Below are 57,671 nucleotides of genomic sequence, written 5' to 3'. Positions count from 1 at the left end.
CGAGGAGAATGACGAGCATAAATGCGGTCTCGATTCGTCTGGCGGTCGCAAGCGAGATCCACTCATCGTGTCGATCGGCTGCCGCCGACTCGAAGTACAGTTCGCGGATTGACAGCGACAACAAAATCACAAAAAACAGCCCCACTGCCCCGGTGAGCGCTGCCCACAGCGTCGATCGTGGAGATAGCAACGACGCGATCGCCACGAACCCAAACACACCCCCGACACCGGTCGCGACGGCGAGATATCGCCACACCAGCCGATCGCTCTCGAAGCGTTCGGCGGTTGTCCAAGCGTAGTAGGAAGTCACAAAGCACGAAAGAGCCAGTAAGACCCATCCAATAAACCGGGCCAGTAACCCTGAGGCGGGTGCAACGGCACTCACAGGCCAACCTCCGAGCGAACAGCGGCGAGTTCCCGGCGAAACGCCTCGACAGTTTCGTACCGATCGAGCTTCGACGACGCCAAACAGGTCTGGAGAATCGGATCGAGTGCTTCTGGTACCGCATGATGAACCCCACTCGGTGGCGGTGGCTGGCGGCCAATCACCTCAGTCACGGCTGTCGGGCCCGTTGACTGATACGGGGCGCGTCCGGTGAATAGCCGGTAGGCGAGTGCACCTAACTGGTACACGTCGGTCAGTGCATCGACGCGACCGAACCGATCGGGGGCGATCTGCTCGGGAGCGGCGTACTTTACTGGATGTCCAATTGCCGTCGCGACATCCACATCGTACAGTCGCAGACAGCCCCAGTCCATCACAAACGGGTAATTCCAGGGGTCTCCGGTTTTGGACACACCGAAGCTTACGCCGAATCCTACCGAGGACGGGGACAAACAGCCGTGGACAAGGCCTTGGCCGTGGGCGTACCGGAGGGCATCGCTAACCCGCTCAACTATCCAGTAGGCTTCCCGTGGTGGAACGGGGCCGCGACGATCCGCAACGGTCCCGCCGTCGATGTACTGGTGGGCAATCCACCCACCGGGAGCGATCCCCCACCCAACAACAGAGACGGCTGCTGGGTGAGTGCCCACGCTGTCCCAGTCCGACAGTTCCTCGGCAATTCGGCGGGTATCAGTTGGCGACAGACGGTTTCTAAGACGTTTGAGCGTGACTGGATACTGACGTCCCTCTGCCTGATATTTGGCTTTCATCGCCTCAATCGGTCCCTGTGATAGCATCGGTCCCTCAACGACAAACTCGCTGTAGCGGAGCGATCGTGGCGGTGGTGGTTCCGGTGGCGATTTTGGTGGTTGATCGCCGGTGGCCGCCACCGATCGCGATCGATCTTTCGGGTCATCAGGGTCGTCTGGATCTACCTCGTCATCGGATTCGTTTGCGGTCTCCTCAGCGCGGTGTGACATGTGCTTGCGCCCAAGTTGCGATTGGTGGTCACCGACGACCGACGCTGGACCACGGTCGGTGTCGCGGTAGATCCGCACAATCTGGGGGGCAAGTTCGACAGCCTGCTCGCGATCGACGTTCGCGAGCGACAGCACTTTTTCCACCACGTCTGGCCGGTGTTCGGCTATATACGCGATCGTTCGGATTGCGTCGGTTTCTGCAATTTCAGACTCGACACTCCGCGCCAGCCGTCGAATATTTGAATCGACAAGGGCCGGATTATGCTCGACAGCCAGTCCGATTGCCCACGACGCGCTCAGACGAGCCTTTGGATCACGGCTTCGCAGTAGTCTAATCAGCCGACGAGTCTCGGGTTGGCCGTACGACTCTGGCCGATTGATCGCATCGGCCAAAAGTTCCTCGGCCGTCCGGGTGTCCGAACTCCGATCCATCGCTTGGGTACGCTTCAGGAGGCGTGCACAAATAGCGTACGGTTGAAAGAATCACAAATGATACTGTGTGCCCAGCGGTGTCATTAACACGCTCGATTGCGTACACACCCCATGAGCACGAGAGTCACGCTCGTCGATCGCGGCCGGGTCCGCGCCGACATGGGATACGTACTGAGCGGCTACACAATGGGCGGTGCAGCGGAGCCGAATCCCGACCACGAAATCGGCGACTTCGTCGTCTGGGCCGCCGTGATCGAAACTGACAGCCAGACCGTGCTCGTTGACACTGGCCCGCCATCGAACGCCGAATCGTACTGGCCCGATCCGTTATACGATGCCTTTGAGGCGTACGACGCGGCCGATCGATTCCTCCAGTCGGATCTGGACGCGGTCGGATATGCGATCGATGACATCGACGCTGTCGTGATGACGCATCTACATCTGGACCACGCCGGCGAGCTGTCGGTCTTCGAGGGAACTGACGTTCCGATCTACGTCCACGAGGACGAACTGCCGTTCGCATTCATGAGCGCACACACCAATGAGGGATCGATCGCCTACCTCGCCGCCGACTTCGATGGGGGATACAACTGGCAATTGGTCCACGGCGAGACCCACACGCTCGATCCGTCTGTACGACTGTTGCACCTCCCCGGCCACACGCCGGGGTTGATGGGGCTACAAGTATCTCTCCCTGACGAAGAAACGCTCCTTATCGCCGGCGACGAGGCGTACGTCGAGGCAAACTATACCGACGGCGTGCCGCTGGGACCAGGGCTGTTGTGGGATAGCTGCGCGTGGCGTACAAGTCGTGAGCGCCTCCGAGAGATCGATCGACAGACAGACGCGATGGTGTTGTACGGCCACGATCTGTCTGTGTTCCAATCGATCGACGCCGAGTTATCGTCCTAAGTCGGATTGACGCCGAATTGTCGTCTTAGGTCGGATCGACACAAAGTTGTCGTCGTAGAACTCTTCTACGGCAGTTCAGCGAAAACGCGGTGAACGCCGGAAAATCCGTTCGGCGGTGGTTTTAGGCCGTTCCACGGCGTATACGTTTATGTGAAAAAGAACGAACTGATGCACGTCCACGCGCTCTTGGTCCAGGTCGTCGAGGACCTCCTCGATCGCGGCGTGGTCGATCCCTCCCACTTCGACGCCTATCGCGAGCTTGAGGTGTCGCCGGTGGACTTCCGCGTCCGGCGCGATCGCCACGAGGAGGCGGTGTTACTTCTCGCATCGCTCGTCGTATCGGCGATCGATGAAGAGACGGACGAACGCGAGACAGTTAGCGCGCAGTAACAGAAGCAGCTCGAATCAGCGCTTTTCCGGACATAAAACGCTAAGCAGCTCCTCGATGACTACCCTGTATGCGACTGCAGGAGTTTTGGGGGGTTGGTCCGAAGACGGCCGAACAGCTCCGCGGCTCGATCGGTGAGGCCGAGGCAATAGCGGCGATCGAGGCCGGCTCCGTTCGGACGCTTACTGACGCGGGGATTCCGCGTGGCCGGGCAGTTCGGATTCTCCGGCGAGCAACCGGTGGCGAGGGGATGGCTGTGCTCGGCACTGCGGATACTCGACACGTATACGACGATCTGCTCACGCTTGCGAGCGAACACGCACTCACCGCGCATGCGGCAGATCGTATTCGCGTGCTGACGCCCCGATCGGAGCAAACCGCCCGCGAACAGCGGTTGGATCGTGTGCTCGCGGCGAAGACCGCATGGGCGGCGCTGTCCGCGAAGGATCGTGCGACGGTCATCGAGGCGTTCGACGCGTACGACGCAGCTGGGGGATCTGACCGTGCCGCCGTCGAGACCGCGATCGCGCTCGTGACTGTGGGATTATCCGGAGAGACGTTCGAGGTGCTCTCGTCGACCGACACTGAGACACTCGAGACGGCCGCGGCGGCGCTGGGCAAACTCAGAGAGACCGACGAGGGCGTCCGCGTCGAACCGGGGGCAGATGCCGAGCTCGATCGACTTCGCGAACAGTACGCCGCAGCCGAGTCGATTGAAAACGCGGCGTTCGACGTAATCGAGACGGTTCGATCTGAAGGTGCGCGAGACCTCGAATCGTTCAAAAATGGAGTCATTCGCCACGTCGCCGCCGAAACCGGGATTGACCGCGAACGAATCCGCAGCGCTGCCGCGGACGATCCCGCAGACGCTGCAGACTTTGTGAGTACCACACTTCGATCGCTAACAACTGAACTCGACGACGCTGTCGCCGATCGACGAGAGACAGTCGTCGGGGAGCTTCAGTCAACGATCGATGACGCCGCGGGCGACGTGGATGTCGTGATTGATGCGGTGTCAGACATCGCTTTTGAGCTTTCATTGGGCCGATTCGCCGTCGAATATGATCTCACACGGCCGACGTTCGTCGAGGACGGGCTCGCAGTGCGGCAGGCACGGAATCTGCTATTGGATGAGACGGTGCAGCCAGTGACGTATGGGGTCGGGACCCACTCGATCGACGACAATTCGTTGACACCGCCGTCCGGGGATCGGGTTGCGGTGTTGACTGGCGCGAACTCCGGGGGGAAGACGACGCTCTTAGAGACGCTGTGTCAGGTCGCGCTGCTCGCGTCGATGGGGCTTCCCGTCCCTGCAGCAGCCGCGGAGATCGGCCGCTTCGAGACGATCGTCTTTCACCGCAGACACGCCTCGTTCAACGCTGGCGTGCTCGAGTCGACCCTGAAGTCGATCGTGCCACCGCTGACGACTGACGGCAACACGCTCATGCTCGTCGACGAGTTCGAGGCGATCACCGAACCCGGCCGGGCCGCAGACCTGCTCAACGGCCTCGTCGAGCTCACTGTTGAAAAGGGCGCACTCGGCGTGTACGTCACGCATCTGGCCGAAGATCTCAGTCCGCTTCCGGACACCGCCAGAATCGACGGGATCTTCGCGGAAGGGCTCACCCAAGACCTTGAACTGCGGGTCGACTACCAGCCACGATTCGGGACCATTGGCAAATCGACGCCGGAGTTCATCGTCTCGCGGCTCGTCGCGAACGCGAGCGATCGGGCCGAACGCGCTGGCTTCGAGGCGTTTGCGGCCGCTGTCGGACAGGAGGCGGTCCAGCGAACGCTGTCTGACGTGCGCTGGAACGAGTGAGCTGTTGGATTCTTGAGTCCCAAGAACGCGCAGGGACGACTTATTACTCGGGCGACGCCAGCGACAAACTACAATTGGGTCTCTGTCAAATTTCTCAGAAGATCGGCGGAACCGCTTACTACATACAGAGGCTGTAGTCAGCACGGGAATCGAGTCATATTCGGAAATACACTATGTTTAATCAGCGAGAAATTCACGTCGTTTACGGCTGGCGAGGATGTTTCTCAACACGGTTACCAGTATTGAATAGCATAATTTCAAAATAGCAATCCATTATGTCGTCAGATTAGCATTGTTGATGGTCTTTGAATTAGACGTTCGAATACTGGACGAGTCTGTTCCCCGAACAAGATTGTTGGTAACAAGGCAGGGGCCATTCCCATCACGCTCATCAATGCCATACGTTGTATCCGACCGAGCGTGCAACTGATTGCCAGTGATAACGATATCACGCGCCCATGGGCCATCAGCAGTTGTCGCAATCTCAGCACTCGATTGTTTGTGTCGATTGTTTTCGTCAAATTGGTTGTTAGAAATAGTAATCGAATGACAGGCACGGAGGCTCACTCCGTACCCCCCGTTTGCACGGATAATATTGCTGTCGATAATGACGCATCTGCTGGTGTCGTCACCGTTTCCTACACGAATCCCATCTGCGTCATTTGCAACGAATAAATTCCCAGTAATCGCGACATTGTCTGCTTGGTTCTGAACGACGACACCAGCGGACCCGTTGCTTCGTGAAACATTGTTTGTCATAGTAATACTCACTCCTTCTTCATCGGTTGCGTTGAATCCGTGCCGATCGTTTCTTATTGATGTATTGTTCGAGAGAACTCCATCCTCAACAGCTGCAAAAGTAAATCCATCTAATCCATTATGCTCTGCGACACAATTCGTGATTGAGATTTGTTGAGACGGATCTTCTCCAGCTGCATGTGGATCAAACCCGTACCCAGGAAAATCATGAGCGTACACTCGCTCGACAGCCACCCGGCGGGCTCCCGATGTGTAGAACCCGTATTCCTGCCCTGTATTGTTGAGGTGCTTCCGATTTCCGTCGAGTTCGACGTCACTAATAACAACATTATTGTCCGCAACGCGGATCATTCCTGCAATGTCGAGATTTGCTTTCGAAGAAAATTTCAGGCTTGTACTGTACGCACCCTGCCCTCTGAGCCATGTATTGGCAGGGATCGCGATATTCCCATCAATATCATCTATTTGGCCTGGACCAATAATAACGGTACTAGGCGCATCGCCAACAGTCTCAAGCGCGTCGAGCAGACCTTGATACCCGTCAGCTGGATCAACATACTCGACACGGGTGTTTTTTTTCGTCTCTCCTTTTCCGTTTTGAGTCATGTAGTTGAGTTGGCCGGCACCACTAATAGCTACTATACCACTCATTAATCCTCGTCTACTTGTATTCGACACATTCTTTTTTTCAATAATACAGTTTATAAACTTTATTTCCAAAATACCATATATGATAATGTTCAGATGAGAAATTAACTGAAGTGAAACTCAATGACAGTCACTTAACCCATGACTTTCTCATAATGATGTTATTACTCTTCATAACGGTAGTTATTACAATACAAGTATAGCCCAACCTCCCTTTGTGAACTCCAGGAATCGAGATTGCCTGTTTGAGAAGGGGTCACCAATTAAAACACCGCGCGAAGGGAAGCCCAACATAGAATGCTACTCGGGCACGGTCGATCGTTATGAAAACCACAGTCAAGACAGCCAAGCGGTCGCTGTCGGGGTGTGCACAACATGACTCAAGACCAACTCACGATCGAAATAGTTGGTTCTGGAACAGTCGGAAGTGCCACTGGTCGTGCGCTCTCTGACTGGGGCCATGAGGTCATATTCAGCGACATTGACGAAACCGTTCTTGCAGACCTCTCTAAACAGGGTTACCGAACGGCAGACCCAAGCGAAGCTACTGATGCAGATCTCTCGATGGTCTCAGTCCCGACGCCCTACGATGAAAAGAAAGGCACCATGGTAACGCACATGGTAGAAAAAGCGGTTGAGACGCTGTCGGAGCAGGACCCCAACGTCGTGGCAATAAGAAGTACAGTCCCGCCGACCACGACAGAGCATCTCGCCGACAAATACGGGTTGGATCACTATGGGATGGTCCCGGAGTTCCTATTCGAAGACAGCGCTCGTCAAGACTTAGAGGAATTGGAAAAGATTGTAGTCGGGACAAACAGCACTAAAGCAAGAGAGACGATAAAGCAGGCCTTCTCACCGCAGGTGTCCACATTCATCGAGGTACAACCGACAGAGGCCGAGTTCATCAAATTTGGAAGCAATTTATTTGCCGCCACTAAAATCTCATTCTCCAACGAGATATGGCGACTCGCCTCACACACCAACAACACATCTGATACGGTGAATTTATATCCGGATGGCGTTCTTAAAGGAATCAGTCAAATTTCACCGTGGTTCGGTCCCGATATGGGAATGGAGGGCGGCTGGCCGTATGGCGGGCACTGTCTCCCGAAAGACACCAATGGGCTGCGCGCATGGGCCGAAAACGATCCTTCGGTGCCTGCTCCACAACTTTCGGGAACCATTGCTGAAAATGAGTTGATGACCCTGTAGGATCAGAATAACTTCGGGGATGTCCCCATATCGTTATCACTCGATGATTAATATACCCACGAATGCGGTGGCGTATATGCCGCTGGCGCTTATTGGCATCTGGCGCTGGGGAGTCTGGGTTTTGAAAGTCGCCCTGGCGCAGTTGTACGATCCGTATAACGGTATCGCGCCAGACCTGTCAGTCTCTATTGTCGTTCCCGTCTATCGTGCAGATCCAGACGATTTTATGGAGACTACCAAAACGTGGATTGCAAATGATCCCCATGAATTGATAGCAGTTATCGATCACGGGGACACGGAGATTATTGAGCGGTTCCAAGCACTCGCTGACAACCACAGTAATGTCTCCTGTATAGTTACGTCCACACCGGGGAAGCGGCCGGCACTTCGAGACGGAGTCCATGCCACTGAAGGAGAGATTATCGCTCTCGTTGATGACGACGTGAGATGGCGTGATGACACGCTTGAAGAATTTCTCAAACCGTTTTCTGACCCAAAAATCGGGGCTGTGAGCCCGAAGCAAGTCGTCCGAACCCAATCATCGCTTTCGCAAAAGCTGTATGAAGCACAGATGCGCCTCCAGTTTGCCATAGATTATCCTGCATTGTCAGCAGTTTCACAATCATCGTCTTGCGTCTCTGGACGGACCGCTGTCTACCGTCGGAATGCACTTCTTCCAGTGATTGATGATCTCACTGAAGAAACGTTCTTAGGCAAACAAGTGATTTCGGGTGATGACAAATTCCTCACTCGGGCAGTCCAAGCATCCGACTGGAATTGGGATGTCGTTTACCAATCAACCAGCGTTATCGACATCGGTGCTGAGCCATCTGCCAGTGAATTTCTCAGTCAAACAGTTCGGTGGACACGGAACACAATCAGATCAGATCTCAAAGCGATGTCCGAAGGATGGGTATTTAAAAGAAAGGCACTAGCGTACTACAACCTTGATCGATTCATTTCGATGTTTGCGATCTTGCTGGCACCGCTTTATTTTTCGCTTTCGCTCTCTCGTACCGCGTATACGATTGCTGCTGCGATCCTTATTTGGTGGGCCATCTCACGAAGTATCAAGATGTATCCGTATCTGCGGGAGCACAAAGGCGGATTTGTACTGGTGCCAATCTACACGCTGGGATCGTTCGTAATGTCTCCTGTATATTTGTACGCACTATTCAGTGCTAACACACAGGGTTGGCTCACGCGTGGTGACGACAGTCGCTTTGGATTCGATCAACTACGGCAACGGGTGGTGACTTCCGGCTCGATTCTGCTGGTGATCCTCACAATGACGATTTACATCGGCTTACTCCTCCGGTTCAGGTACTGATAACAAATACACATTAAACACATACAACACAACTATGATCAAAAACAAGCAGATACTGGTGACGGGCGGTGCGGGATTCATCGGTTCGAATCTCGCTAACCACATGACTGAGCACAATGACGTAATTGCACTCGACGACGGTTACTTGGGAACACCACAGAATCTTCAAGAGAGTGTCGAGTTTATTGAGGCAAGCGTCTTGGATGATGACTTGCCTACGGAGGTTGATATCGTGTTCCATTTAGCAGCGCTATCGTCGCTGAATATGCATGAGGAAGATCCTGCACTGGGTGCAAGAGTCAACGTTGAGGGATTCATTCGCGTCGTTGAGCAAGCGCTTGAGGACGGCTGTGATACAGTCGTGTACGCGTCAACCTCATCGATCTATGGAAGTCGTACTGAACCATCGCCTGAAGAGATGGATGTGACTGTCAATACTGGTTATGAGGCATCCAAGATGGCTCGGGAAATATATGCGGAATACTTCCAGAACTATTATGCTGACCTCTCTATGGCTGGAATGCGCTTTTTTTCGGTTTATCAGGGGTATAACGGTGCAGAAGAACACAAAGGAGAGTATGCTAACGTGATCGCCCAATTCGCTGATGATATGGCACATGGACAGCCACCGAAAGTGTATGGTGACGGCGAGCAAACCCGTGACTTTACCCATGTCAATGATATTGTGAGGGGGTTAGAACAAGCCGCTCGCCATAGGCTAAACGGGATCTATAATCTCGGCACTGGAAATGCCTACAGTTTCAACACCGTCGTTGATTTATTAAATCAAGAACTTGGAACCGACATCGAACCTAACTACGTAGAAAATCCCATATCCGACGATATCTATGTTCATGATACGTGTGCTGATGCCACGAAAATGAACGAGGCAACTGGGTGGGAACCACAGATCACTTTCGAGGAGGGTATCCGTCGGGTCTGTTCGAAGTATCATTCTGTTATACAGTAGAATCAACACTGATTGTACTGTTTGAGTAATAATGTCAGTTTATTACTACGGCAAGTGTGAAGACGAGTGCGAGATACGCGCATCGTATTCAATACAACAGATAGAAATTATCAAATATTCTCTATTTCAGCAGAACCAAATTAGATTATTCGCGTCGCCGATCGATCCCGATCGTCACCGAAATGCCTTCAACATCCCACGTCTCGACAGCATCTTCGGCCGCTTTGGGATCGTCGCCGAACGTCTCAGCGCGAACCTCCTCCGCGATCAGCTCTCGGTGTTCGTCAACGAGTCCAGCGATCCGGTCGTCGTCGATCGCGAGACCGACGTCGATTGACTCCTCAACGTCGAGATCGAGGTCTTTTCGCATCTGCTGGACCCGTCGGATCACGTCGCGTGCGTATCCCTCCGCTTCGAGTTCGTCAGTGAGGGTCGTGTCGACGTAGACGGTACCGCCTTCGAAGGCAGCGCCGGTGATTCCCGGTGGCGTCTCCGATCGGTACTCGACCATCTCGTCGGCGAGTTCGATCGTCTCACCGTCGATTTCGATCCCGGCATCGATCTCCCCGCGGGTTGTGCCCTCAACCGCTTGCATGACTTTCTGTGCGTCCGCGCCGAAGGCCGGGCCAACCGCACTCATCTGTGGTTCAGCGACTGCAACGAGTTCATCGAAGGTATCGACGATTTCGACCGATCGGCTGTTGACGCGATCGAGGAACAGTTCGCTGAGTCGATCGATCGACTCGCGGACCGCTTTGTCCTCGGAGGCGACGATCACCCGATCGACGGGCCAGCGGAGCTTTCGGCCGCCCTGCTGACGGGCGGTTGCCGCAGCCTCCTCGGCGGCCCGGAGCACAGCAATGTCGTCCTCCAGGTCTGGGTCGTGGAACTCCGAATCGACCTCGGGGTACGACAGCGCGTGGACCGTCGTCGCCTCGCCGTCGAAGCGCTGGTACATCCGCTCTGTGATGTATGGCGCAAACGGCGCAAGCAGCCGGATTACCTCATCGAGAACGACAGACAGCGTCGCGTACGCGCCGAGTTTCGATTCAGACTCGGATTCGTCCCACATCCGTTCGCGGATCGCCTTCACGTAGAACCGCGAGACGTCCTCGGTGACAAAGTCCAAGAGCGTGTTCAGCGCGTCGTGGACGGCGTAATCGTCCCATGCGTCGTCCATCTCGGCTTTGACGGTCTGCAGCCGCGAGAGGACCCATTCGTCGACGATCGACAGCTCGCCGTCGTTCATGTCCGCGTCGGCAGGATCGTAGCCATCGAGTTCCATGTACGGCAGCGGGAAGCGGAAAACGTTCCAGAGGATATTGAATCGTCCGACGGTGTCTCCGAGGCCGTCCCACTCGAAGGAGAGATCCACGCCCTGCTGGTCGTGGCTCAACAGGTACGTCCGCAACGGATCACGGCCGGCGCGATCGATCGCCTCCTCGGGCGTGACAATGTTGCCCAGCGACTTGGACATCTTTCGGCCGTTCTTGTCGTTTGCGAACCCGTGCATCAGAACCTCTTTGTACGGACTCTCGCCGAACGCTGCGGTGCCCATCCCGAGCTGTGACCAGAACCATCCGCGAGTCTGGTCGTGGGCTTCGATGATGAGATCCGCTGGCCACAGCTCCTCGAAGTCCTCGGTCTCGCCAGGGTAGCCGAGTGTCCCCCACGTCGCAACTGAGGAGTCGAGCCACACATCGAAGACATCTGGCACCCGGCGGTAGGTTGTGCCGTCACGAGTGATGGTGAGATCGTCAACAGTCGGGCGGTGCAGATCGATCGACTCTGGATCGACGTCCTGATCAACAGCCGCCGCGAGCGTTTCGCGGCTGTCGATGACGATCATGTCCTCGGTGAGGTCGCTTCGATCGGCGTCTTCGTCTCGTGGCGTTCCGCCGCTCGGCACCCAGATTGGGATCGGAATCCCCCAGTAGCGCTGTCTGGAGACGTTCCAGTCGGGGGCGTTCTCGATGAAGTCTCGGAAGCGGTTGTCACGAGCCCACTGCGGATGCCACTCGGCGTCCTCGATGTTCTCGAGCAGTTCGTCTTTGATGTCGGTGATCGAGATGAACCACTGATCGGTGACGAGCTGGATGACGCCGGTGTCACAGCGCCAACAGTGTCCGTAGGAGTGCTCGTAGGTTTCGTCGGCCAATAGCGCGCCGTTCGCCTCGAGATCTGCACGGATATCCTCGTTTGCTTCGCGGACGAACTGCCCGGCGTATTTGCCGGCAGCGTCGGTGTACGTCCCGTCGCTATCGACCGGACAGAAGATGTCCAAGCCGAGTTCGGTCCCGCGCTCAAAGTCCTCCTCACCGTGGCCCGGCGCGGAGTGGACGAGTCCGGTTCGATCGGCCTCGACGTACTCGGCCGTGTAGATCGTCCGCGCGCCCTCGAAACTCGGGTGATCGGGGACCTCCTCTGCCAGTGGGTGCTCGTACGTCCACCCGACCATCTCTTCACCCGAGAGCGTTTCCTCAATCGCATAGTCGTCGTAGCGACCTTTTTTCAGAACGCCCTCGACGCACTCCTCGGCGACGTAGATGAGCTCCTCATCGCCGTCTTTTTCCGCACGGACAGCGGCGTAGGTGAGTTCCTCAGAAACGGCGACAAACGTGTTTGCGGGGATCGTCCACGGGGTTGTCGTCCAGATGACGACGCTGCCTTCGCGATCGGCGAGCGGGAACTTCACGTAGATTGAGGGGTCGACGACCTCATCGTACTCGACCTCATTGTTCGCGAGTCCGGTCTCACAGCGCGGACACTGTGAGATCGATCGCTTGCCCTGCTCGACGAGGCCGTGATCGGCGACTTGGCTGAAGGCATACCACGCTGCTTCCATGTACTCCGGGGAGATCGTCTTGTACGGATCGTCCCAGTCGAACCACGCGCCGATTGACTTGAAGTCCTCGTCCATCGCCTCGCGGTTTTCCTCGGCGAACCGCATGCACTCCTCGATGAACGCCTCCATGCCGTACTCCTCGATGTCCTGTTTGGACTCAAAGCCGAGTTCCTCCTCGACCTTGACCTCGATCGGCAGCCCGTGCATGTCGTAGCCGGGGCGATCGGTCACATTGTGGCCGGTCATCCGCTTGTAGCGGATCACCGCGTCTTTCAGCGTCTTGTTCCAGGCGGTACCAAGGTGCATCTGCCCGGAGGTGTACGGTGGTCCGTCGACGAAGAAGAACGACGGATCGTCCGCGTGTGCCTCTTTTGTCGCCTCATAGGCGTCGTGTTCGTCCCAGTACGCCGTCACTGCCTCCTCAACGTCGGCAGGCGTGTACTGGTCTCCGATCTCATCCATATGAAGAGGCTATTCGCCCGTCTATATCAAAACCGTGATCTTGCCGTCGATAGCATTCGTTCGAGCCAAGCGACATCGCCTACGCGAGGTCACGTGTGGGTGTATTGCCGGAAGCCATGTGGAATTACGTGGTCGTGCCGATCGGCGAGTATGGATCGATCGGATCGCGCGATCGCCGGGTTCACCGGGCTTTCACACGGGACGTTCCACGGGTTTGAGCTGTCGATTCCGCTGTTTGTCCCGATCTGGATCGCCGAATTCGGCGTCTCTCCGACGGCGATCGGCATCGTCGTCGGCGCGGGCTACGCGATCATCGGATTAGGATCGCCAATTGCGGGCGTGCTCGCTGATCGATATGGATCGAAACGACTCGTACTCGCATCAATCGCTGGAATGGCGGTTTCGTTCGCGGCGGTGAGCCGTGCAGGATCAATCTATGCGATCGCGCTCGCGCTCATTGTCTGGGGGGCCGCCGGCAGTATCTATCATCCCGCAGGCCTATCGCTGATCAGCCGAAACGCCGATCGGCGGGGAACGGTACTGGCAGTCCACGGCGCGGGTGGAAACCTTGGGACGGTACTCGTCCCGCTGATTGCGATCGGGCTACTGACGACTGTCGAGTGGCGGCTCGCGATCGTCCTTCTCACCATTCCAGCCGTGATCGCATTCCTCATCGGTGCCGTCCTTCGGGTCACCGACGCCGGACGCGCGTCTGGGGATGGCTCTCGATCACTTGGGGCCGCGTTCGCGGCGGTTGTTCCAGACGCCCGGCAGCTCCTCGTCGGCGGATTCGCGATCGTGTTGGCGATCCAGATGGTGTACGGGATGTACTATCGTGGGATTTTCACGTTTCTCCCGGACGTGCTCGCAGATATTCCACTCTTTGAGCCGGTTTCGATCGGCGATCGAACCGTCGAGACGGGCCAACTGGCGTATTCGGGGCTGTTGCTCGTCGGCGTGTTCGGCCAGTACGCAGGCGGAGTCGCGAGCGATCGATTCGACCCTGAACGAATGCTTCTCACGACGGCGGTAGTGTTAGTCGGATCGACACTGTTGTTTGTCCCGGCATCGCAGTTTGGCATCTGGCCGCTGCTTGCGGTGTGTGCGCTGCTCGGATTTTTTATCTACGCGTTCGCTCCGATCGCACAGAGCCTCGTCGCAGAATACGCGCCTGATGTCGCTCATGGGCTTTCGTTCGGTCTCGTCTACTTCGGGACGTTCGGTGTTGGGGCGGTCGGTGCGGCGATCGCCGGTGCAGTGCTCCAAATAGGCGGGACGCCGGCGCTGTTCGCAACACTCGCTGGATTGGCAGTCGTCGTTTCGGCGATCGCAGGGGTACTGCTCCGCAGAACGACCGGATAACTACGGTTTGAGTATAGCGCTCGTCACCCACCAGAGATTTCATCGACCCTCATCTGTCAGGACTTCGTCGATCGTCATCTGTTGAGGACATCATCGATCGTCGCCATCTCCCCGTGGGCCCGACAGGCCGAACGATACGTCCCGATCGCGAGCGCCGCGCCAGTTCCCTCTCCGAGCCGCATCCCGTGGTCGAAGAGGGGTTCGAGCCCAAGCGAGGCGAGTTGCACGGTGTGACCGGGTTCTACGGAGGCGTGCGAAGCGAGCAGATATGATCGAATTCGATCGTCGATCGCGACTGCGAGCAGCGCGGCCGCGCCAGCGATAAATCCGTCAACCACGACTGGGACGCGGCGGGCGGCTGCCTCAATCGTGACACCGGCGAGGCCGGCGATCTCGAAGCCGCCAACACAGCGGAGCACATCGATCGGATCCGCAGGATCTGGGTTTCTCGCCTCGATTGCGTCGGCGATCAGGCTTCGTTTGTGCGCGTACGCGTCGTCATCGACGCCAGTCCCACGACCGGTGACCTCGGACACCGGTCTGTCGGTCATGACCGCGGTGATTGCCGCGGCGGCAGTGCTGTTGGCAATCCCCATCTCGCCGAGCCCCACGCACCGCACGTCTGGGAGGTATGTGCGGACGACCGATCGGCCCCGCTCGATCGCATCGATCGCCTCCTCTCGAGACATAGCCGGGCCCGCAGCCAGGTTATCCGTCCCGACACGTCCGTCTGGTCGGTCGCGAATCCGACAGTCGATGACCGCTTGATCGTAGCGCTCGGGTCCGACTGCGGCTGGCCCGTCGGTTACACCAAAATCGCAGACGATCGTTTCGACCCCGTTTGCCGCGGCGATCGCGTTCACCGCTGCGCCACCTTCGAGGAACGCCGTGAGCATACCTCCTGTGACCGCACTCGGGTATGCACTCACGCCCGCATCGGCAACACCGTGGTCGGCGACTGCGGTGACGATCGTCGCGGGATCGATCGACGGCTGCGAATCTGCCTGCATCCCAGCGATTTTGACTGCGAGTGCCTCCAGTCGGCCGAGGCTACCGGGTGGCTTTGCGAGCGACTCCTGGCGTTCGCTTGCGGCTTGGGCTGCATCCTCGTCGATCGCTGGGACGTCGATCGGGTTGAGCCTCTCCACGCCCGATCACTCGAAGTCCGGAAGATCGTCGGGTGCCTCGTAGCTGGCCTCCCAGTCGATGTACTCCGCTTTGAGGATGTCACAGACGATCTGGCCCAGTTCGGTCAGCCCGGCATTGATCGACGAAACGGTTTCCCAGCTGTTGAGTTCCGGGTGGAGGTCTCGTTCCTTCCAGTCTTCGGGGATCCCCGGCGCATGGTAGCCGACTCTGTCAGCGAAGTCATCCCAGAAAAAGTCGAACGCTTCGAGCATCGAGAGGTCTTCGACGATCGCCCAGTCTTCGGCGGTCACGTCTGTCGTTTCGGCCCATTCCTCGAACGCATCTGCCCACGCACCCTCCGCGAGAAGGTCGCGGATCTCGTCGCGATGGTAATCCGTGTCGCCGACGATCTCCGCGTCGTCGTACTCATTCGGGTCGATATCTGTCGGTTCGGGTGGATCGGGAAGTTCGACGTCCAGCGCCATACCACTCGATTTCACTTCGAGGAGTAAAGAGAACGCGGTCCGACAATTCCGCCAGCAAAAAACTGAGCGCTCGGTGCCCCGTTACTCGTTCGGGCTGTAGTTTGGTGCTTCGTCGGTAATCATCACGTCGTGTGGGTGCCCTTCGGTCTGCCCGGCCGACGAGACGCGGACGAACCGGGCGTGGGATTTGACTTCCGGAACCGTCGCTGCACCGACGTAGCCCATTCCGGATTTCATCCCGCCGACGAGCTGGTGTAGCTCAGAGGCGATTGTACCCTTGTACGGCGTTGCTGCCTCGACGCCCTCGGGGACGAAATCCTCCTCTTCGGCGTCCTCGGTGTCTTTGAGATACCGATCGCCGCCGCCGGATTTCATCGCGCCCACAGAGCCCATCCCGCGGTACTGTTTGTATCGCTTGCCGTTCATGGTGATGATGCGGCCGGGGGCTTCGTCGGTCCCGGCGAAGTACGAGCCAAGCATGACCGCGTCCGCTCCTGCGGCGATCGCCTTGATCGCATCGCCCGAGTAGCGAATCCCCCCATCGGCGATTACGGGCACGCCGTGCTTGCTGGCAACGTCCGCGACCTCCGCGACGGCAGTGATTTGGGGCATCCCTGCCCCGGAGACGACACGGGTCGTACAGATCGATCCGGGGCCGATCCCGACCTTGACCCCGTCGGCGAAGCCGACAACTTCCTCGGCGGCCTCACGGGTCCCGACGTTCCCGACGACCACGTCAGCCTCGACTTCGGCTTTGATGTCGCGCGCTGATTCGATGACGTTGAGATTGTGTGCGTGCGCACAGTCGATGAACAACACGTCCGCGCCGGCCTCGTCGGCAGCGGTCGCACGATCGGTCTCGAAGGGGCCGACTGCGACGCCGACTCGTAGTCGACCGCGTTCATCTCTTGCAGCGTGTTCGTGCTCGCGGCGCGCGAGGATTCCCTGCATCGTGACAAGGCCGACAAGCCGATCGTCCTCGTCGACGATCGGAACGCGCTCGATCTTGTAATCGTACATCAGTTCCAGGGCTTCGCGGGCGGTGATGTCCTTGGCGGCGGTGATAACCTCGTCCGTCATCGCCTCGCGGACGGCGTCTGACTCGCCGACTTCGAGGTACGGCCGGATGTCGGTTGCAGAGATGATGCCGAGGACAGTGTCGTCTTCGTCGACAACAGGCGCACCGGAGACGCCCTCACGGCTCATCATTTCGTCGACATCGCTGACGGTCTGTTCGGGGGCCGCCGTGACGACGTTCTCTCGTCGGATGACGAGTTCGTGGGCGCGTTTTACGCGTTGAACTTCCTCGGCGGTCTCTTCGACAGTCATATTTCGATGCAACACACCGAGGCCGCCCTCTCGGGCCATCGCAATCGCGAGATCACTCTCGGTGACGGTGTCCATTGCCGCCGAAAGGATCGGAATTTGGAGCCGTACGTTTTTTGAAACGTGAGTTGCAACGTCCGCTTCGTCCGGTTCGACGCGGCTCTCCATTGGCCGCAACAACACGTCGTCGAACGTCAGCGCCTCCGGTACTCGTAACTTTTCGGAAAACTCGGGAACGTCGTTCGCCATATAAATCGTCCTTTGGGAACGTCTAAAAACGTTCCGAGTTGGCATCTCTGTGCAGATGATCTGCACACGAATTCATGTATATGTGCATTATCTTGGATACATTCGCCGAGTGTAGGATACCTTCGCTGAATGTGGGTGTCAGTATTTGCCAAACGGCTGCCGCGAGACCAGATCTGATGTGTTCATGTACATGAATACTACCGAGAGCCCGGACTGTTCAACATGAATATCGGCTGATTGATTTTGTATTGATGAAAATGGACCGCAAATAATGGACACTACCGCAATTTGGAACAGAGAATATGATTAAAAATGAACGATCGACCCATCCTAACTGGTGTATCACCGGTGAGTCGCGGCATGAAGCTATGGATCATCGCCGTCATATATAAATAACGCAGTAATTCGTAATTGTATGTCCTGTCGTCTCACACAAGTTTTAATACCTCAGTCATGTAATCATCGGATATGAACTCCCAGCAGTTCGCTGCATCGTGCACCGTTGGTCACCAATCCTCGATTCTCGGGACCTGCGCTACAACGATGTGGACATTTATTTTCAATAAACTGGGAGGAAAACGGTTCGACGTGTTCCGATCCCACCGTCCACCTGCTGATGCGCTGGGTTCACATCGCCGTTTGGCCGATGGTGACGGCCATCGATAAGTAGGATGAGTGTCTCACGCCACCCAGTCGCGCTTCGGTTAGAGAACCGTGTTGGCGGCGCAACCAGACTGTTAGCGACCGTCATGGCGTTGCCGCTCATCGACGGCATTTTTGTTGCGCTCGTGCTCGCGGGCACGCTCGACACGATCTTCGGGATCGTCGAGACCGGCCTGCTGATTTTCGGCGGTTCGGCGACGCTCGCAGTCATCCTCGCGGAAATGGATGGCACCCGCAAAGAGCAGGTGACGTCTGTGCTGGTCATCGCAGCGCTCGTACTTCCACTCGCGGCCGTGGAAGCAGCGCTCGCGCCGATGATCGAGAGCGTGTTGAACATGGAGATTTTCACCCGCTTCGCTGGGTTGGTGATCCTCGCGATCGCCGCAAAGACCGCCAGCTCGAAGGTCGGTGAGTATCTCCCGAGTCCCGGTGTGATCATCGCACTCGGGCTGGTCGCAAGCGTCGAACCGAACGGCTTCACCGTTGGGTTCATTCTTGACCCATGGCTGATCGTCCGGGCTGTGTCGGCCGCGGGCGTCGGTGTGCTGTTCGCGCTGTCGATCGCGGCGTTCGCCCCGACGCTGCGGGGGAATGTCGACATCGATCGGTTCCGTTTTGGGAGTTCGGTCGCGCTGGGTGTACTCGCGCTACCGATCCTCGGGTTGTTGAACACCAACGCACCGATCGCGCTCGCGGTGCTTGTCGTCGCGGGACTGTTCGCGTACGATCCCGACGCAGACTTCGAGGGTGCTTCAACAGACGTGTCGGCAGCGACCGACGGCGGCGACGCCGCGGTAGCTGCTGACGCTGTTGACGCTGATGCGTCCGATGAGGCGAACGCCTCGATCGACGAACTCGGTGAGCAAAAAGACGACAGAGAGGAGTTCGAAGAGGCTGGGTACGGCTATCCCGGTGAGGATGAATCGAGAGCGCCGTGGCTGTGAGAACCGTCACTGAGTCAATACACTCACTGTACCTGGCGTGATACATCTCCTGTATCTGGTGTGATACCCATCCTGTACTTGGTGTGACACACCTCCGGTACCCGGCGTACCACTCCCCAGTACCATCGCAACCCATTACTTTGCGCCCGCGTATGCAATAATATGAGTAATCGCGTCGTTGAAGGACGAATGGTAACACCCGAGCGACTTGCCGAACTGATCGAGGGCGAACGCCCGATGGAGGCCACTGCGATCGAAGACGCCGATCGTGCGTGTCCCGACTGCGGCGGCAATGTCATCTCTGTGGGGTACATGCCGAGCGTAACCGCGTTCGTTACGGGCTACAAGTGTCAAGACTGTGCGTGGAGCAATCGCGACGCGCAGTGACCGTTGGACAGTAGTCCATTTGTTCTGTGGCCCGGAGGGCGATCACGATCGAAACCCATTTAGTACCGATCGCGTTATGAAGAGATAGCGGGGACGTGGCCAAGCCAGGCATGGCGACTGACTCCAGAGGCCACGCGCCCGGGACGACACTCCAGACTGATATACCGAGCGGTCGACTGATCATCGATCGCGTTGACGACCCTCTGGAGTTCCGAGGCGCATACCGGAGATATCAGTCGATCGGGGGTTCAAATCCCTCCGTCCCCATTACTTCTACCGCGAGCGACTGCGAGCGGTTGCGTATTAGTCGACTGAGAGATTGAACCAAATAGCGGTTTGAGCAACCGTGGTTCACAATCCCTCCGTCGGCATGTCAATTCCGTCAAATCGTAATATTACTGTATAACTGCAGCTGTCGATCTGTATTTTGATAAAGCATGCTCACTTCTGGTCGAACCAGTAGATTAGCGATCCGATCGCCGTAGACGCACACGTTTTTGTCCCGTGGCCGTAGATACCGGCGTGTAGCTTCGCATGCGCGTGATCCAAACGTTGGTGCCGACCGGCAAACACGATGTGGTCGTCAATACCCTGACCACCGAGTCGATCGACTTCGCGATGACCGAAGAGACATCCGATTCGGCCTACAGCGACGTCGTCTACATTCCAGTCGACGGGGACGAGGTCGAACGAATTGTCGAGCTGCTCAGGGACGTTGGCATCGAGCGCGACGGCTATATGGTCGTGAGCGAGGCGGAAACGATCGTCTCCGATCGCTTTGAAGCCCAGTCGGAGGCGACCGGAGAACCGAATGGCGAGCGAATCTCCCGAGACGAACTTCGCACGAAAGCGCGAAATCTCTCGCGGAGCACGCCCAACTACGTCGCCTTGACGGTGATCAGCGCGGTCGTGGCCGCCGCAGGGCTGTTACAAAACAGCGCGTCGGTCGTCGTCGGATCGATGGTGATCGCCCCGCTTATCGGCCCTGCAATGGCCTCCTGCGTCGGGACGGTGATCAACGACGACGATCTGTTCTGGGAGGGGATCCGATCGCAGGCAGTCGGGCTCGCGGTCGCGCTGGTCAGTGCCACCCTGTTTGCATTCGCGTATCGGTATTTTCTCGCCCCAGAACTCGAGTTGCTGTTGATCCAGCAGGTAGCCGAACGCGCCCATCCAGGGCTGTTGGCGCTGGCGATCGCGATCGGCGCGGGGACTGCGGGTGCGCTGTCTCTCACCTCCGGCGCTGATGAGGCACTCGTCGGCGTGATGATCGCGGTCGCGTTGATGCCGCCGACCGCGTCAGTCGGGCTCGGGATCGCCTACGCCGAACCTGCGTTGGCGTTCGGCGCGGGAGTGTTGGTGCTCGTGAATCTCCTGTCGATCAACGCGGCGGGAATCGCGACGATCTGGATCAAACGATACCGTCCGAGCCACTGGTACGACGTGCGGCGGGCCCGCCGCGTAACTCTCGAACGGCTCGTGACGTTCGGGCTTGCAATCTTGCTTTTGACCTCATTTCTCGCTGTGAGTTCGATCGACGCGCGCGAGAACGCCGCGTTCGAATCGACCATGCAAGAGACGATCGATCGCGAGACAGAAGGAGACATCATTGCTGTCGACTACACCTATCGCGCCGATCTCGTCTCCCAGACTCCGACGGGGGTGACGATCCACGTCAGAACCGACCGCAGACCCGACGAGTTAGCGGAGTCAATCGCGACTGCCGTCGAAGCCGACACCGGTCGGTCGATCGAGGTGACTGTGGTCACGGCGGACGCCGCAACCCGATCCAGCGACAATTAATCGGCGATTCTGTCCACAGATTGGGATTCGGTTATCAAAAGCGGGTCAATCTATCGCCGAAACAGCCGATGAACAACGCCACGATCCTGTTTTCGTTCAGCAATAATGACCGAGCAGTCTGCCTCTTCGACGATGTCGAACACCAGCGATCGCCTGACGAGCCGCGACAACAGCCCTCGTTCTGTCGCTCCAATAAGAAGTGTCGTGTGATCGGCGGTCGCTGCCGCGATCGCTGCTTCGACGTCCCCGCGCGTGTCGACGAGCGGGGTCGCTCCTTCGAGGTCATGGGTATTGATCCAGTCTGCGAGAAACCGCTCACCGCCGGGTCGTTGGCTCTCGCCATCAACGACGTGCAGGAGGGTAAGTGCACTGTCGATCGTCTCTCCGAGATCGGCGGCGATCGCCGCACACATTGCAGAGTTTTCGTCATCGCTCGTCGGGACAACGATCCGTTCGGGATCGAACCGATCCCCGCGTAACACGAGAATGTCACACGGGAGATCGTGGGCGAGTTCATCGAGAATCCCATCTGGACGTGTGCTTTGTTGGATCCACGATGATTGTCCCCACCCCGAGACCAACAGGTCAACGTCCAGGATAGATGCGGCGTCGAACACCTCCTCGACCGTTCGGTGAGAGTAGATGAGATGGGTTTCAACTGGGACATCGTAGTTATTTGCGTCGGCTTCTGCGGCTTCGAGCAGAGATTCAGACTGATCGTCGAAGCGATCGAGCTGTTCGGGGCCGCGATCGAGCGGCACCTGATCTGGGACCTGTACCACGTGAACGGCGTGGACCATTCCATCGTTCGCGGCAGCGACATTGCACGCAAGTGCCATGAGATCGCCCTCGGTACGAGGGTTCGACAACGAGACCATCACACTGTAGGCCGCTCTTTCTGGTCTGGCCCGCTCGGCGGCGGCGACCGCGGAATCCGGCATCGTAGACGATCGCCGGAGGATGTGCCGACTCAGTGCACCCTCCTCGTTGGTTCGGTCCTTGCCGTACTCCAGGTACCACACGACCGAAGCGACGATCATCGCTCCTGTTGCGAGCAGAACCGGTGCGGGCATTACTGCCAGGAGCGCGAGCGATCCGACCACGCCTGCGACCGGAGACAGCGGATACAGCGGCACAGTGAACGAGGGGGCATACGAATCGTCAGTTCGCCTGAGCACGACGAGTCCGACGTTCAACAACCCGTAGACGACGAGGTGGTACGCACTGGCGGTGAGCGCGAGCAACACGATGTCGTCGAAGAGAATGAGGCCAACGATGAGTACGCCAGTTACTTGCAGCGATCGATACGGCGTCCCGAAGCGTGGATGCAGTTTTGTGAGCCATGACCCAACCAGTCGTTGGCGACCCATCGCGAACGTGATCCGCGAGGCAGAAAGTACCGAAAAGTTCGCGCTCGAGGCCGTCGCCAAAAGCCCTGCAATGGCCATGAGAGCGACACCGGTCGCCCCAAACGCGAGGTCAGCGATCGCTAGTACCGCAGGAGTTTCACCGGAAAGCGCCGAAAAGTCGAGCACGGAGACCGCGATCGCTGTGAGAAGGACATATAGTACAGCGACAACGACAACGCTTCCGAGGACGGCGATCGGGATCGATCGCTCTGGAGTCTGCAGCTCTTCGCCCATCGTCGCGATCTTGCCGTAGCCAAGGTAGGAGACGTATACGAGTGCAGTGGCCGATAGCAGTGAGGACGGCCTTATCGACGTTTCGGCGACGAGCGCGGCGGGCCGTATTGCGGTGAGCCCGTCGAGAATAAATATGATGAGGATGCCGACGATCGTCGCGACGATCGCGGTCTGTGCCCACCCAATTCCCCGCCGGCCGAGATAGTTTAGTCCAACGAAGGCACTCCCAGCGAGGACCGCCCCGAGCTGCGTGCCAGAAAGCGTGACTACGCCGAGCTCAAGCGGTGGAAGGGAAAGAAACACGCCGAGATAGCGGCCGAATCCGAGCGTATAAAATGCGGAGGCGATCGCGAGACCAACCCAGTCACCAATCCCCGAAATCGATCCGAAAAGCGGCCCGAGCGCCCGGTTCGTCCAGTGGTAGCTACCACCGGCGGTCGGCATCGCCGTCCCGAGTTCGCTTACCGTAAGCGCGTTACAAAATGCGATGACGCCCGCCAGGAGGAACGCAAGCGGAACGAGTGATCCGATCTGTCCGCCGACAATCGCGGGCAGTACAAAGATGCCCGCACCAAGCATCGTCCCAATCCCGATGGTCGCCGCTGCACGCGTCCTGAGATCAGCCGCGAGTTCGTTTCGTGTCATGGCCTATGGACGAGGCCGATCGTCGGCAATCGACTCCGCTTGACTCGCCGTTTCACACGAACCCTAATCTGTATTGGGATTTGCGAAAAGCAGTCCCCGTTGACTGTGGTCAGATTTTGTTTTCGGCGTCCTCGGCGAGCTCTTTCATCCGCTTGCCCACGCGGCCTGCACTGGAGAATTCGTCTTCACTCATCGCAGTTGCCAATGCATTACCAAGAACAAACACCGCGTGTTTGTGCTCACTTTTCGACTTGTGGACGTGTGAAGGGTCGACTGTCAACTGCTCGTAGGGTTCAAACAGCGCAGAATCGACGTCTTCGCGGGCCCGGAAGTACTCCATAATTTTCACCATCTGCTCGTGGAGTTCGAGCAGTTCGTCTTTGTGCATGTCCCCGCATACGACAGGTGGCGTGTTAAGCGTTATTGGGACTTCGTATCACGCGAATAGCACGTTCTGCGTGTTGCATCGAACGATCGGTACACTCGCTGCGATCAAAAGACGTATTCGTCCTCGTGGCCCATCATGCCGTCGTCTTCGAACTCCGGTGCTTCGTCGTCAAGCGGACCGCTCGTTTTGTACGCTTTCAGTCCGGTCGACAGCAGGTCTTCGATCGCGTCTTCTCTGTTGAGAAATTCGCCTTGTTCGACGAGTTGGGTCACTTGCATTTCGAGGTGCTCAGGGATGTTGATCTCGACTTGTGGCATCTGATCATTCGGGGCTTAACGGGTGGTTGATTTAAAACTACCGGCGTGAAAAAAACACATTCACAGACCCAAAACGGTACGCCTACACGTCCCGACCTCCATATAAACAGTATGAAGGATCTCACCGACCTGTACCGTGGGTATGGGGATGATCGGCTGCCGCCAGGACAGCGCGAAACCGATCGGTTTCCAGTGCTCTCGAAAAGCGGCACGCCGTCATGGACGCCCGAAGAGTGGACGTTCGAGGTGTGGGGCGCTGTTTCAGACCCGCTTGCGTATACCTATGAGGAGTTCCGCGACCTCCCTGCAGAGACACACCTGCAGGATTTCCACTGTGTCACAGGGTGGAGCAAGTTCGACTGTCAGTTCACCGGGGTTCCGTTCGCAGAGATCGTCGATCGCGCGGGCGTCCGCGAGGAGGCCGAACACGTCATGTTCCACTCGCTGGACGGCTACACGACAGACCTCTCGCTGTCGGAGTGTCTCGAAGATGGCGTCCTGTTCGCCTACGACTACGACGGCGAAGCCCTCCCGGGCGATCACGGCGGACCGCTCCGCGTCGTTACGCCCCAAAAGTACGCGTACAAGGGAGCCAAGTGGGTTACTGGTGTCGAGTTCTTGACTGAACCCGAACGCGGCTACTGGGAACTTCGGGGATATTCGGATTCAGCGAACCCATGGGCTGAAGAGCGCTACAGCTAGGACGCCGGCTTGGTCGCCGAATTCGGCTGTAATGTGGTTTCTGTCTCAGTCACCAATCGAATGATAGTCACGCTAAAGAGTACGGCGGCGCTACCTACAGAGGTATGAGTTCTCCCCGGAGCACGGACCGATCGGCACTCGTGAGCCGCGCGGCGCCGATCGACGCCCCGGACCTCCGGGCCGTGCTCCAGAGTGTGTCTGAACCGCGGCTTGTTTGGAGTGCGCCAACCGAATCGACCGTCGTCGGCTGGGGAGCTGCCGCAACACTCACCGCCGACGGGCCCGATCGGTTTACGGCGATCCGCGAGGCCGCTGAGACGCTGTTTTCATCAGGAAATGTCCACGCTGGAACCGAGGCCGCACGGCCGCGACTCTTCGGTGGATTCTCGTTTCACGACGGGGCCGCATCTACGGAATCGAGTCCGCACGCAGCCGTCGATGAGCAACCCTGGAGTGCATTTCCCGACGCACGCTTTGTGTTTCCCAGAAAGCAGGTCACCTACACCGACACGGGCGCGTGGCTCACTATCAACGCAGTAGGTCCTGACGTTTCTCCAGACGCGGTTGAGACACTGCTCGACACAGAGCGCGATCGACTGTCTGCGCTTCCGTCAACGCTCGGATACGACCCCCGGCCGGGAATTCTCGAAACCCATCGGACGACGACACGCGAGGCGTGGCGGAAGAGTGTCATCGAGGCGACCGATCGAATTGCAAGCGGTGAGCTCCGAAAAGTCGTGCTCGCGCAGGCGCTGGCGGCTACACTAACGCGTACGCCATCGATCGGAGACACCCTCTCGCGGCTCGCCGAATCCTACCCCTCCTGTTATCGATTCCTTGTCGAACCCGACACGCCCGAACGGGTGAGTTTCTTCGGAGCGACCCCAGAACGGCTTGTTTCAGTCCACGGACGCACAGTACGGACCGCAGCGCTCGCGGGAACCACAGGGCGCGGAGAAACCCCAGCAGAGGACGAGTGGTTGGCCGACGAGCTGATGAGTGATCCGAAGAACGTCCACGAACACGAACTCGTCGCCGAGACGATCCGCGAACAGCTCGAGCCATTCGCCGCGTCGGTGTCGGTTGGTGATCGTGCCGTCAAGCGGCTCGCAACCGTTCAACACCTTCACACGCCGATCACAGCGGAGTTGGCTGGCGACGAGCACGTACTCTCGTTGGTTGAGGCCTTGCATCCGACCCCCGCAGTCGGTGGCCTCCCTCCCGAGGTCGCACTCAAGACGATCCGTCGGACCGAGCCGTTCGATCGCGGTTGGTATGCCGCGCCTGTCGGGTGGATCGACGCTGCGGGCAACGGCACGTTCGCGGTCGCGCTCCGATCGGCTGTCGTCGCAAACCGGACAGCCACGCTCTTCGCCGGCGTCGGAATCGTCGAAGACAGCGATCCCGACGAGGAGTGGGATGAAGTCGAACTAAAGTACCGTCCGATCCTCGACGAGCTTGAGGCCGACGAGTAGGCGATCGAGCCCAGCGGTGTGGTGTGTTTCTCACAGATCAGTTTCATCGGTATATTGTATCCGTAGTGTCTAGGGAGGGTATGACCGCACCAAACCGGAACACGCTGTGGGCGCGGGCGATCGCCGACGAGCTCGTTCGCTCGGGTGTCTCCGCTGTCTGCGTGTCGCCGGGCAGTCGATCGACACCGCTGACGGTCGCGTGTGCCGCCCACGGGGACCTCCACGTCTTTTCTGCACTCGATGAGCGATCGGCGGCGTACTTCGCGCTCGGGCGGGCGCGCCGCACCGGCGACGTCACACCGCTAATTTGTACGTCCGGGACCGCGGCGGCAAACTACCACCCAGCGGTGGTAGAGGCGTCCAACGGGCGAGTTCCAATGGTGCTTTTAACCGCCGATCGCCCGCCAGCGCTTCGCGATTCAGGGGCGAACCAGACCGTCGATCAAGAGAAGCTCTACGGAGACGCCGTTCGGTGGTACAAAGACCTCCCTGAGCCTGAGTCGACCGATCGGAAGCTGCGATCGCTTCGGACAGACATCGCCCGTGGGCTCGCCGCGGCAACCGGGACGCCGTCAGGGCCAGTCCATCTGAACGTCCCCTTTCGCAAACCACTCGAACCGACTCCCGTACCCGGAGACGTCCCAGACGACCTCTCGGCAGTTGCAGTCGACGGCAGGGGAGACGACGAGACGCCCTACGTCCGAACGACGACAGGCTCAGTGCGGCTGGGCGATCGCGACCTCCAGCGGTTCGCGGAGATACTTGCGGTCGATCGCGGCCTGCTCGTTGCCGGCCCTGCCGATCCGCCAGGGTTCGACACGGAAGCTATCGTCGCGCTCTCGCACGCGACCGGCTTCCCGATTCTCGCGGACCCGCTGTCGGGACTTCGCTTCGGCGGACATACCCGCGTCGCGCCGGTGATCGGCGGCTACGACGCGTACCTCAACACCGATGCCGTTGTGGAGTGGCCGGATCCGGAGGTTGTCGTCAGGGTCGGCGCGTCGCCAACCTCGAAACCCCTCCGGAAGTATCTCGCCGGAGTCGATGCGCGTCAGCTAGTTGTCGACGCGACTAGCGAGTGGCGAGAGGCGGAGTTCACAGCCACCGATCTCGTCGTTGCCGATCCCTCCTCGTTCTGTGGAGACCTTTCGCGGCTCGTGCGTCACGGCGGATCGAGCGAGTGGCGATCGCGTTGGGCGGACGCTGACAAGGCACACTGGGCGGCGATCGCAGATGCGAATCCGGATACGACGTACGAGGGGGCCGTCCTCTCGACAGTCGTCGAGGAGTCACCTGATCCGGCGACGATCGTCGTCTCGAACAGCATGCCCGTCCGGGATCTCGATCGATTCGGCGAGCCGACGACGACGTCGATCACGGCGCTTGGCAACCGTGGGGCGTCGGGGATCGACGGAATTGTCTCGACCGCGCTGGGAGCGGCCAGCGCGACCACCGATCGGCTCACGCTCGTAATTGGCGATCTCGCGTACTATCACGACATGAATGGCTTGCTCGCCCTGCAGCGCTGTGCGGTGGACGCGACGATCGTGCTCATCAACAACGACGGCGGCGGAATCTTCCATATGTTGCCGATCGAGGCGTTCGACCCGCCGTTTACCGCCCAGTTCAAGACGCCGCACGGACTCGATTTCGAGCCGTCTACTGAGCTCTACGGCTGCTCATTTGAGCGGGTCGAGTCGATCGAGGCGTTTGCGAACGCCTACCGCGAGTCAGTTCGAACTGAAGGCTCTGACCTGATTGAGGTCCAGACTGACGCCGAGGCAAGCCACCGAGTACGTGAGCAGCTACAGGCGGCGACGATCGACGCCGTGTCGTCGCTGTGAGCGCTTTTGGGCCTCGTGGGTCGAAGAGAACGGAAGGTACTTACGATCGTTCGATCGTACGTGTAGGTGCGCGTGGGTAGCCAAGCCAGGAAACGGCGCAGCGCTTAGGACGCTGTCTCGTAGGAGTCCGCCGGTTCAAATCCGGTCCCACGCATTCCGTCTCGAACGCCAGTGAGAGACGTGTATGCGTGACGGGCGGATTTGAAGCAGAGAGCGAACGAAGTGAGCGATCGGGGTTCAAATCCGGTCCCACGCATGAACAAAAGGTGAGCACGTCGGATTGTTTGATTATCAAGCGACACTTGCCGCGTTGTCCCCACGCATGAACAAAAGGTGAGCACGTCGTCGTCCAGTTCACATCCGGTCCCACACAGGGATGTACGGGGCAGTGCCCCCGCAGTGAAGGGCCGCCTCTTGGAAGATCGATCGTAGGATTATACCAGCTGGTACTCCGTGCAGGCTGGATAGCACTCGGAGTTCGTCGAGTTGTTCCATCGAACCAACCGATCGACAGTCGGTTCTTCCGGTAGCTGCCCCCCAATTAGTACCTACTGGAGGCGATGGAGAGATTCTCAAGGTGATCGACTGAGGATGCTTCAGCAGTCGAGACACGATATTTGTAACCGACACACTGATTTAGTTGTGTCCCCTCAAATACGACATAATGATGCTCCCAACTCACGCTCTCGGAGGAATGACGCTCGCGTTGTCAGTAACCTTCGTTGCGCCGGAGTTCACTGGCATTGCCCTCATTGCAGGGTTTCTGGGCGGAGTTCTCCCGGACTTAGACATGTATAGCGGGCACCGAAAGTCGCTTCACTATCCCGTATACTACTCCGTTCTCGTACTCCCGGCACTAGTAATTGCAGGTCTCTCCCCGTCGATGACGAGTATTTTTATCGCGTTTCTCCTCATCGGGGCCGCCGTCCACAGCGTTGCTGATATCCTCGGCGGTGGACTGGAGCTCCGTCCATGGGAAGCGACTTCCAGCCGTGCCGTGTACGACCACTACCGAAACCGGTGGATTGCACCTCGGCACTGGATTCGTTACGATGGATCACCCGATGATCTCCTCCTCTCGATCGCACTCGCTGTCCCGCTACTGCTAACACTCAATGGGCTACTGCATCAGATCGTAATCGTGACCTTGGCCGTAGCGTTTGTGTACACAGCACTTCGGCGTGTCTTGCCAACACTCGCCGCAGCAATCGTCAACGATGTGCTCACACCTCGTCTCCCCGATCACCTACTGACGTATGTGCCCGCTCGATACCGCGAAACGAGCCCCAGATAACATAGTGGTCGTATTTCAACCGGCTTCGCATACTGTCGTGGGCACGTGACCCATATGCTCTCGATCGGAGCACAAATACGCAACCACCAAAGGATTTTGACGACTCCGAGTTAACCGCAAGTTCGAAGAGCTGATGACTACTGACACAGCACTTGCTGTTTTCTTGCTGCAGAGTGCCATTTTCGGGCTGTTTATTATTGCCGTTCGACGCCGGAACATTGCCGCAGCGGTTAACACAGCCGGAGCGTTTGTTCTGGCACTGCTGCCAGTTATCATCCCGATCGTCCTCCCGGTAACGCTCACGCAAAGTGTTATATTTGGTCCAGTGTTCCCCTTATGGCTTGCAGCCGCTGGATTCCTTCACTCGCTTGGGATGCTTGGGCTATACGAATCCATATGGTGGTGGGATCACCTCACTCACACCCTTTCGGCTGCACTCGTCGCAGCACTGCTCTATGCTGGTTTTATTGTCACTCTCCCGGACATTGCGGGGGTCGGTGGCTCATCTGGGATCATCGTGACCGCAACTGTCGTATGCACTTTTGCAGTCGGTGTCTTCTGGGAGCTTATTGAGCTGATTGCACGCGAGGTCAGCGAGCGGTTTGACATCGAGCCGGTGCTGGTCCATTACGGCTGGCGTGACACGATCCTTGATCTCGTTTTCGATGTCGTGGGAGCACTCATCGTAATCGGTGCTGACCTGCGTATATTCGTCCCGCTCATGGAACAGTTCCCAGACGTGACTGCAGACGTGTTGGTTGGAAGTGCCTGGATAGTCCTTGGTGGCTCTGTCTTGCTGGCTCTACTGGTTGGACTCGGAAGTTCGATGAGATCCTAATCAGTTAAAGAAGATCAACTCCCCAGTCGAACTCGTAGCCAAGGTGCCTATTTGGGTATCCGTCACGTACCGTGCCCTATGGAGCACGTCGAATACGTATACACCACCGGAATGACAGAGTCCGATATCGATGAAACCCTCAGAGCAGGCGAACACGGTGTCCTCGGATTGGCAGCGAATAACGAGGCGTACGCGATTCCATTGAGCTATCACTACGATGGTGACCGGTTTCTCCTTCGAGTAAGCGAACACGACGACGATACTGAGAAGGGCAAATTCCTCAAGACGACCGAGACTGCCACGTTCGTGTGCTACGAGGCATCAACGAAGGAGTCGTGGAGTATCCACGTTCGCGGACCGATCCAGAGGTGGGAAGGCGATGTGGACGAGACGACACTCAACGAGTGGTTTCAGCCGTTTCGGCTGTTCGACGAAGCAGTCGAAAACATCGAGTTCTCCCTGTATGAGTTGGTGATGGAGACTGTTATCGGTCGAGAAACAGTCGAGTAGGTCGCGCCCCAGAGGTCGATAACAACGCGTTGCTATTCTCAGCCACTAAACCCAAAAGATCCAATCCAGAGACGTAGTATCAGTCGATGCCATTGGATTAGATGGGCAGCAGACCGATCGATCGAGTATCGAAGGGATGATCGGTAGACGATCTCAGCTCGATCAAGCGGGAAGCCATCCACGGCGAGCGAGTGCCAACACGACGGCCGGCATGAAAACGAACGCCGTCAGCAGCGACATCCCCATAGCGAGAGCAACGGCGATCCCAAAGTTCGACAACACCGGGAATGCGGAGATAGACAGGACACCGAACCCGAGCATCGTCGTGGCACCGGAGCCCAACACCGGACGCGACTTCCGCACGATTGCGGTGCGGATCGCGGCCTCTACAGGTTTGCCGTTATCGACCTCCTCTCGGAACCGCTCGTAAACGTGGATACCGTAGGTCACACCGACACCGAGGACGATCGCCGCGGTGGTGACTGTGAGCGGATTCCACGGCACGCCGAGCAGGTACATTCCGCCAGCAGTCAGCGCGAATGCGCTCCCAGCGACGGTCCCGACAAGCACCACCGACTCGCGTGGTGACCGAAGCACGAGGCCGAGGAAGAGGGCACCAAGACCGAAGCTCACGAGCGTTGTGCGGGTCAGTCCTGAGGTGACGTTCTCGATCACGTTGCGGTTGATCACCATTTGGCCGGTGACCCGCGACTCGTACCCGGCGGGTAGCTCATCGGCGGCGGTGTCGTCAATGTAGTCAATCACCTCGCGTTCGGTCTGTCCTTCGATGTCCTCGACGAACACCTGGATGACAAGCCGATCGGGGTGATCCTCAGGAGTCAACCCGAGTTGCGGCGGGCGGTCCACGCGCGTGCGAAGCTCCAGCTGCTCGCGGAACGGTTCACCCTCTTCGGTGATTTGATCGCTTGACGGACCGGCGGCCGGCGGGCTCGACTCGCCGACTTCCATTGCCCGTGGCGTACTCATTACTGTCTCGATTTGATCGTGCTCCTCAAGCGTATGTTGGAACCCCTGCACGTCGGTGAACGTCTCATGCGTGTACGCGTCATCGGTTTCAACGATGACATACACCACATTAGGCGTCGGCACTGTCGCTTCGAGCTCTCGGATGTCCTGGCGCTCTTCGATGTCGGGCCAGTAGTCTAGCATGTCAGTTCGCGTGTCGACCGCTGGGTACGCTGACGCGCCACCGATGATGAGCCCAGACGCCAACAGCACGACAAGTGCGGTTCGAACGGAGAGAAGCCCTGCCATGCGGTCAAAGCCGCGCTCTAGCGCACCGTCAGACGCCGAATCGACACTGGTGTCACTGGTGTCTCGGGTGTCGATGCTGGTGTCACCGTCCGGCCTTGGCGATCCACCGTCCGCCCGAGCGCCAAAGTGACCTCGGTCGTCGCTCGAGGCGATCGGCTCTGGATCACCCTCGTCGAAGGTGACGAGCAGTGCAATAAGCAGGGTGAGCGATAGTATCATTGCGACGCCCACGCTGAAGGCCGTCGTCACGCCGAACTGTCGAACAGGTGGGACTTCGGCAGCGAGCAGCGAGCCGAGTCCGACCACAGTCGTCCCAAATGCTAAGAGTAAAGCGTGACCAGTTGTCCTCGCAGCGGTTTCAGCCGCGGCGACTGGTAACTGCCCGGCCTCGCGCTCTTCGACATATCGCGTCTGAACCTGCAGCCCGTAGTCGATGCCAAGACCCAGCGCGACCGGCATCACGCCCAGCATGATCGCGTTGAACTGGAAGCCAACGTACCCCATCATCCCGAGCATTGCGACGAGCGCCACGAGCGTCGTCGCGAGGGGTAACGCGACGCGGCGAGTGCGTCGGAGCCGACCGTGCATCAACACGGTAACCAGTGCGACGATAACGAATAGCGCAAGCGCGAACAGCTGGATCATCTCGGGCAATAACAGCCCAAAGGCCGCCTCTTCAAACACTGGCGAACCGGTAACTGTGACCTCGGTGCCCTCGGGCAAATCAGACGCCGCAGTCACCTCGCGGACCTGCTCTTCGACGATCTCGTCCTCGCTCGGGGGAAGGAATCCGAAGGCATCGCCCTCGCGATCGTCAGGAATTTCGACGTCGCCGTACTGGATGATGATGACGCCGGTGTCGGCGCTGTCAAACATCTCTTCGCCGTTCTCGACGGCGACAGGGTATGATTCCGATTCGAGTTCGGCCTGAACGCGCTGATACTCCGCGTGGTCTTGCATGTCGGGGTAAAGGTTAGCGATCACGGCCATGTTCGAACGGTGGTCGCCGAAGGTATGCTCAAGGGAGTGGAGCACCCCGTCTTTCGTGTCAGGGATCTCGCCGCCCCCCGGCCCCGCTTTGACTGGATGTGCGGGACTTGTCACAAGCGCTGCGGAGTCGATCTCATCGTAATACGACTGATAGAGCGATGAGAACGCACGCATCGTTTCAGGATCCTGTAGGTCGGTATCCTCGTCGGTTTCGACAACCACAAAGATCACGTTCCCTTTATTGAAGTCTGACTGAATCTCGTTCCAGTCATGCATTGTCTCAGAGTCGTCCTCGAGATACAACTCCATCCCAAGACTCATCTGTACGCCGGCAGCGCCGACAACCGACACGCCGATCAGGAGGAACACGGCGGCGAACACTGCCTTCCGATTCGTCGCTGCTTTGCGTCCGATACGACTGAGTACCTGTTTTGATTTCCACTCGTCAGTCATCGTTTGTCGCGCCGTCACGTGAATAAACTGTGACAACGCGTCCGATGAATTGTATCGGCTGTGTATACTTATAAGTTTGCACAATACACACAATATAATTGATCCGAATTATATATCGCTACACTCAGCCCACGATAAACGTTTATACAAGTACTCATATCGGATTATCTGCGTCAATAGATCCTTGTTTTTGATTGTATTCAAGTAAGCAAATATTTTAGCGTGGTTTGATAATGTGCTTTTTGTACAATACAATTTCTTTTACTGGCCGGCAAAAATACGCAGCGGCACTAGTGAAGTCCATAGAAAGTGACACATTTTTGTAGTCGTGCTGAACAGCGGAGTTGCAGCCAGCACATGTTGCTCGATTTCAGCTATTTGCTGGTGAATAGCCCAATAAATAGAGTTGGGTCTGACCTTTTGTTCGTCTAACGGGATGTGGTGGGCAGCGACCTACCCCCTGTGGAAATTAGTCTTCCAGTCCGAAATCTGCGAGTGAGTGTGTGTGGTGCCAGACGGCCACTACCTCATCAATATCGAAAGTGAGTACGCCATCAGTCAAGTCGATTGTTATGACACCGTCCTCTATGTTTGTATCATGGAGGTGCATCTCCAGTGGTTCGTCAAATTCTGAGACGGCGAGCATCAGTTCTCCCTTCGCTTCGAGCTCCGATTGAAGCTCCGCTGTTTCAACTACCATTGCATTAGCAGATACATGTTGTAGTAATGTAAACATATATTTTATTTCCCAAAAATTTATTTTCATCATAAGGCTTTTATCTGGCAAATATCCCCCGGTTGTAGCTAGCAGTATTCGGTATACGGATCGAATCAGACAACTTCTGGTTTTAAGTGAGCGACGTACTGAATGTGCGCTCTGTTTACAACACGCCCGTTGGGGCCTCTCAGATCCTGCGGATTTCAATGCGGCCTAAGCAGCGCAATCGCACACCTCTGATCAATCCACACAGCCCACCGCTCTGGGTGTGCCGATCGGCCTCACTTCCACGGATTCTGCACAAGGTCTGCCTGTATCACCGCACCCACCTCAATCCGGCAGTCCGATCGCGGCTCAGCCACACAGAGCAGGACGTACCCGTCAAGGCTGTGTTGGGGTTTCAATCCCCGTGGCCGTTTGACGTGAACGAGATCACCCTCTAGCAGGCGGGCCGTGCAAGTGGCACAGGCACCGTATAGACAGCCGTATGGGACGCCGAGACCAGCACGTTCGATCGCTTCAATAACCGTCTCATCCTCCCGGACGTCGACCGTGGCCGATCGGCCGTCGCGCCACTCTAGCGTGACTGCGTGGGGCATCGTCGGCTACTGCCAGACGTCGCTGGTACAGTCGCCGCCGGGCCAGCGAATCTCGTGGGCGCGGGCCGGGCCGCCGGGGGCGTCTCCGAAGTCGACGACGAACTCCTTGTCGAGTTCCATCCGGCCCTCTTCAGGGTACACATCTGCTTTCATCATCAGCGAGCCCTGTTCACCAATTTCGGGGTAGAACTGGTTGTCCCATGATGAAAAAAGCGAGGTGGTCCAGTAGAGCCGTCGGCCGTCTCGAGAGAGCTGGAGCATCTGCGGCGCGCCCCGGACGTCGTGGCCGTCGACAGACTGGCGATCGGCGAAGTTGCCGCCGACCCAGCACTGATCGACAAACCGCGGATTCCCCGTATCGCTGATGTCGTACATCCGCACGTCGCCGTGGAGCCAGTTCGAAAAGAACATGTACTGGTCGTCGAGCGAAAGAAGGATGTCTGTCACCAGTCCCGGCACGGGCATATCCCAGTCGGGATGTTCGCGATCCTCAACGTCTATCACCGTCTCCCACTCCCAGTGTCCGTCATCGCTTTCCCAAAATCGGATGATGTTCGAAGAGAGCGCAGCACCGACGTAACCTTCAGTCTCTTCTGGATTGTGGGGCATCCGGATCTCCAGTGGGATGAGTCCCTCATCACCGAAGGTCAGGGTCTGTTGGTGTTCTTTTGTCTCCCAATCCCAAACGTGGATGCTATTGCCGTACTTGCCGGCTTCAACGTCGTCTAGGTCGAAGCCCGGGTAGTAGGTTTCCGGCGCTGCCCACTCCGTCGACAACATTACGCCGTGGCGGGGCTGATACCAGTAGTCGTAGTTCATCTCCATGTCGCCGCGATCGACCTCCCAGTGGCCATCGATGGAGAAGTCGTCCTGGTTGAGCTGGAGGAAGCCACCGGGGAGTTCGCCGTCGGCGTTGCCAAGCATACTGATGACGATCTTTCCTTCGGGAACGCAGTGGACCGTGTGCGGCGCTGAGAGATTGTGTTCGAACACCGTCTCTGGTTCGATTACTTTCTCGATTGTTGGACTTCTCGGATCGGATGCGTCGATGATGTGGATGCGCGAGGAGCGCTGTCCGGGGACGATCAGGTGGTCTCGGACGAGGCCTTCAGCGTGGCAAGACGACGAACAGGTATTCCAGCCGAAGTGGTGGAGTTCGTCGCCCTTGTTCGGCATCTCGATCGTGTCGATCAGTTCGCTGTACGTCGCTGAATCTGGATCCACGTCGACGACGCCGATGAAGTCCGGTCCATCGACATCCATCCCGACCCGGGGGCCCATGACAAAGGCAGTCTTCTCGCGTTCGGACTCGGTACGCATTGCTGCTGGCGTCGGATATCCGGGGCCCTCCACTTCATGATGTTCGTGGATGTGTGCGTCAGTCGACTGATTGGGTTCGTCAGTACTCATGGTAGATATGCACACAGCCGTATTATTAATAATTAATCAGTAAGATTTCGTGTATTACTCCTGTCCTGATGGAAATCTGTCGTCGCGTTTGGTCGTCTGTTCGCCTTGCTGTTCAGGAACTGCCGACGCAAACGCTCTCGAACCGAATTAGATGGCTGTTCTAACGCGTTAGAACCGCGACGATATCTGCAAGTACCGCACCGCTTCGGGAGAGACGAAAAATAAAGTAGACCGATTTATACTACCAACGTATGATGGATGTATCTGACGGGAGCGGTCCGCCTCATTTGTCGTTGTCTCGCCGGCTTTCTCCAGAAAATGTAACTATGGATTTGACTGCATGTGGTCTCCTCGTTGACCGGGCCGAGGAACTCACACAGCGCTACGCCGAACATGGCAACTGGAATGATGTCAAAGACGTGTGGTTCGACGAGCGGCTAGCGAATCGAAGTACGCGGGGGAGTTCTCAGAAGATCTATCGAATACTGACTTCACGGTTCAAAAACGCGCCTCCTGCGCTCCCGAATCCGAGCGCATTGCCAGCGATTTTCGACAGATGCGCCACATCACAAGACAAAGCACAGATTCTCTATTTGTACCTCGTGGCAGACGATTTGTTGGTTCAGTATGTCGTCTCCGAATACGTCGATCGGCTTCAGAATGCTGTGGCCGAGCCGCTCGAGTTTTCGAACAACACACTCAATCAAATCCTTTCTCAGCTTGAATACGTCGACCGCACCAGATTCGACTACGCAGCTTCGACCACAGAACGGTGGTGTGCAGGCTTTCGATCCGTGATGCGCGAAATCGGAGCGCTTGGGGGGCACCAGTCAACGCTGGGCAAACAGCCGTCGATAGGTGATACACCCCTGCTCGTGTCCATGGACTATTCATTCGGCGTCGATGACGAGGAGTGGATCGCTGCACCGCGTGGACTCCTGTATCTCTTTCAATCTGAGAGTCGCTGGAAGGAGCTTTTCGACCGCGCCGCCAGCACCGACGCGTGGGAATATCTCGAACTTCATGGAGCGCTCACCCTCCGGCCCACAGACAGTCCCTACTCGTGGGTCCAAGACGGAGGTGCTGTCTGATGGTGAATACGGGGTGGTTTGCGGATCTGCCAAATGACTTTGAGGAGTCTGTCCGTATTGATCGAGACGAACGAGACCACCGCGAGCGAGCGATTCGATCGTACCATGTGACGGCTGACTCACAGCGGTTTATCGAAGACTTTGTCGATCGGATGCTCGGCCAGGCAGACGATATGCGGTCCGGTTCGAATTACTGGCTCTACGGCTACTACGGAAGCGGGAAGAGCCACCTGTTGACGGTTCTTGACGGGCTGTTGGACACTGATTGGCTCGATGGACGACGTGATTCGGTCTGGGCTGCTCTCGTTGGGGATGTGACCGACGAGAAAGGAGCCCAGCTCCGGAGCCACTGGCGAGAGATTCACGACGAGTATTACGTGATCCCGATATCGATTAATTTGTTGAAGTACCAGGGACAAAAACAGCGGAGCTTCAGTGAAATTGTGCTCAGGCACGCACACCAAGCTCCCGACCTCACTGGTGTCAACGATGCCATCTCGACGGGCTTGTCATCACAGCTTGATGTTGCATACTTCGAACACTGGCTCCGCATGACTGAGGCATGGCCAGAACGCCAAGCCCGGGCTACGGCCATCATGGAAGAGACGACGGCCGCATTCAGTGCGTCCGATCGCGAGACCGATACTCTCTGGAAAGACATCCAGCAGTACGGTGCGTTAGCCGATGTCGTTCTCCCGCGGCTCTTCGAGGAGGTCAACGGAACGCGGGACGGGTATACCGACCTACAGCCGTCGGACATCGATCCCGAAGAAGTGGTCGGTCGGCTCGAAGCACTCCGATCCGAACGAGCCGACGAGCTAAAAAAACCCGTGAAGCTCGTGTTACTGTTGGACGAAGTGAGTCTCTTCATTGGAACCGACTTCGAGCGATTGACCGAACTCCAAACACTGGCTGAAAACGTCGACGACATCGGGGGCGGCGACATCCAGCTCGTTGCGACTGCTCAGGCGAAAATCGAAGACGTGCAACCGAAGTTTGCCGCACACGGTGCGGACTTCAGCATTGTCAAAGATCGCTTCCCGCACCGATACCAACTTCCCAGCAAACACGTCGGAGATATCGCAAAGCGGCGTCTGTTCGAGAAGTCTGCTGCTGGGCAAACGGCCGTACAGACGGTACTCGAACAGGCATCAGTGAAACCCACGGAGTCGCTCGTGTACAACGAGATCAAACAGAACACGAAACCGCCGCTCAATGGGATCGACGACGAGTTGCTCGTCGAGTTCTATCCGTTCTTACCGTATCACGCGCCGCTGTTTCTCGAAATCTTGTTCAATCTCCGCCAGGAGGCGAGCGACCCCGCGAAGTCGATCTTTTCGGGTACTGCGCGTGCGATCCTTGCGCTCATGCACAATCTCTTGCAGTCGTGGATCGAAACCGACGAAGCAGACCACCTCATTTCACTCGTTGACTTCTATGAGCAAATCGAGCCGGAACTCCGCGAAATACTCACGCAGGATATGCGTGTGATTGAGGGCACCGATCGGGAGTTCGATGGTACCGAGTCCACAGATCGAGACGATGATCTTGAAGACCTTGATGTGGGCCGTGGAATCGCTGATGAGGTCAGAGATGGTGAACTGGAACCGTTCGATCTCAAAGTCGCAAAGGCGATCGTACTGTTGCAGCACGTTCACGACATCGTTCCACTCAACGAGGGCAACATCGCAGTCTCAGTGATGTCGGATCTCAATGGGGAATCTTGGATCAGCACACAAAATCAAGTCGAAGCATCCCTCAACAGGCTCCAGAAGTTCATCCGACCGAACGAAGACGAGAGCGGGGCACGATACCGATTTGCTACCCTGGAGGAACGGCTCATCTACGACGAGGCAGAAGAAAACGAGCGGAACCCTGACTGGGACGCCGTCATGCGTTCGTTAGACGAGCACCTCTGGAGTCGTCTCATACGAGATCTCTCGCTACCGGAGTCAGTTCCATACGGTGACTCTGGCGAGGAGTACCCCATCACGTACAGATTCAGACTTGACGGCACCGAGTTCGAAACGACTCTCGACGCCGAAGGCGGGCTTGAGGTCTGCATCGAGATTCAGGGCGTTCGGCCGGACGTGACCGCAGCTACGGGAGAGACAGAGACGCTTTACTGGTCAATCGATACCGCCGGGCTGGATGACCTTCGCAACCACCTCGTTCGATGGTGGGCACTCCGTGATGCGGTTTCGACACACACGACGCCCCCAGCAGTCGATCGAGACCTCTCTCACCGAGCTGACACTGTCCGGAGTAAGCTCGTGAGTGCAATGGGGAGCGGTTCGTACACGGTGAAGGACCGAACGAATATCGGGGGCCTGTCCAACGCAGTCCAGACTGCGATCGACGTCGGCTATCCTGACGACTTTCACCCGATGATGCTGCAGGTGACCGCTGATCGTCTACAGGAGTTGGCAGAACTTTCTGCGGATGCTCCACTGCCAGCGTGGGCGCATACGATTCAGGTGCCATCGTCAGATCCTGCTGCCAATCAAGGCAAGAAAACGATCCAAAGTAACGTGATGGCGCTGACGGGTAGACAACTGAACGGCCGTGATACTGGTCTTACACTGAATACTGTCCTCGACGGGATCGTCTCGAAGAAACCGTTCTACGACGAGACGCGTCCTGCGCTTTGTGCAATCATCTGGGGGTTTTGTCGAGCGGGTCGGTTAGTCCCCGTCGACGAGGACGGCAACACGCTCGAAAACGAGACCGTTCTCGATCAGAATCGGCTGTCGACGACCAGACTGAAGCTGCTCCCGCGGCAGCCAATCGGCAAACTCCTCGAGAAAGGCGGGTTCAAAGAAACCACAGAAACGGTTGCAGACGGCCTTATCAACCTCCAAGAAGCGAACCAGAACGTACGATCGTCGATTACCGGATTGCGAGAGGATGTCCAGTTGGTCGCCAATACGGACATCCATTCAGCTGCTGTCTCGGGACTTCTCGACGCATTTATTGACGCGCTGGCAGAGCGTGCAGCGGCAACTACCGATCGGTTGGCAGTCGTTCGATCGCAGGGAGACGGGCTCGGAGATGCAATCGAGCAAACGAACGACACACGGGAGTGGTTCGACGAGGTGAAAGACGTCTGGTCCCGGCGGCTTGCGTCGCTGTATCGATTCGATGCGCAGCTCACCGCCGGTGCTACTCAATTCGAGTGGATAGACCGAGACGTTCGATCGGCTATCGACACACAGCGTGAGGCTCTCGAGTCCTTTGCAGGGGACTGGTGGACGACGGATGGCTGGAACGCGCTCGCGAGTGAAACGATAACGGGACTCGACGAGGCTATGCAGGCGGGCTGGGATGGGTATGCTGCCAAGCGAGGCATTTCCGATCTTGTCGGCCGGACTAGCGCCCACTCCTGGATCGTTCCCGCGACGGAACTGCCCGCAGGCGTGCAGATCGCGTTCGAGCGAGCCTACATCACCCCATTGCGGGAACTCCAGTTGTGGTACGAGACGATCGACGAAGCGATCGCGTCGCTCTCGTCGGGCGACGAGGATTCTCTCCTGTCGGCCACTGACGACTTTGCGGATGTGGGTCCACTTGCTGGGAAAATCGATGGCGACGTGACAGCGTTGGCCAATAGACTCGACCGGCTCTCTGAGATCGTTGGCGATCGAACGCCCGCGGACGTGGACCAAATCGGTGTGCTTCCTGGCGACCGACAAACAGTGGATACGCGGCTCGAACGACTCGTCGAGGAGTGTGAGCTGGATATCGAACCGACGGATTCGGGGGTGATCGTTCGATGACTGGTTCGCCTTATCGGCGTTTCAAAGAGAAGCTCTGTACGTTCGCGCAGGGGCAGGCAGGAATCCGAAATCCGTTCGTCATCGTCGCTGTCGATCCTGCTGTCGAGCATCGAAGTGCTGAGCGGCTCTACGCCTGGGCGAGGGGAGCCGATGAACTACCAGTGATCGACGACGGCATTTCTGTCCAACCGATCTGGCTCGACGAACTGCTCCCACAGACCACGGTGTACAACCTATGTGTGGCGCTCGGTGGCGAGACGAGCCCGACCCGTATCGAGGGCACGATGCAAGACCGTCTCGCCGAAGAGCTCGTCGAGGCGATGGTCACCACCGAGATCGCTGCTGCCAATCTGGAGCGACAGAGCCACGTCGTACTCCTGCTCAACCTCGGCAGCCTCTATCCGTTCACGCGTGCGTCTGAGCTCTTGGACGAACTCGATCGCCGAAACGTCAGGTCGACGATCGGGATTCCGTTCCCAGGCGACGTCGTCGGCGGAAAGCTGAGTTTCTTCGGCGGGGACTCGCGGCACTACTACCCAGCGCATCAGATTGACGGCAAGATTCGAGAGGTGCACCTCCAACAATGAGTATCAAAGAACTATTCCGCAGCAATCCAACCCGCCAGCTCGAAGAGGTCCAGAAGGTCAACGCCCGCGAACGAGCTGCGCGTGACGTGGCTGAGTTCTACGAAACAGCAAGCGCCAAGCGTGTCCTCACCGAACTTGGGGCAGTCATTCAGACACATCCCGGGGAGGCAGCTCGGTTCCTCTACTTGCACGCGACGTTCGGCTCAGGGAAGACACACCTGCTGAAGTTGATCGGGCTCGTTACTGACAATACTGCGTCCGCCCACCTGGGTGAGCAGCTAGCGGCGCAATGGCCTGGCTTTGACAACCTGGCGCAGTCGATCGACGGCTCACATGTCGATCGGCTCAAGCCCGTGTTCTTGAATCTCCTCGATCGAGACGCCTCGAAAGAGCCGCCACTCCCATTTCTCATCTTCGAGGCAATTGGCCGCGAACTCGGCTATCCGACCGACCCCAACTGGCTGCTCGAGTGGGCGTGGACCGTGGAGATGGAGTACGATGGGGTGTGGAACGCACTCACCTCGGGCGAGCGCGGCGAAGCGTTCGCTGCCCGTATCGATGAGCGTGCATCCCTGCGAAAGTGGCTCTACGAGACGCTGCCGTCGATGACAGAGGCGTCGGGGACAGATCTCGACAGTCGTGCGGGCGTGAAAGCGTCTATCGAACGGGCTGAAGCGGCGGTCGACCCTGGATCGTTCGATCCGGCTGAGTTGGTCACCCGAGTCGAGGAGGTGACCGCCGCACTGAACGAAGATGGGCCGCGCACAGAACTGCTGCTTGGGCTAGACGAGGTCGCGCTGTTCGTCGGCGACAGCCGGCACCGCTATCGCGAGTTCGAGGAGACGATGGAGGCGCTGCAGTACGGCCCGAACCCGGTTGTCGTGACCACTGGACAATACTCACTCCCACTGACGAGAGCGAGCCTCATCGGCGAGCCACCCGAAGACCACTGGACCCATCAGCAAGTGCCGCTCGAAGGAGCTGATACCGAGATCATCGTCCGAAAGCGGTGGCTGCAAAAAGACGGCACGGGGAGCGATCGCGTCGAGTCTCTCCTTTCGATGATGCCTGACCTCTCATTGGTGACGTCCGCGCCGATCGGGAGTTCGGATCCTGATCCGATCGAATCCTATCCGTTCCGCGAATATGACCTGACGCTCTTACGGACGGTGATGCAGGAATTGATCACGCAGGGACGGGCCACAGACCAAGAGTATATCCAGGGGCGGGCACTGTTGGTACTGGTTCGATCGCTTTTCACCAAATTCGGCTGGGCTACTGCGGAGGAGGGCGATCTCGTTACCTGGGACGAACTATTCGATCTCTTGGTCGAGGAGACGACGTACGTCCCGCTTTGGGTCCAGGAGATGCTCGAGAACACGTTGATCCCGACGTTCGACGGGAACGAGAACGCGTGGGAGGTGCGCGTCTCGAAGGCGCTGTACCTGCTTAATCAGGCCCCTGCGGTCCCGGCGACGCCAGCGAACCTGGGTCGATTGCTGCTCGACAGCGTCGAGGGCTCTTTAGCCGATACCATTGCAGAGACGGAAGCTGCACTGCACACGCTCGTCGACAAACGGAAGGTGCTCACGGAGACCAACACTACGGGCGACGAGGTGTACACGCTGGTCTCCGAAGAGCAAGAGAGTATCTTGAGTCGTGCCCAAACGAAGGCGGAGCAGATTTCGCCGCACCAGCTTTCTGCCTGGCTCGAGACGCGCCTTCGCGAGAACGATAGCTTCTTCCGAAGCGACGGCACGCTCCACGAGGCAGATATCGGCGACGAGCGGCTCGTCCCGCTGCGATACGAGTACTCCACACTCGAGCCGGTTGCCAGAGCACCGACGACAGCGTACGATTCGATTCGGGTTCGCGTGCTCGCAGACGACCCCGACACGATCGCGGAGCAGGTCGAGACCTGGCAGGACGTGAACGGCGGTCGAGACGGCGGAGAGCACATCCTCATTTCGATTGCCGTGCCAGAGCTCACGCTCGATAGGATCCGAAGCGTCATCGGGATGGGTCAGGTCCTCGAGGAAGAAACAGAGAGTCACAAGGAGCTCGAACGCGAGCACCGAACGAATAAACGCCGTCTGGAGTCGTCGGTACGCGATCTGCTCGAAAATGCGTCGGTATACACAGTTGACGGGTACGAGGGCGAACGGCCGAACGTGCTTGACGATGTCATCGAAAGCCACGTCCAGACAGTCTTCGGCTCGACGCGGCGGATTCTCTCGCGTCCGCTCGTCGAAGTCGACGACGCGAAGGCGATGGCGACGTTCTTCCGCGGAAGCGGTACATGGCCGCTCTCAGACGGTGACGCCGTGATGCTGGGTGTGGATACGGGGACCGCCGAGATCGAATCGACGGGCTGGTGTCGTGAGTTTATCGACGAGTACGAATCCAAGACGGCCGTCGACGTCGAGGCGTTGCTTCAGCAGACGCGGACTGCGAACGGTAACTACCGTGGCACCCCACAGGAGTCGATCGCGGCGTTGCTCATCACGCTCGCTGCGTCGAACGAGACAGTCGCACTCAAACAGGACACGGACTACGTCACCGACCCTGCGGCGATCGGTCGGCAGGTGCGGACGAAAGGCGGGCTCACCTCGCTTCAGGTCCGATTCGGCGTCGACACAGTCAACCCGAAAGATATTCAGCGTGTAGTTTCGACGATTCTCGGCCACGATCCCGACGGGAGCGATCCCGACGTGTGGGTGGCCGAAGTTGAGTCGTGGGTTGCGGACAACAGCGTGCTTGTGAAGCGGACGTTCAAAGGCGTCTCTCGGGAGTTCGGTGTCTCTCTGGATCGACTCGAGGCCGTGTTGTCACCTGCATACCACGGCGGCGAGATCGCCACGTCGGAGTTAGTCGCCGACGGTGTCTACTCGGAGGCAGAAACGTTCGCAGACGCTCGCGAACTCTTCGCTGCGGGCGACGGGGAGAAACCGCTCTGGGAGCAGTTCACCGAGACGCTCGAACTGCTTGAGGCGTGGTATCCCGGGGCCACAATCACTGGTCGGATGCAGTCCACCGCCGAGAGCGGGTCCGTTCCGACGAAGTCGACGGTTACCTCGCGCCTTGTGGATGCGAGAGGCCACCGAGTTGCGGAACTCTCCGCGCAGTACCGTCGCGTGAGTGGTGAAACCACGGACGCGACAGCTCCCGACGAGATTTGTCACGCGTTGAGCGAGTGGCTTCGGGAGCACGAGTCAGCGGTGAAGGCGCTTCTTGCGGACGCCACAGCAACGTTCGACGGCGTCTCGCTCGGTGCGCTCGCGTCGATCTTTGATGCGGCCTGGGCGGGCGATCGGATCACAGAGGGGGCGTTGGTTGACTCGTCGATACGCCAGCAGGCCGAGGCGTACGAGCGGGTTCGCGCGCTTCTCGACGGCGATTTGAGTCTGTGGTCGGCGTTGGAGTCCGCGCACGCGGAGCTTGAGGCGAATCATCCGGACTCGCCGACGACCGAGTCAGTCACAACGGTGCTGTCTGTGTCGCGGCCGCCGTCGATCGATCGGGTTCGACAGCTCATCGAGGAAGCAAACGACCCCAAGCAACCGGACGCTGACGATGACGCGTGGGCAGCGCTGCAGCGCGTTGCCGAGGAACTGCGGCAGGAGCTTCCGAATGCGGCTGTTACTGACGATGTGACGGGGTTAGTTGACGCCGACGACCGACCCACCGACGAACGAGCGACGGAGCTACTCGACGAGGCTGAAGAACTGTTGGCTCGAATCCGAGAGGTCAGAGAGGCACTGAACGACGTTGATGAGGGGGGTATCGTGCTGATTGAGGGTCGGAAGCGCGAATGAAGTGTACCCCGTGATTTATACCAACAGTGGCACGTATATCCTGATATGAGTGCAAAGGGCCAACTTCGGCGATTCGAAAACAAGGCGCAGCTCCTGCGTCATATTGCCGAGGAGACCGGGACAGACATCGATACGCTTTGCGACGAGTACGAAGCCCAGGTCGAATAGAGTCCTTTGCAGTTTCTGACGCGTGAGTGACGACACCGATCTTGATATCTCGTTTACTATCGATTCAGATTCTATCTCGTTGAGTCCCATCGGCCGATATCTGGTTCTCGATATTAGGGGCCCTGTGGTCGATGTTGGAGATGCTTCTTACCGCGTCGTACCAGTTGGAGAAGAGGACGAACAATCGGAAGACGTCCGGGAACTGGGCGTCGATGACATACGGGCAGCACTCGAAGAATTATCTAACAACGATGCCTTCCAGTCGATTGTAGACAACTGTCCAACAAATACGCCACTCGTCTACGACGATATTGATTACTTGACACGCCATCTTCCAACAAAGGCCTTACAGAAGTGTCAAGAGTTGAGTGAGAGTACGCCCTTTGACAAAGAGTTACTCCTTCAAGTAGCCTACGTCGAACGGCAACATTCCTTGGTGGGGCACTCAGACAACGTTCTGGAATATTACCTTGAACAGCGTGACGAGATTGCGAGCGCCCTCCAGGGCAGCGATGACATCGGTGGTGAAATTGAACGAGCGTTCTTTTCGTATTTGCTTCTGGCATCTGCGCTCATCGAGGAATTAACCACCGAAACCGTTCTCAACGAGTTGTTCCGTGAGGAAACTCGGTTCCACAGTATCGCAGAGTATGTTCGAAGCATGGGCCACGCGAAACGGTTGGAGACGCTCTCCGAGATTCAGATGTTGACTGGTGGTGACTATGGCGACCTCAAAGACGTCAAAGACCGTCGGAACAACCTCGTTCACGACGCGCAGAAACGAGCAGGCCTCGACGGACTTGAGTCACGCCGCGACGTCGCACAGGTTCTTGAGAAGACTGACCGATGTGCGTCGGTGCTGCTTACACTTTCTGGGAAGCACATTGAGCCGATAATCGCAAAAAGAGGATGCAGCGCGTACCTCAATCACGCTCAAGGGGAAGCAATCGCCGACACCATTGAAACGTGGAAGCACGAGAACGGAGAGCGTCTATCGACACTTCGAGACTGTGAAAGAGCAACGCTCGAAGCGATTCGATGAGATAGCCAAGACAGTACCTCGAAGACATATTGCCTCACGGATGGTTTCGATTTCGAGGGATTCGACGACGAAGACCTGTACGCGACATTAAATGAGTTTGTGGGTGATGCTGCTGATGCACTTCTCGACCGCGTCGATGCAGATGCGAACGAGAGCAACCTCGACAGATTCGATTTCGCGCTACTGGTGTTACTCTCCGCTGGCCACAGCTACCAAGAGATCGCTCGTTGGCTGCAGACCGACCCGAAGTACGTCCAGCGGAAAGAGAACGTCATCGCGTGGCGGGCCTCGAAGTTCGAAAAAGAACTCGTCGACGAAATTCCCCGTCCTGATGCGCCTGTGTGGCCGATAATCGGCGACTCAGATGCCGAGGAGTAGGCACGTCAGCAGTAGTAGTGCAGGCTACCTCTACGACAGGAACTCCCCCGGCCTTCGGCAACATTAAAGACACTCCTGTCAGTCGGTGTTAGCATACTGGATTACATTCTATGGAAGGCGATCGACTTTCTCAACGGAAGGCGCAATTGGACAAGGCTGAACGCGAACATCTCGAGGACGTCGTCACCGAAATGCGCGATCGCGTCGAGGATAACGTCCGATTCCAGCTCACACAGCAGGGTCTCGACACCAAGCCTGCTGACACGGACGCGCTCGAGGAGGGCACGTCGTCGCTCGTCGAGGCGATCGACCTCGAGGGGGTCGACGGCCACGCGTGGGAGGAGGCGTTCGAAAAGTACGTCACGGGTGTTGGGTACACGATCGTCAACCGGCTCGCCGCACTGCGCTGTATGGAGGTCCGGAACTTCATCGACGAAGAGGTCACCGTTTTCAAAGACAACGGGTTGACGCCGGCCGCAGAAACGCTCGTCTACGATGCGTTCCTGTTGGAGGACGAGGCGATCCTCCAAGCGTACCAAAACGCGTGTGAAGGGTTGGCCGAGGAAATCGAGATCCTGTTCGATCCCGAGTCGGCGTACAGTCTGGTCGATCCTGACGACGATACGTTTGAAGAACTCTGTGGGATGCTCGACGAGATTCCTGATGAAGTCTGGCGGGCGGACGACGTGCTCGGGTGGATATACGAGTACTACAACCGCCCGATCGTTGAGGCGCTCGACGCGAAGAACACGCTCGAACCGGACGACGTCGGCCCAGCGAACCAGTTTTACACACCCCACTGGGTCGTCCGGATGCTTGCCGACAACAGCCTCGGAAAGCTCTATCTCGAAGCGACCGATCAAGCGGACGCAGTCCCGGACCCGGAAGCCCTCTCCCCAGTGGAGCGAAAAGAGCGCTTGGTCACGCCGGCGGACGCGCCCAGCGTTCCGGAGCTCTGTACGTACCTCATTCCTGACGAGGAGCACGGCGATGCCCCGGAGTTCGATCACCCGCGAGAATTGCGTGTCATCGATCCGGCGTGTGGCAGTGGGCACTTTTTGCTGTACGCCTTCGACATTCTGGAGCGCATTTGGTGGGCGGAGACCGATCTCGATCGTGCCGAGATCCCGGCGAAGGTGCTGGAGCACAATCTCTACGGGATCGATATCGATCTGCGATCGTGCCAGCTTTCGGCGTTTAATCTGTATTTGAAGGCTCGAACGCGGGCTGAGGAGGAAGCGGGTGAGTTCGAGATGCCCAACGTTGGTATCGTCTGTGCTGATGCCCGCGTCGCCGAAGTCGACGAAGCAGCCGACGTGCTGGACGAGATCACTGGCGAAGGGAGCGATCTGCGGGAGGCACTGAAAGAGGTTATCGAGACGTTCCAGCACACAGAGGCGCTCGGGAGCTTGCTGGACGTGAGCGGGACTCTGGAGGAGTCGTTCGACTCAAGTAAGACGCAAGCCGAACTCAGTGATTATAATGTGGCTGCACATCAGTCGCTCAATTCGTTTCTGAAGGCGCTCCGCCGAGCCGTCGAGGACCGGACAAGTGATTCTTTCGGTGAACAGAACCTCCGAAGCTTCCTCCATCTACTGGTCGTGCTGACTCAGGAGTACGATGTGTCGCTAATGAATCCTCCGTATGGATCGGGGGGACGAATGCCCGACGACGTACAGGAGTATGTCGAAAAAAACTATGAGTACACTAAGGAGTACTACATAAATTTCTTTGAGATGTGCGATCAATTGGTAGGGAGAAGTGGCCGAGTCGGAATGTTGGTTCCGTGGTCGTTCATGTTTAGTCGGTCTTTCGAGAATTTCCGTCAAGATTTCATCGGAGGAAAGGGAGGATTCGATTTCTTTGCTGAATTCGGCTACAATATTCTTGACAACGCAACAGTTGGAACGGTTGGCACTGTTGTTAGGTCCGAATCCGCTGTTGGTCAGACTGGTACATTCATTCGTCTTCCCGATGTGGTAAAAGCAAATAAAGAAGCGAAGTTCCTCAGTGCGGCGTTCGATAATAATGTGGTTTCCGGCATCAAACGATACTACGAACGTGATCTATCTGAATTCAGAATTGTCCCTGGTACACCCTTATCTTACTGGGTTTCCAAAGAGCTGCGTAAGCTATACTCCTCATCGGTCGTACTTGACGCAGAAAACGGCCGGATCGAACGCGATAGTCATGGAAGGGCAAAAGTAGGACTACAAACCGGAGATGATAGTCGTTTCATTAGCCGTTTTTGGGAGGTACCCGGAGACGAGAACTGGAAGCCCTTCTCTAAGGGTGGTTCAGACGCATGGTTACTCCCGAGGGTCACCCGTATGCTCTTGTGGGGTGCAGAGGGGAGGGAGGTGAAACGATTTGACGGCTCTTATCCACGAAATGAAGATTGGTACTTTACTGAGGCTCTTACTTATACGATGTCGAAGCGGAGTGGGAGACGATTCGGCTATCTTCACGACTCCTCTATATTTGCACATATGGGCTCCGTATTTATACCAAATCAAGCAATATGGAACACTCTCTCATACACCAACAGCCACTTGTTCACCTACTTGATGCTTGCACAGACTTCCGAACGTAATTGGGAGGTGGGTCTTGTTTCCAAAGCCCCGTGGAGCGAGGAACTCGAACAGAGAGACGAACTTGCCACCCTCTCGCGTGAGGCGGTCGGGCATCTCGTCTCGAAGCGGCAGTACGACTTCATTTCGCCACATTACAACGGACCGGTGCTTCTCGAAGCCCTCAGCGTAGACGATCAGCTCTCCCAATACAACCATCCCCACCATGAGCTGCGCGAAGATCTCAATCTTGACGAACCTCCGGAGACTGTCTCGCCGTCGGAGGCGCTCGAAGCGCTCGGAACCGAGGCGGCACGACATCTTGAACAGGTGGAACAGAATCTCCAATCGTGTGCCAACCAAATCGACATAGCAGTATTTGACTGCTTCGACATCACTGAAGATCAACAAGAGACTATTCTCCAAGAGATTGCACTTCGAACCATTGAGGACCCATGCGAACAAAAAAAGTACGATCCGGACTCCATTACTGAACCCTCCGAAGACTTGCCTGAGCAGGTCAAAGACCTCCTCCTACACTTCGTCCTTCGCTCCGTCGATAAAAAAGACGACGGCACCATCCCCGTCTCCGATGTTGACGGCGAGGACGACCTCCTGGCCCATGTTGAGGCCGAATTCGATCGCGTCTGGGGAGAGTACGCCGACAATCGCCTCGCAGAGGTTGATGACGTGCTTGGGAGCAAGAGCGCCGCAGAGGAGGCCTACCCTAATCTTCGGACGTGGCTCGAAGAGGATCTCTTCGATTACCACATCTCGAAATTCGATCGGACGCCGATCCTCTGGCGATTCACTACCAAGAGACTCGTTTCAGACGCCGAGGGAGAAGGGTTTGGCTGTCTGGTCGACTACCACCAACTGGATGAGGGCGTCTTCGATCGCCTCCAAAACCGCTACCTCGAACCGCGAAAGAGCCTCCTGCGCGAGCGTCGGAGCGCCGCAAATCGACGCCGAAGCGACAACTCGCTCTCGACGAGCGAACAAGCCGAGGCTGCCGAAGCGTACGCCCGCTGTGAGAGCGGGCTCGAACAAATCGCCGTGTTCGAGGATCGACTCGCCGAGTTGGCCCAATCCGAGCCTCGACCGTGGTCGATCGAGGAGCAACAGGCCGCCGACACAGCCGCCGATCGTGTTGCCGAATTCCGCCGTCGAACCGAAGAACGCCTCGACATTGTCGACGAACTCGCCGCGATGGCGGACGTCGACATGGGCGAACTGTTCACCGGGAACTTCTACGAGAAAATCGAGGGCCAACGAGACGAATGGATCGACGCGCTGGACGACCTCGAAGCCGCGTTCGACGCCTACGCGGCAGATCCGGACCAACCCGTGGAAGCGCACCGCTACGACTTGTTCAACTACTACACCAACGATCTTCTCGGGAGTTCGCACTTCGCGAGCAACGGCATCCTCTACATGACGTATTACTTCGACAAATTCGAACAGGCCGATCAGTCCCGCCTTGACAGCGCCGGCATCTCCCGAAAGCGACAACTGATCTCACAGCTTGCGAGCGATCTTGACGAGTATATCGAGCTTGGCGAATCCATAGCCGACGACTGTGACGCGCTTTCCTCAGCGCTTCCCTCTGACTGGAGCGATCGCGCACTCTCGGAGATCACAACGGCCGGCTACCAACCGAACCACAAACACGGCGTCGAAATCAACATTCGACCGCTCGCACAGGCCGAAATCGTTCCAAAGACCGTCGACGACAAAGTCCTGTAACCATGCCAGCAACGAAAACACTCCCCCAGTGCGCCCGCGAGGCGATCGAACGCGCGATTGACGACGCCGCAGACGACGAGCCGACTGTCCTCTGGTGGGACGACGGCGGCTACCTCCGCGACATCGTCGAACGGACCGGCCGCCAACTCGACTGTGCGTTCCGGGCGGCCGAACAGACGCCGCTCGAACTCCGCACCGAGCCACCGCGATCGCGAACCGTCTGGTACGTCCCACAGGCCAAACGCGACGACGTCGACTGGTTCAAAGACGTCGAACACACCGGCGGCGCGATCGAACAGCACATCGGCAAGCTCGCAGCCCGCTGTTTCGAGGACGATCGCCTCCAGGCCGCGACGATCCGCACCGCCTACGAGGACGCCGAGGACCGACAGCAAGTCGCCCAAACGCTCTACGAGGAACTCAACGGCGACGGTGGACTCCCCACGCTTCAGGGCCTGCAGACCAAAATCGTCCTTGACGGCCACGAAGATCCGATCCAGTTCGTCCTCGAACACGACCACCACGCCCTCCCAAAGGGCGAGAAGCTGGTGCGGATTCGCGACCTGCTAGTCGACGCCGGGGTCGCGGCCGTCGACGGCGAATCGGACCCGCAGACGATCGTCGAACGAACCCGCCGCTGGGGGGTCGCCGAGTGGCTCGTCGACGAGGGCCTCGACCCGTCGATGCTCCCCGACGCGTACCGCCCCGAACCGAAATCAGGCCTCGGGATCACCAGGCCAAAGCTCCGATCGGTGCTGAGCAAGACCGAACGGACGGCCGAACTGGCGGCTCGGTATCTCGATCCGAGCCAGCGCTTTTATCACGACATCTTCCGCACCCACGAAGATCCATGGGCGCTCGCGGGCTGCCCTGTTGCTGCCTCCCTCGAACACCGCCTCTTCGAGGAGTGGACCCAGTCGTTCGACAGCGGCGACTACGAGACCTGTGTCTCCAACGCGAAGACGCGCTACGATCGCCTCGAAGCCACGTACGGTGCCGTCCCGTGGACGAACGTCTGGAAGCAGGCGATCGACGTCGCGAGGCTCGCGGACGAACTCCAAACGTGGGACGATCGCGGTGATACGAGCGATGTCGTCGAGCTCTACGGCGACGTTGAGGAGGGAACCTGGCAGATCGACAACGCCGTGTTCAACCTCGTCGTCTCGGGACGCCCCGAGACGGAACTCCCCGAAGCACATCCAGCGACCGCCACGCTCGATGCGCTCCGAACCGGGTTAGTCGAATCGCAGTACCTCAAGTACCTCGCTGATCTCGGCGATCTCGTCGTCGACCAGATCAACGCCGGTTCGCCGTTCGTCGGCGCACAACACGCCCATCAGTTCTTCGCAGAGGAAAAAGCGCACCTCCAGAGCGGCCAAAGCGTTGCGCTGTTCATTATCGACGCGCTGCGGTTCGATCTCGCCCACGAACTCGCAGAGTCGATCCGCCACGAGCTCCCCCGACTCGAAGTTGAAGAGCGCACATGGGTCGGGACCCTCCCCTCTGATACCGAGTTCGGCAAGGCCGCGCTCACCCCCGGAAGCAAGTTCAGCTTCGCCCTTGACCTCGTCGACGGCGCGGTAGTCCCCGAGCGCAACGGACGCAAGATCACCAACTACCGCCGACAGACCCTCCTAGAGAACGACGGCTGGAGCTACATCGTGCGGGACGAAGCCGACGAGGTTGGCTGGAGCAACACCCGCGTTGCCTACTACTGGAACGACATCGACGAGACCGGCGAAAAGGAGCTCACGAACTTCGAGGAGCTATTCAGCGATCGGATCGACGCCCTCTCGCGGATCATTTGCGAGAAGCTCCGGAAAGGCGAGTGGGATCGCGCCTACATTCTCTCGGATCACGGCTTCGTTTCGCTCCCACGGCACGTCGATATTGACGACCTCCACCCCCCGGCTGAAGCCGAGCAGGTAACTCGCCGGTGGATCGCCGGCACGGACCTCGATGACGATGCCCCGGGCGTGTTACTCGACGAGGACAGCCATCTGGGGTATCTCGACGAGGACGCCAAAATCAGCATTCTCGCCGATCCGATCCAGCGATTTCGCCACCAAGGGCTCCCTGACGCTCGGTTCTACCACGGAGGGGTCCTCCCGCAGGAGTTCGTGTTGAACTTCGTGACAATCACACCAGAATAACACCACCCATGTACGATCTCGAACCCGGAGACGCGATCCGTCTCAATAACCAGCCCGCCGAGGTCATCAAGACCTACGCCGTCGGCGATCTCGAGTATCTCAGAGCCTACATTGAGAACGTCGGCGTCAAGACCGTCTGTATCGACGATGTCGAAATTGAGCGCAAGCGCGATCGACTGGATGCGCTCGAACCTGCAGTTGCGTCTCAACTGCACCCTAAACACGAATCCGTCTCCGCCGAGTGGTTCGACCTCCGATCGCAGGCGCTCCAGCTCCAGATCGCCCACGAGCAGGGGCAGCTGCTCAGCATCTCGAACTCCCTCGTCCGCCTCGAACCCTACCAACTGGCCTGCGTGAACTGGGTGATGCAGAAGCTCCGCCAGCGCGCACTCATCGCCGACGACGTCGGGTTGGGCAAGACCATCGAGGCGGGGCTCATCCTCAAAGAACTCGCCGCACGCAACCGCGCCGATCGCGTCTTGTTCGTCGTCCCGGCGCACCTCCAAAAGAAGTGGATTCGCGACATGGACCGGTTTTTCGACATCACCCTCACCCCCGCCGATCGACAGTGGGTCGAAGGCGAGCGCCGCCGGCTCGGTGAGGAAGCGAACATCTGGGAACAAACCCACCAGCAGTTGGTCACGAGCATGGCGTTCCTCCGGCAAGCGGAGTTTCGAGACGAACTCGATGACGCGTTCTGGGACGTCGTCGTCGTCGACGAAGCACACAAAGCGGCCAAACGAGGCGAGTCCCCAAGCAAGACCTCGAAGGTGGTCGAACGGGTCGCCGACAACTCCGACTCGCTACTGCTCCTCAGTGCGACACCCCACGACGGCAAGGGGGAGGCCTTCCGTTCACTCATCGAATACATCGATCCGTTCCTCGTCGCTGCGGACCAGGAGCTCTCGAAAGCGGCTGTTGATCGGGTGATGATGCGTCGCGGCAAGCAAACGATCTACGACGATAACGGCGAACGGATCTTTCCCAATCGCGACGTTGGAACAATCCCCGTTGAGCGGACACACGAAGAGCGGCAGTTCTACGAGGCCGTCACCGAGTACGTCAAACACGTCTACAATCGCTCCGAGCAGCTCAACGAGCCCGCAGTCGGGTTTGCAATGGCCTTGATGCAAAAGCGCCTCGTGAGTAGTATTGGCGCGATCAACGCCACCCTCAGCCGCCGCCTGGCGAAGATGGTCGACCAGCAATCCACGACAACATCGCTCTCAGAAGCGGCCACGGCCTATCTCGAAGGCGAAGATCTCGACGAAGCAGACAAACAACACGCAGAAGAAGAACTCGCCGGCCTCACCATCACCGAGAGCGATGCCCAGCTCGAAGCAGAAATCGAAACGCTCCGTGACCTCCTCTCTCTTGCCCAAGGAATCCCAGTCGATTCAAAAGCCCAGAAAGTCCGCCGCTACATCCAGCAATTACTCGAAGCGAACCCGAACGAGAAGATACTCCTGTTCACCGAGTATCGAGACACCCTCGATTACCTCCTCGAGCTAGTGAAAGACGAACCGTGGGCCGACGAGATTCTCGTTATCCACGGTGACGTCGACAAAGACGATCGGGCGAAGATCGAAGACGAATTTAACCACGGCCAGTCCCGGCTGCTCTTCGCGACTGACGCTGCGAGCGAGGGGATCGACCTCCAGCACAGTTGCCACATTATGATCAACTACGAGCTACCGTGGAATCCCAACCGGCTCGAACAGCGGATCGGGCGGCTCCACCGATACGGTCAAGCGCAGGAAGTGAAGGTCTGGAACTTCACGTTCGAGGATACCCGCGAGGGTGAGATCTTCGAGATGCTCCAGGACAAAGTCGAAAGCATCCGCGGCCAGCTCGGGAACACCGCAGACGTGCTGGGGGTGCTCGATAATATCAACGTTGACTCGCTCATCATGGAGTCGATCCGGAACGACAAACCAGCGAGAGCGACCACGGCGGAACTCGAAGAACTCATCCACGAGCGCCAGCGGACACTCGCGGAGTGGTACGAGCGAAGCCTCATCGACACCAGCACGTTCGACGAGGAGAGCCGTCAGAAAATTCAAGCGGTGATGGATCACTCTGCGGACGCCTACGGGAGCGAGTCCGACATTCGTGCGTTCTTCGAGCGGGGTATTTCGGCGCTCGGCGGGCACGTCGAACAGACTGGGCAGCAACGCTACCGCGCTGAGCTCCCCAACTCACTTCGACGATCACGAGATGACGGGTCCTACGGGCCGTTTACCTTCGATCGAGCGTTCGCGATGGACCACGAGGAACTCGAGTACATCTCGCCTGACGCCGACGTGGTCCAAGAGCTGATGCAACACGTGCTCGACACCGAACACGGCACCGTTGGACTCAAATTGCTCCCATTCGTTGAGAATCCCGGCATCACATACAACTACCGCGTCAGGTTCGAAGACGGCACGGGTGCGGTGATTCGCGAGGAGGTTCTTCCCGTTTTCGTGGATGCGACACACCGGGATCCACACCGCCGCCTCGGTCAGCAGATCGTCGAGGGGAACACGATTACTGGCTCACCGGATGGCGATCGCGTCCGTGCGCTTCTCGAACACGAGCCCGAAATACGGTCGGCTGCGGAGCGCTACGTCAGCCAGCGTGTCGCATCACGACAAGAAGAACTTCAGAAACGACGCAACGAGGAGACACAGCAGGAAATCGACGATCTCCGAGCGTACGCAGAATCTGAGCGCGAACGCATTGAGCTGTTCATCGCAGACTACGAACGCAAAGCAAAGCAAGGATCGGATATGGATATTGCGATTCGAAACCAACAGGACCGACTTTCGAAACTCGAGCAGCGAATCGAAAAGCGCCGCCGCGAGCTCCAACGGAAAACACAGGTCATCTCGATGGCACCAACCGTCGAGAACATCTGTCTTACCCTCCCGTTGTGAACCGCCTCGGGGTCAAGTGGTTCGAGAAACTTCGTCTCTCGTCATCACGGAATACTTCGTCTTCCGTATGACCCCGAGGCACTCGCCTTGCTTTCTCTGTAGATCCTCACACCTTGCTTTCTCTGTAGATCCTCACACCTTGCTTTCTCTGTAGATCCTCACACCGGTCGGTTGGGCGTCAGTGTCTGCTGTTTGCCTGGTTGCTAGATTCCCCGGATAGTATCGGTAATCCCCACGGATTCGAGGATCATCCAGAGGAGGAATATCCCGTATAACCCGAGAAAGACGTATGCTTCGCGGTTTGTGAGCTCGAGACGAGTCCGAGTGAACACAATAAACACGAGCGTCGCGAACGAGAGAAATCCCATCGTCGGAATCGCTGCGAGGAAATTGATCGTGGCAGACCCTGCCAGGAGGACACCGACCGGGATCGCGACCAAGAGGTTGAAGATATTGCTCCCGAGGACGTTCGTGAGACTCGTGACGTCGTCGTCGTTCTGTGCCGCACGAATGCTGACAAATGCGTCTGGCAGACTCGTTCCAGCGGCGATCACAGTCAATCCCCAGAGAAAACTCGACGTCCCGAAGATCGCTCCGAGCGAGAGGGCCGCACGGACGAGCCCCTCGACACCAACTGCAATAACGAGAAGCGTCACGACAAGCGTAACCCCCTCTCTTTGGGGTTGCGTAACAGCTACAAAAAGTAGAAGTAAACAGTATCTAATCGCATGATTCATACTCGAAAGTATTACTAGTACCTGTAGCGAAGGTACAAGAGTCACATGGCCCTCAAACACGGTCTATACGAACGTTCAGGAGGGTTTTGTGACA

40 protein-coding genes, 2 tRNA genes and 1 pseudogene (1 of these 43 running past the window's edge) are annotated in these 57,671 nt (G+C 57.9%); 28 read left to right on the top strand and 15 right to left on the bottom strand.

The window, feature by feature from the left end:
• Positions 1 to 385, bottom strand: partial view of a hypothetical protein gene (locus E5K03_RS09555; RefSeq protein ID WP_138006623.1) — the 5' portion only. It extends 341 nt beyond the left edge of the window; the window shows 385 of its 726 coding nt (coding positions 1–385); it begins with the start codon at positions 383 to 385; the stop codon falls past the left edge of the window.
• Positions 382 to 1,797 (bottom strand): serine/threonine protein kinase, encoded by a 1,416-nt coding sequence (locus E5K03_RS09550; RefSeq protein WP_138006622.1) that lies wholly within the window; start codon positions 1,795 to 1,797, stop codon positions 382 to 384. Before E5K03_RS09550 ends, E5K03_RS09555 begins: the two co-directional genes overlap by 4 nt.
• Before the next feature lie 111 nt (positions 1,798 to 1,908).
• On the opposite strand from E5K03_RS09550, the gene E5K03_RS09545 reads away from it, so the two are divergent.
• From E5K03_RS09545 to E5K03_RS09535, 3 genes are all read left to right on the top strand, one after another.
• Positions 1,909 to 2,709, top strand: coding sequence for an N-acyl homoserine lactonase family protein (locus E5K03_RS09545; RefSeq protein ID WP_138006621.1), 801 nt, complete (start codon positions 1,909 to 1,911; stop codon positions 2,707 to 2,709).
• 150 nt (positions 2,710 to 2,859) lie between these two features.
• On the top strand, positions 2,860 to 3,099 hold the full coding sequence (locus E5K03_RS09540) for a UPF0058 family protein (RefSeq protein WP_138006620.1): 240 nt from the start codon (positions 2,860 to 2,862) through the stop codon (positions 3,097 to 3,099).
• A gap of 68 nt (positions 3,100 to 3,167) precedes the next feature.
• The gene (locus E5K03_RS09535; RefSeq protein WP_138006619.1) at positions 3,168 to 4,919 is read left to right on the top strand and encodes a DNA mismatch repair protein; all 1,752 of its coding nucleotides are present in this window, start codon (positions 3,168 to 3,170) and stop codon (positions 4,917 to 4,919) included.
• 273 nt (positions 4,920 to 5,192) lie between these two features.
• Here the strand turns inward: E5K03_RS09535 and E5K03_RS09530 are convergent, their stop codons facing one another.
• The gene (locus E5K03_RS09530) at positions 5,193 to 6,329 is read right to left on the bottom strand and encodes a right-handed parallel beta-helix repeat-containing protein (RefSeq protein ID WP_138006618.1); all 1,137 of its coding nucleotides are present in this window, start codon (positions 6,327 to 6,329) and stop codon (positions 5,193 to 5,195) included.
• A 372-nt stretch (positions 6,330 to 6,701) separates the two neighbouring features.
• Here E5K03_RS09530 and E5K03_RS09525 point away from each other — a divergent pair, with 372 nt between their 5' ends.
• The 3 genes from E5K03_RS09525 (at position 6,702) to E5K03_RS09515 (ending at position 9,841) form a co-directional block, all read left to right on the top strand.
• The gene (locus E5K03_RS09525; protein ID WP_138006617.1) at positions 6,702 to 7,541 is read left to right on the top strand and encodes a UDP-glucose/GDP-mannose dehydrogenase family protein; all 840 of its coding nucleotides are present in this window, start codon (positions 6,702 to 6,704) and stop codon (positions 7,539 to 7,541) included.
• A 76-nt stretch (positions 7,542 to 7,617) separates the two neighbouring features.
• Positions 7,618 to 8,871, top strand: a complete 1,254-nt coding sequence (locus tag E5K03_RS09520; RefSeq protein ID WP_171006660.1) for a glycosyltransferase — start codon at positions 7,618 to 7,620, stop codon at positions 8,869 to 8,871.
• A 34-nt stretch (positions 8,872 to 8,905) separates the two neighbouring features.
• Positions 8,906 to 9,841, top strand: coding sequence for an NAD-dependent epimerase/dehydratase family protein (locus E5K03_RS09515; RefSeq protein ID WP_394343976.1), 936 nt, complete (start codon positions 8,906 to 8,908; stop codon positions 9,839 to 9,841).
• Between the two features lie 145 nt (positions 9,842 to 9,986).
• Here the strand turns inward: E5K03_RS09515 and ileS are convergent, their stop codons facing one another.
• Complete coding sequence (gene ileS, locus E5K03_RS09510; RefSeq protein WP_138006615.1) at positions 9,987 to 13,148, bottom strand: isoleucine--tRNA ligase; 3,162 nt, start codon at positions 13,146 to 13,148, stop codon at positions 9,987 to 9,989.
• A 150-nt stretch (positions 13,149 to 13,298) separates the two neighbouring features.
• Here ileS and E5K03_RS09505 point away from each other — a divergent pair, with 150 nt between their 5' ends.
• Positions 13,299 to 14,510, top strand: a complete 1,212-nt coding sequence (locus E5K03_RS09505; protein ID WP_138006614.1) for an MFS transporter — start codon at positions 13,299 to 13,301, stop codon at positions 14,508 to 14,510.
• 74 nt (positions 14,511 to 14,584) lie between these two features.
• Here E5K03_RS09505 and cobT read toward each other — a convergent pair whose 3' ends face one another.
• From cobT to guaB, 3 genes are all read right to left on the bottom strand, one after another.
• Positions 14,585 to 15,658 (bottom strand): nicotinate-nucleotide--dimethylbenzimidazole phosphoribosyltransferase, encoded by a 1,074-nt coding sequence (cobT, locus tag E5K03_RS09500; RefSeq protein ID WP_138006613.1) that lies wholly within the window; start codon positions 15,656 to 15,658, stop codon positions 14,585 to 14,587.
• A gap of 6 nt (positions 15,659 to 15,664) precedes the next feature.
• Entirely contained in the window at positions 15,665 to 16,123 is a 459-nt protein-coding gene (locus tag E5K03_RS09495; protein WP_138006612.1) for a hypothetical protein, read from the bottom strand.
• Positions 16,124 to 16,204: 81 nt separating this feature from the next.
• Positions 16,205 to 17,698 carry an IMP dehydrogenase gene (guaB, locus tag E5K03_RS09490; RefSeq protein WP_138006611.1) on the bottom strand — a complete coding sequence of 498 codons (1,494 nt, stop codon included), beginning with the start codon at positions 17,696 to 17,698 and terminating at the stop codon, positions 16,205 to 16,207.
• 671 nt (positions 17,699 to 18,369) lie between these two features.
• Here guaB and E5K03_RS09485 point away from each other — a divergent pair.
• The 4 genes from E5K03_RS09485 to E5K03_RS09470 all read left to right on the top strand — a co-directional run bounded on the left by E5K03_RS09485 (position 18,370) and on the right by E5K03_RS09470 (position 21,495).
• Complete coding sequence (locus E5K03_RS09485; protein ID WP_138006610.1) at positions 18,370 to 19,305, top strand: DUF5794 domain-containing protein; 936 nt, start codon at positions 18,370 to 18,372, stop codon at positions 19,303 to 19,305.
• 162 nt (positions 19,306 to 19,467) lie between these two features.
• On the top strand, positions 19,468 to 19,692 hold the full coding sequence (locus tag E5K03_RS09480) for a DUF5795 family protein (protein WP_138006609.1): 225 nt from the start codon (positions 19,468 to 19,470) through the stop codon (positions 19,690 to 19,692).
• Positions 19,693 to 19,781: 89 nt separating this feature from the next.
• Positions 19,782 to 19,959, top strand: a tRNA-Trp gene (locus tag E5K03_RS09475).
• A 267-nt stretch (positions 19,960 to 20,226) separates the two neighbouring features.
• Complete coding sequence (locus tag E5K03_RS09470) at positions 20,227 to 21,495, top strand: TIGR00341 family protein (protein ID WP_138006608.1); 1,269 nt, start codon at positions 20,227 to 20,229, stop codon at positions 21,493 to 21,495.
• Positions 21,496 to 21,545: 50 nt separating this feature from the next.
• On the opposite strand, the gene E5K03_RS09465 is transcribed toward E5K03_RS09470, so the two are convergent.
• The 3 genes from E5K03_RS09465 to E5K03_RS09455 form a co-directional block, all read right to left on the bottom strand.
• The gene (locus tag E5K03_RS09465; RefSeq protein WP_138006607.1) at positions 21,546 to 23,783 is read right to left on the bottom strand and encodes an amino acid permease; all 2,238 of its coding nucleotides are present in this window, start codon (positions 23,781 to 23,783) and stop codon (positions 21,546 to 21,548) included.
• Between the two features lie 109 nt (positions 23,784 to 23,892).
• A complete protein-coding gene (locus E5K03_RS09460) occupies positions 23,893 to 24,171 on the bottom strand; it encodes a UPF0058 family protein (RefSeq protein WP_138006606.1) in 279 nt (92 codons plus the stop codon).
• Between the two features lie 104 nt (positions 24,172 to 24,275).
• A complete protein-coding gene (locus E5K03_RS09455) occupies positions 24,276 to 24,488 on the bottom strand; it encodes a DUF7120 family protein (RefSeq protein WP_138006605.1) in 213 nt (70 codons plus the stop codon).
• A 111-nt stretch (positions 24,489 to 24,599) separates the two neighbouring features.
• Here E5K03_RS09455 and E5K03_RS09450 point away from each other — a divergent pair, with 111 nt between their 5' ends.
• From E5K03_RS09450 to E5K03_RS09420, 7 genes are all read left to right on the top strand, one after another.
• On the top strand, positions 24,600 to 25,190 hold the full coding sequence (locus E5K03_RS09450; RefSeq protein ID WP_138006604.1) for a molybdopterin-dependent oxidoreductase: 591 nt from the start codon (positions 24,600 to 24,602) through the stop codon (positions 25,188 to 25,190).
• Positions 25,191 to 25,294: 104 nt separating this feature from the next.
• Positions 25,295 to 26,665, top strand: coding sequence for an isochorismate synthase (locus E5K03_RS09445; RefSeq protein ID WP_138006603.1), 1,371 nt, complete (start codon positions 25,295 to 25,297; stop codon positions 26,663 to 26,665).
• An 80-nt stretch (positions 26,666 to 26,745) separates the two neighbouring features.
• Entirely contained in the window at positions 26,746 to 28,509 is a 1,764-nt protein-coding gene (gene menD / locus E5K03_RS09440; protein ID WP_138006602.1) for a 2-succinyl-5-enolpyruvyl-6-hydroxy-3-cyclohexene-1-carboxylic-acid synthase, read from the top strand.
• A 70-nt stretch (positions 28,510 to 28,579) separates the two neighbouring features.
• Positions 28,580 to 28,663 (top strand) — tRNA-Leu (locus E5K03_RS09435).
• Between the two features lie 510 nt (positions 28,664 to 29,173).
• Positions 29,174 to 29,803, top strand: coding sequence for a metal-dependent hydrolase (locus tag E5K03_RS09430; protein WP_171006659.1), 630 nt, complete (start codon positions 29,174 to 29,176; stop codon positions 29,801 to 29,803).
• Positions 29,804 to 29,936: 133 nt separating this feature from the next.
• Complete coding sequence (locus tag E5K03_RS09425; RefSeq protein ID WP_138006601.1) at positions 29,937 to 30,641, top strand: hypothetical protein; 705 nt, start codon at positions 29,937 to 29,939, stop codon at positions 30,639 to 30,641.
• A 78-nt stretch (positions 30,642 to 30,719) separates the two neighbouring features.
• Positions 30,720 to 31,151, top strand: coding sequence for a pyridoxamine 5'-phosphate oxidase family protein (locus E5K03_RS09420; protein ID WP_138006600.1), 432 nt, complete (start codon positions 30,720 to 30,722; stop codon positions 31,149 to 31,151).
• Between the two features lie 162 nt (positions 31,152 to 31,313).
• Here E5K03_RS09420 and E5K03_RS09415 read toward each other — a convergent pair whose 3' ends face one another.
• The 4 genes from E5K03_RS09415 to E5K03_RS09400 form a co-directional block, all read right to left on the bottom strand.
• Positions 31,314 to 33,869: an efflux RND transporter permease subunit gene (locus E5K03_RS09415; RefSeq protein ID WP_138006599.1), complete on the bottom strand. Its 2,556-nt coding sequence runs from the start codon at positions 33,867 to 33,869 to the stop codon at positions 31,314 to 31,316.
• 469 nt (positions 33,870 to 34,338) lie between these two features.
• Positions 34,339 to 34,569, bottom strand: a complete 231-nt coding sequence (locus tag E5K03_RS09410) for a hypothetical protein (protein WP_138006598.1) — start codon at positions 34,567 to 34,569, stop codon at positions 34,339 to 34,341.
• Between the two features lie 299 nt (positions 34,570 to 34,868).
• Positions 34,869 to 35,186 (bottom strand): 2Fe-2S iron-sulfur cluster-binding protein, encoded by a 318-nt coding sequence (locus E5K03_RS09405; protein WP_138006597.1) that lies wholly within the window; start codon positions 35,184 to 35,186, stop codon positions 34,869 to 34,871.
• Positions 35,187 to 35,192: 6 nt separating this feature from the next.
• Entirely contained in the window at positions 35,193 to 36,596 is a 1,404-nt protein-coding gene (locus E5K03_RS09400; RefSeq protein ID WP_138006596.1) for a selenium-binding protein SBP56-related protein, read from the bottom strand.
• A 326-nt stretch (positions 36,597 to 36,922) separates the two neighbouring features.
• On the opposite strand from E5K03_RS09400, the gene E5K03_RS09395 reads away from it, so the two are divergent.
• From E5K03_RS09395 to E5K03_RS09360, 10 genes are all read left to right on the top strand, one after another.
• Positions 36,923 to 37,687: a DUF1819 family protein gene (locus E5K03_RS09395; protein WP_205742981.1), complete on the top strand. Its 765-nt coding sequence runs from the start codon at positions 36,923 to 36,925 to the stop codon at positions 37,685 to 37,687.
• On the top strand, positions 37,687 to 41,463 hold the full coding sequence (locus tag E5K03_RS09390) for a hypothetical protein (protein WP_138006594.1): 3,777 nt from the start codon (positions 37,687 to 37,689) through the stop codon (positions 41,461 to 41,463). The genes E5K03_RS09395 and E5K03_RS09390 overlap by 1 nt, the downstream gene beginning before the upstream one ends.
• Complete coding sequence (locus tag E5K03_RS09385) at positions 41,460 to 42,050, top strand: BREX protein BrxB domain-containing protein (protein WP_138006593.1); 591 nt, start codon at positions 41,460 to 41,462, stop codon at positions 42,048 to 42,050. Before E5K03_RS09390 ends, E5K03_RS09385 begins: the two co-directional genes overlap by 4 nt.
• Positions 42,047 to 45,865, top strand: a complete 3,819-nt coding sequence (locus E5K03_RS09380; protein WP_138006592.1) for a hypothetical protein — start codon at positions 42,047 to 42,049, stop codon at positions 45,863 to 45,865. The genes E5K03_RS09385 and E5K03_RS09380 overlap by 4 nt, the downstream gene beginning before the upstream one ends.
• Before the next feature lie 45 nt (positions 45,866 to 45,910).
• Positions 45,911 to 46,033, top strand: a complete 123-nt coding sequence (locus tag E5K03_RS17710) for a hypothetical protein (RefSeq protein ID WP_265338725.1) — start codon at positions 45,911 to 45,913, stop codon at positions 46,031 to 46,033.
• Positions 46,034 to 46,157: 124 nt separating this feature from the next.
• Complete coding sequence (locus E5K03_RS09375) at positions 46,158 to 47,075, top strand: hypothetical protein (protein ID WP_240729996.1); 918 nt, start codon at positions 46,158 to 46,160, stop codon at positions 47,073 to 47,075.
• Positions 47,076 to 47,174: 99 nt separating this feature from the next.
• A complete protein-coding gene (locus tag E5K03_RS17580; protein WP_240729995.1) occupies positions 47,175 to 47,453 on the top strand; it encodes a hypothetical protein in 279 nt (92 codons plus the stop codon).
• 110 nt (positions 47,454 to 47,563) lie between these two features.
• On the top strand, positions 47,564 to 51,769 hold the full coding sequence (gene pglX, locus E5K03_RS09370) for a BREX-5 system adenine-specific DNA-methyltransferase PglX (protein ID WP_138006591.1): 4,206 nt from the start codon (positions 47,564 to 47,566) through the stop codon (positions 51,767 to 51,769).
• A gap of 2 nt (positions 51,770 to 51,771) precedes the next feature.
• Positions 51,772 to 53,922 (top strand): BREX-5 system phosphatase PglZ, encoded by a 2,151-nt coding sequence (gene pglZ / locus E5K03_RS09365; RefSeq protein ID WP_138006590.1) that lies wholly within the window; start codon positions 51,772 to 51,774, stop codon positions 53,920 to 53,922.
• An 8-nt stretch (positions 53,923 to 53,930) separates the two neighbouring features.
• Positions 53,931 to 56,840 carry a helicase-related protein gene (locus tag E5K03_RS09360; protein ID WP_138006589.1) on the top strand — a complete coding sequence of 970 codons (2,910 nt, stop codon included), beginning with the start codon at positions 53,931 to 53,933 and terminating at the stop codon, positions 56,838 to 56,840.
• 203 nt (positions 56,841 to 57,043) lie between these two features.
• On the opposite strand, the pseudogene E5K03_RS09355 reads toward E5K03_RS09360, so the two are convergent.
• Positions 57,044 to 57,526, bottom strand: a pseudogene (locus E5K03_RS09355) (sodium:calcium antiporter); the annotation flags it as partial.
• Between the last annotated feature and the right edge of the window lie 145 nt (positions 57,527 to 57,671).

This window comes from Halalkalirubrum salinum (assembly GCF_005543295.1).
Lineage (GTDB): Archaea > Halobacteriota > Halobacteria > Halobacteriales > Haloferacaceae > Halalkalirubrum > Halalkalirubrum salinum.
The sequence above is the reverse complement of the archived record's forward strand: the minus strand, read 5'-3'. Positions and strand labels throughout refer to the sequence as shown.

Excerpts from the sequence above, each read along its gene's own strand:
- E5K03_RS09550 (WP_138006622.1), bottom strand. The coding sequence starts at position 1,797 with ATGGATCGGAGTTCGGACACCCGGACGGCCGAGGAACTTTTGGCCGAT.
- E5K03_RS09545 (WP_138006621.1), top strand. The coding sequence starts at position 1,909 with ATGAGCACGAGAGTCACGCTCGTCGATCGCGGCCGGGTCCGCGCCGAC.
- E5K03_RS09535 (WP_138006619.1), top strand. The coding sequence starts at position 3,168 with ATGCGACTGCAGGAGTTTTGGGGGGTTGGTCCGAAGACGGCCGAACAG.
- E5K03_RS09530 (WP_138006618.1), bottom strand. The coding sequence starts at position 6,329 with ATGAGTGGTATAGTAGCTATTAGTGGTGCCGGCCAACTCAACTACATG.
- E5K03_RS09525 (WP_138006617.1), top strand. The coding sequence starts at position 6,702 with ATGACTCAAGACCAACTCACGATCGAAATAGTTGGTTCTGGAACAGTC.
- E5K03_RS09520 (WP_171006660.1), top strand. The coding sequence starts at position 7,618 with ATGCCGCTGGCGCTTATTGGCATCTGGCGCTGGGGAGTCTGGGTTTTG.
- E5K03_RS09515 (WP_394343976.1), top strand. The coding sequence starts at position 8,906 with ATGATCAAAAACAAGCAGATACTGGTGACGGGCGGTGCGGGATTCATC.
- ileS (WP_138006615.1), bottom strand. The coding sequence starts at position 13,148 with ATGGATGAGATCGGAGACCAGTACACGCCTGCCGACGTTGAGGAGGCA.
- E5K03_RS09505 (WP_138006614.1), top strand. The coding sequence starts at position 13,299 with ATGGATCGATCGGATCGCGCGATCGCCGGGTTCACCGGGCTTTCACAC.
- E5K03_RS09495 (WP_138006612.1), bottom strand. The coding sequence starts at position 16,123 with ATGGCGCTGGACGTCGAACTTCCCGATCCACCCGAACCGACAGATATC.
- guaB (WP_138006611.1), bottom strand. The coding sequence starts at position 17,698 with ATGGCGAACGACGTTCCCGAGTTTTCCGAAAAGTTACGAGTACCGGAG.
- E5K03_RS09485 (WP_138006610.1), top strand. The coding sequence starts at position 18,370 with ATGAGTGTCTCACGCCACCCAGTCGCGCTTCGGTTAGAGAACCGTGTT.
- E5K03_RS09480 (WP_138006609.1), top strand. The coding sequence starts at position 19,468 with ATGAGTAATCGCGTCGTTGAAGGACGAATGGTAACACCCGAGCGACTT.
- E5K03_RS09470 (WP_138006608.1), top strand. The coding sequence starts at position 20,227 with ATGCGCGTGATCCAAACGTTGGTGCCGACCGGCAAACACGATGTGGTC.
- E5K03_RS09465 (WP_138006607.1), bottom strand. The coding sequence starts at position 23,783 with ATGACACGAAACGAACTCGCGGCTGATCTCAGGACGCGTGCAGCGGCG.
- E5K03_RS09460 (WP_138006606.1), bottom strand. The coding sequence starts at position 24,171 with ATGCACAAAGACGAACTGCTCGAACTCCACGAGCAGATGGTGAAAATT.
- E5K03_RS09455 (WP_138006605.1), bottom strand. The coding sequence starts at position 24,488 with ATGCCACAAGTCGAGATCAACATCCCTGAGCACCTCGAAATGCAAGTG.
- E5K03_RS09450 (WP_138006604.1), top strand. The coding sequence starts at position 24,600 with ATGAAGGATCTCACCGACCTGTACCGTGGGTATGGGGATGATCGGCTG.
- E5K03_RS09445 (WP_138006603.1), top strand. The coding sequence starts at position 25,295 with ATGAGTTCTCCCCGGAGCACGGACCGATCGGCACTCGTGAGCCGCGCG.
- menD (WP_138006602.1), top strand. The coding sequence starts at position 26,746 with ATGACCGCACCAAACCGGAACACGCTGTGGGCGCGGGCGATCGCCGAC.
- E5K03_RS09430 (WP_171006659.1), top strand. The coding sequence starts at position 29,174 with ATGATGCTCCCAACTCACGCTCTCGGAGGAATGACGCTCGCGTTGTCA.
- E5K03_RS09425 (WP_138006601.1), top strand. The coding sequence starts at position 29,937 with ATGACTACTGACACAGCACTTGCTGTTTTCTTGCTGCAGAGTGCCATT.
- E5K03_RS09420 (WP_138006600.1), top strand. The coding sequence starts at position 30,720 with ATGGAGCACGTCGAATACGTATACACCACCGGAATGACAGAGTCCGAT.
- E5K03_RS09415 (WP_138006599.1), bottom strand. The coding sequence starts at position 33,869 with ATGACTGACGAGTGGAAATCAAAACAGGTACTCAGTCGTATCGGACGC.
- E5K03_RS09410 (WP_138006598.1), bottom strand. The coding sequence starts at position 34,569 with ATGGTAGTTGAAACAGCGGAGCTTCAATCGGAGCTCGAAGCGAAGGGA.
- E5K03_RS09405 (WP_138006597.1), bottom strand. The coding sequence starts at position 35,186 with ATGCCCCACGCAGTCACGCTAGAGTGGCGCGACGGCCGATCGGCCACG.
- E5K03_RS09400 (WP_138006596.1), bottom strand. The coding sequence starts at position 36,596 with ATGAGTACTGACGAACCCAATCAGTCGACTGACGCACACATCCACGAA.
- E5K03_RS09395 (WP_205742981.1), top strand. The coding sequence starts at position 36,923 with ATGGATTTGACTGCATGTGGTCTCCTCGTTGACCGGGCCGAGGAACTC.
- E5K03_RS09390 (WP_138006594.1), top strand. The coding sequence starts at position 37,687 with ATGGTGAATACGGGGTGGTTTGCGGATCTGCCAAATGACTTTGAGGAG.
- E5K03_RS09385 (WP_138006593.1), top strand. The coding sequence starts at position 41,460 with ATGACTGGTTCGCCTTATCGGCGTTTCAAAGAGAAGCTCTGTACGTTC.
- E5K03_RS09380 (WP_138006592.1), top strand. The coding sequence starts at position 42,047 with ATGAGTATCAAAGAACTATTCCGCAGCAATCCAACCCGCCAGCTCGAA.
- E5K03_RS17710 (WP_265338725.1), top strand. The coding sequence starts at position 45,911 with ATGAGTGCAAAGGGCCAACTTCGGCGATTCGAAAACAAGGCGCAGCTC.
- pglX (WP_138006591.1), top strand. The coding sequence starts at position 47,564 with ATGGAAGGCGATCGACTTTCTCAACGGAAGGCGCAATTGGACAAGGCT.
- pglZ (WP_138006590.1), top strand. The coding sequence starts at position 51,772 with ATGCCAGCAACGAAAACACTCCCCCAGTGCGCCCGCGAGGCGATCGAA.
- E5K03_RS09360 (WP_138006589.1), top strand. The coding sequence starts at position 53,931 with ATGTACGATCTCGAACCCGGAGACGCGATCCGTCTCAATAACCAGCCC.